Below are 55,757 nucleotides of genomic sequence, written 5' to 3'. Positions count from 1 at the left end.
CCATCAGCGGATTGAGCAGGTATTTGTTGGAAGTACGAACCGCGTTCAATAGTGGAGTCGGCCAGGATTCGGGTGTCAGCTTCATCATCCATCCAGGGTGACGCCGCCCAACGAGCCGGTGCCAGGGTCTTTGGTCGCCGGCTTACCGTTCTTCGACGAGCGCCGACGCCGACCGCAGATGGGTGATCGCGTCGCGCATGATCGAGTCGATGAGCTCGGCGCACGACGGCAGGTCCTCGAGGATGCCGGCCACCTGGCCCGAGGCGAGCACTCCAGCCTCGGTATTGCCTTCGACCAGTCCGGCCTTCAACAGCATCGGGGTGTTGGCCGCCATCACCACCTGCGACCACGTCATCTCCTTGCCGTGGCGCATCGCCATGCCGTCGCGGATCATCGACCGCCAGGTCATCTGCGACATGTGCTTGAACTTGGCCGCATTGCGCACCGCCGCGGTGAGACCCCTTACCGGCGAACCGCTTTCCAGCCGCTCGACCAGACCGGTGCGCAACACCCGGTGCGGCATGCCATCGACGCGTGTGGTGACCACCGTGCCGTCGAGCGCAGCGTCCAAATAGCGGCGCTTGACGGCTTCGGGCACGGTCGAGTCGGAGGTCAGCAGGAAACGGGTACCCATCGCCACGCCGGCGGCGCCGTAGCTCAACGCGGCCGCCAGACCGCGCCCGTCGAAGAACCCGCCCGCCGCGATCACCGGGATTCCGGTGCCCTGCACGGCATCCAGCACCGACGGCAGCAGCAGCGTGGTGGCGACGGGTCCGGTGTGTCCGCCGCCCTCGCCGCCCTGCACGATCATCGCGTCGGCGCCCCAGGCCGCGACCTTGCGTGCGTGTTTGGCGGCGCCGATCGACGGAATCACCACTGCGCCTGCGTCTTTGAGTCGGGCGATCAGCTCCTGCTTGGGCGCTAGCGCGAACGACGCCACCTTCACGCCCTCGCGGATCATCAGATCGACGCGGTCGCCGGCGTCGGCGGCGTCGGCGCGGATGTTCACGCCGAACGGTTTGTCGGTGGCGGCCTTGACCTTTCCGATGGCGGTCGCGAGCTCGTCCAGCGTCATGGTGGCCGAAGCCAAAATGCCCAGCCCCCCGGCGTTGGCGGTGGCGGCCACCAATCGGGCGCCGGCCACCCAGCCCATCCCGGTTTGCACCACCGGGTGCTCGACACCGACCAGCTCGGTCAGCGGCGTGCGCAACTTCATCAACGTATCTCTCTGTCGCGCAGGGACTTCGGGTCGATCACCTCGCGGAGCAGGTGGAGTTCTTCGTCCGTCGGCAGCCTGGTCTCACCGGCCTCGTCGACGCCATGCAGGTCGAACGACGTGGCCTCGCGAACGTCATCGGGTGAAACCCCGGGATGCAGCGTTAGCGCGCGCATCGTGTGGTCCGGGCCGCCGAAGTCGAACACGCCGAGGTTGGACACGACCCGGTACGTGTTGGCGAAGCGGAAGGCCGGATTGTCCGCGTCCACCTTGTCCCAGCCGATGCCGCAGACAACGTCGACGGCCTCGCAGAACACCCGCTTCGAGTGGTTGCCCACCCAATAGCTGGTCGCGTGGTTGATCGCGTTGCCGGGCGCGCCCCGTAGGCCAAACATCTGCCTGGTCGGGTGTTGCAACGGGCCGAACGCCGAAATGTTCTGATTGCCAAAGCGGTCGACCTGATTCGCGCCCATCACCACGTGCCGTCGCCCCCAGGCCAGCGTCTCGAACACCCGGCCGAACGGCATCCAGCCCTCAATCCTCTTTGGGTCCCCGGCTTGCCCCAGGGCGGGGGTGTCCGCCAGCAGCTGCGCCTCGCCGTCGGTCAGCAAGATGTCGGGCGAAAAGGTCAACCGCGCCAGCCGCGCACCGACCGACGCCATGTTGGTCATAGGGCTGACCATGATTTCGCCGGCATCCCTGAATAATTCGGCGCAGGCGACTGCGCACACTTCCGCGCGGGTGCTGCTCACTTTTCAGGCCTCCTCTGCGAATGCGCGAACCGCCGCCTGGTAGTCGTCCTCGCTGCCCGACAGGTAGGTCTGGACGAACTTCCGCCAGCCCTCTTCGGTGGAGGCCGCCTCGGCGTAATGCCGCTGAAACTTCTCGTCCCGGCCGTAATCCGGTGCCGCGGTGGTGAAGTGGGCGCCGCCGGGCGCCTCCACTACGGCGTCGACCATCATCCGGTTCACCAGCAGGGCCTGCGGGGGAACAGCCTTGAGCAACTCCTCCGTGGAGACCACGCGCTCCACCGACAGGAACCGCTTTTCGGCGGACATCAGGAACAGGTCGTCGAAGTAGGGATCGATCCCGGTGTAGGCCGCATTGCCTTGGCAGTCACCGAGATTCAGGTGCACAAAGGCCGCGTCCAGGCGTAGCGCCGGCATGGCGATCAGCGTCTCGTAGCCGCCCCCGGGTGCGGGGTAGGGGCTGGTCACGGTCTGCAGTTCGCCCTCCCAGAAGTCGGGGACCGAGCTGCCCAACCCGGCCCGAATCGGCAGGAACGGCAGGCGTTGCGCGGCGGCTTGCAGGCCACAACGCAGCATCCCCTCGTCCATTTCCCGGGCCTCGATGGCGCCGCTGGTGCGGGCCTTGGCGAACCACGGGTCGTAGAAGGGCGGGGAGTCCAGCGAGACGAAGCCGTAGTAGGCGCGCTTGACCTTGCCGGCCGAGCACAGCAAGCCGAGGTCGGGTCCGCCGTAGGAGACCACCGTGAGGTCGGTGACGTCGGTGCGCAGCATGGCCCGCACGAAGGCCATCGGTTTGCGCCGCGAGCCCCAGCCGCCGATGCCGATGGTCATGCCGCTGCGCAACTGCGCGACGGATTCATCCAGGCTGGTCCTTTTGTCGCTCATTCCTTCTTGCCCTTCGCCGTACCGGCGAACGCGTCGCGGTGCTCGTCGGCGACGCCGGCCAGATTGAGCTCGAACGTAAACCCTTGTTCCATGCGGTAACTCGAGTTGACCCGCTGCACATCGATGAGGTTGAGCGCCTCCTTGGCCGCGCGGATGACGCGGGTGTCCTTGGCGGCAATGTCTCGGGCCACCTTCAAAGCGGCCTCGTCCAGCTGGTCGCGCGGCACCACCTCGTGCACCGAACCGAAGTGGTGCAAGGTGGCGGCGTCGACGGTGGCGGCGGTGAAGAACAGCCGCCGCATCAGGTGCTGCGGCACCAGCCGGGAGAGGTGGGTGGCCGCGCCCAGGGCGCCGCGCTCCACCTCGGGCAGCCCGAACGTGGCGTCGTCGGAGGCCACGATGACGTCGGAGTTGCCGACCAGGCCGATGCCGCCGCCGACGCAAAACCCGTTCACCGCGGCAACGACCGGCACCGCGCACTCATAGACGGCGCGGAAGGCGGCGAAGCAACCGCGGTTGGCGTCGATCAGCGCGGCGAATCCCTCGGTGCGCTGCATCTCCTTGATGTCGACCCCGGCGTTGAAGCCACGGCCCTCGGCCCGCAGGATGACGACGTGAGTCTCGGGGTCCTGACCGGCGGCCGAGATGACGTCGGCCAGTTCGAACCAGCCGCGCGACGGGATGGCGTTGACCGGGGGAAAGTCGACGGTGACCGCGACGATGCCCGGTTCGGTGGTTTTGGATGTGATGGGCACGGTGCCACTTCCTTGTGGGGTAACTACCTAAGCAAGCACTTGCTTGGTACGCTAGCACAGTGACTCGCGCCGAAGCACCCGACGCCATCAACTTGGGGCTGGCCGGGCGGGTGGTTCTGGTCACCGGCGGGGTCCGGGGGGTGGGCGCCGGTATCAGTTCTGTCTTCGCCGCGCAGGGCGCGACCGTCATCACCTGCGCACGGCGTCCCGTCGAGGGCCTGCCCTATGAATTTCATTCGTGTGACATCCGCGACGACGACGCCGTCAAGGCGCTGATCGACTCCATCGTCGACGAACACGGCCGGCTCGACGTCGTGGTCAACAATGCGGGCGGTTCGCCGTACGTGCTGACCGCGGAGTCCAGCGCAAAGTTCAACCGAAAGATCATCGAGCTCAACCTCATTGGCTCGCTGTCGGTTTCGCAACACGCCAACGCTCAGATGCAAAACCAGGACCGCGGCGGGTCGATCATCAACATCTGCAGCCTGAGTGGTCGACGGCCGTCGCCCGGCACCGGCGCGTACGGTGCGGCCAAGGCGGGCTTGGAAAGCCTCACGCAGACACTGGCGGTGGAGTGGGGGCCGAAGGTCCGGGTGAATGCCTGCGTGGTCGGCATGGTGGAGACCGAGCAGTCCGAGCTTTTCTATGGTGACGCCGAGTCCATCGCCGCGATCTCAAAGAACGTGCCACTGGGCCGGCTGGCCAAGCCTGAGGACATCGGTTGGGCCACAGCGTTTCTGGCGTCGGACACCGCGTCCTACATCAGCGGCGCCTCGCTGGAGGTGCACGGCGGCGGTGAGCCGCCGCACTATCTGGCCACAACGAACGCCAGCGCGATCAAGTAGAGGAGACACGAACAATGGGAGTGGTTGACGGCCGCGTTGTCATCGTCACCGGAGCCGGCGGCGGCATCGGTCGCGCGCATGCGCTGGCCTTCGCGGCCGAAGGCGCCCGCGTGGTGGTCAACGACATCGGCGTGGGCCTCGACGGTTCACCGGCCGGCGGCGGCAGCGCCGCACAGGGCGTGGTCGACGAAATCACCGCGGCCGGTGGGGAAGCCGTCGCTAACGGATCCAACATCGCCGACTGGAACGAAGCCGCGGGCCTGATCCAGACCGCCGTCGACACCTTCGGTGGGCTGGACGTTCTGGTGAACAACGCCGGCATCGTGCGTGACCGGATGATGGCCAACACCAGCGAGGAAGAGTTCGACGCCGTCATCGCCGTCCATCTCAAAGGTCACTTCGCCACGATGCGGCACGCGGCCTCGTACTGGCGCGGGCTGTCCAAAGAGGGCAAAACCGTCAACGCGCGGATCGTCAACACCAGTTCGGGTGCCGGCCTGCAGGGCAGCGTCGGACAGGGTAACTACAGCGCCGCCAAGGCCGGCATCGCGGCACTTACGCTGGTTGGCGCCGCCGAAATGGGCCGCTACGGCGTCACCGTCAACGCCATCGCACCGTCGGCCCGCACCCGCATGACCGAGACCGTCTTCGCCGAGATGATGGCAACGCAGGACCAGGATTTCGACGCGATGGCACCGGAGAACATCTCACCGCTGGTGGTGTGGCTGGGCAGCACCGAATCCCGCGACGTCACGGGGAAGGTGTTCGAGGTCGAGGGCGGAAAGATCCGGATCGCCGAGGGTTGGGCGCACGGACCGCAAATCGACAAGGGCGCGAAGTGGGACCCCGCGGAACTGGGACCCGTCGTCGCCGATCTGCTCGCCAAGGCGCGCCCGGCGGTCCCTGTCTACGGCGCCTAACTCAGCTATTGGGCAACCGGGTCCGGAGCGCTCCAGGCGACCGAAGACGATCCCCAGTGGGTCAGTTCGGTTGCTTCTTCATTCGCATACAGATGACGCGGCGGCGTGGCGAACGTCGCGTAGGGGCGACAACGGATCACCACTCTGCCTTCGCGCTCGGCCATTTCCTTGACGAAGGGCCGTGCTTCGGCGCCTGGCTGCTGTCCGGACATGCGCCAGCCCACGGCCATCATGACGTCGACGATCAAGTCGTTGTCACGTTCGATCACCGCGTCGGCGTAGACCTGCAAGAACGAGAACGGCCAGCGCTCGTCCAGCACACACATGCTGACTTTCGGGTCCCGCGCCACGGCATTCGTCTTCGCACGTCCGGCCATGGTGGACACCAGCAATTGGTCGTCATCGGTCGGGACGTAATAGACGACCGACATGGCCGGCCCGTCCCGGCGGCGGCGGTAGCCGAACACACACGTTCGGTGTGTGCGGACGAATTCGCGGCGCTCCGAGGGGAGCATGTCGCGCTCGGCCGGTGGGAGGAAAGGCTCGGCGGCCGGCGGTAGGAGTCTCATTGGATTCCTCTCAGATCCGTTTGTACGTCGGCAATCCCGAATGAGATAGCTAAGCGGCAATCAGCTTGAGTGGCAGGGATTGGTGCCGGCGAATGATGTTGTTGATAGCCCATTTCGGTGGGCCGGCGACCTCGATGCGGTCGACGCGGTCGACGAGCGCGCACAGCATGGCGGCCGTCTCCAAGCGCGCCAGACCTTGGCCGGCGCAGGCGTGTGCACCCTGGCCGAAGCCGATCTGACGGCTGGCGTCGCGGCGAATGTCGAAGACGTCGGGTTGCTCCCACTCGTTTTCGTCTCGGTTGGCCGAGGCGTACATCACGAGCACCCGAGCGCCGAATGGCATTGTCGTGCCGAGGAGTTCAGTCGGTCGAGCTACCCAACGCGCGAATGCGCGCAAAGGTGGCTCGTACCGGACGACTTCATTGATCGCGTTCGTCATGAGGGCCGGCTCCGTTTTGAGGAGCCGCCATTGCTCGGGATGGTTGGCGAACAAATACAACGCGTTGGAGATGGCACTCATGGTGGTGTCTATCGACGGCGCGAGGTAGTCGACCATCAGCGGCGGGCATTCGCGGTGCGACAGCTTGCCTTCGTCGGCGGCAATCAGCAGCTCGTGTGCCATGCTGCCGTCCAGAACAGCGCGCTGGCGAACCACGCGACGCGCGAAGCTCAGCATTTGCAACGCTCGAGGCGTCGATTTGATCGCTTGCCAGTTCAGCGGACCGAGGACGTCGAAAGTGGCCCCACCCCATTCGATGAGGCGACCGCGATGGTTGCGCGGCCACCCGATGAGGTCGGGCACTACCGCGAGCGGCAGGGCGGCCGCGAGATCGCTGACGCCATCGACCTCACCCTTAGCGAGCGCGGCATCCACGACCGCGGCGGCGGTTGCGTCCACGCTCTCGCTGATCCCTCGCAACACGCGCGGTAACAGCCGGTGCGCCACCAGTTTTCGTCGCTGATCGTGTTCATCCCCGTCGCTGTTGAGCGTCGTGCCGCGGGATAAGCGATTGGTGATCGGGTTGAGTGAAACGCCCCTGCCGGAGAGAAATGTCTTGTCATCACGCAACGCTGCCTTGCACTCGGCGTAGCGAGGAAGCGCGTACGCCTTCTGCTTGCCCAGCCAGACCACCGGGCCGAGGTCGCGCAGCCGCTGGTAGTGCGGATAAGGATCGATGATGGCGTCGGTGGAGTAGATGTCGGGGTGGTATACCGGGACACCCGCCGGGGTGCGACGCATCGAATCTCCTCACAGCGCGTTGCCCGTCGGGGTGCGGCAACGGCACTTTCTGACGAAATCGTCACACACGGCGAGATCCTCAGTCAAGTCTTGGCTGAGGAAATCGTCAATACCTTAGGGGTCGCAGATGACGATCGGGATGACCCGATCCGTCCAGGACCGGTAGTCGTCGAACGACGGGTACATGGCGTCCAGCTTCGGCCAGTACTCCGCGCGCTCGGCCTCGGTGGCATCGCGGGCCTGCAGTTGCAGCACCTCGTCCTTGATCTGCACGGAGACTTTGGGATTGGCCTTGAGGTTGAGGTACCACAGCGGGTGCCTGTCGCTGCCGCCCTTTGACGCGACGAGTACTACCCGGTTCCCTTCGCGCAGGTAGAGCAGCGGGCTCACCCGGGGTTCACCCGTTTTGCGGCCGGTCGTGGTGAGCAGTGCGACTGGAGCGTTCTGGAAGGTGCCGCCGAATCTTCCGTTGCTGCGCCGGTAGATCCACGTGTTGCCTTTGGCCATGTACTTGATGATCAAGCCAACCCAAGGCGAATTCAGTGAGCTTGGTTTCGGTTTCGGCATCGCATTCCTAGCGCTGGATGAACGGATGAAAGCGGACGCTGATGTGCTGGATTTCGGCTCTGCCGCTCGGGGTTTCGGCGGGAATCACGAACGTCTCGTCGACCCGTGCGGCCAGCCGCCGAGCGCCGAACGCCGCCTTGGTCAGCACGGCGTAGACCGCGTGCACCCGGTCGCCGTCGATCTTGTACTCGGGCGGCGTCGTTTCCTTGAGCAATCGGTACTGAGCCCCGCGATTGAGGCTGCGGCGCAAGTGGTTTCCGGAGAATCCGTTCTTGACACCCTGCTCGATGCGGGTGCAGCCGGCGGCGAACGGAACGGAGTCGCCGTTATGGCTGACGAGCGCGTCGATGTAGGACTGCGCCGCGGCGATGCGGCTGGATTCCGAGACGATCAAGACGGGCTAGATGCGCTCGATAATGGTGCCGGTCGACAGGGCACCGCCCGCGCACATGGTGATCAGCGCGGTGCTCTGGTCGGTGCGCTCCAGCTCGTGCAGCGCGGTGGTGATCAGCCGGCTGCCGGTGCTGCCCACCGGGTGGCCCAGCGCGATGGCACCGCCGTTGACGTTCACCTTGTCCATGTCCGGATTGTGCACCCGGGCCCAGGACAGCACGACCGACGCGAATGCCTCGTTGATTTCGGTGATGTCGATGTCGCCCATCTTCATGCCGGCCTTCTCCAGCACCTTGGCCGTCGACTGCACCGGGCCGTCCAGGTGGTAGTAGGGCTCGGCGCCGACCAGCGCCTGGCTGATGATGCGGGCCCGCGGCCGCAATCCGAGCGCCTTGGCCTTGTCCTCGTCCATCCACAGCACGGCCGCGGCCCCGTCGGAAATCTGCGACGAGGTTCCCGCCGTGTGGATCCCACCCTCGATGACCGGCTTGAGCGAGCTCAGACCCGAGAGGGTGGTGTCGCGCAGGCCCTGGTCGCGGGAGATGGTGACGCGCTCAGACGTCGGTTGCTTGTTCTCGTCGAGCGCCGGCGCCTCGATCGGGGAGATCTCGCGGTCGAAGCGGCCCTCCTCCCACGCCTGCTTGGCCTTGGCCTGCGACTGGTAGCCGAATTTGTCGATGTCTTCTCGGGTGATGCCACGCCGCTTGGCAATCCGCTCGGCCGCGGTGAACTGGTCGGGCAGGTCGATGTCCCACGACGCGGGCCGCAGGATGCTGCGGTCGGGACCGGCGTTGGCGCCCAGCCCGACGCGGCTCATCGCCTCGATGCCGCAGGCGATGCCGATGTCGATGGCACCAGCCGCGATCAGACCCGCGACCAGGCCGTTGGCCTGCTGCCCGCTGCCGCACTGGCAGTCCACGGTCATGGCGCCAACGTGGTCCGGCAGCCCGGCGACGAGCCAGCTGACCCGGCTGATGTTGTTCGACTGCTCGCCGAACTGCGTCACGCAGCCGCCGATGACCTGTTCGACGTCGCCGGCGTCGATGCCGGCCTTTTCAACCAGTGCCTTCTGCACCGCACCAAGCAGCTCGGTGGCGTGCAGGCCCGACAGCCATCCGTTGCGTTTGCCGATGGGGCTGCGGGTGGCTTCGACGATTACCGGGTTACCCATTCCGTCAGGCTAGAACACGTTTCATTAGTCTGACAAGCGAGGATGGTGACCTGCCTTTTATCTGCGCAGGAGCCGTGTTTTACTGGCACTAGAACACGTTGCAATTGAGGAGCGCACACATCATGGCACCCCCCAACATTCCCGCCGACTTCGACTTTCTCGACCCTGACGTCAACCTCGCAGGGTTGCCCGTTGAGGAACTCGCCTGGCTGCGCAAGGCGGAGCCGATCCACTGGGTCGACATTCCGGGCGGCTCGGGTGGCTTCGAGGACCACGGATACTGGCTCGTCACCAAGCACGCCGACGTCAAGGAGGTGTCGAAGCGCAGCGACATCTTCTCGAGCTGGATGAACGGCGCTATCCCGACGTGGCCGCCGGAGATGAAGCGCGAGCAGGTCGAGCTGCAGCGCAGCGTCATGCTCAACATGGACGCACCCCACCACACCCGGCTGCGCAAGATCATCTCCCGCGGCTTCACTCCGCGGGCCATCGGACGGCTGGAAGCCGAGCTGGCCCAGCGCGCCCAGAACATCGCCAAGACCGCGGCGACCGAGGGTAGCGGCGACTTCGTCGAGCAGGTCTCGTGCGAGCTGCCGCTGCAAGCCATCGCGGGCCTACTCGGCGTTCCGCAGGAGGATCGCGACAAGCTCTTCCGCTGGTCCAACGAGATGACCGGTGGCACCGACCCCGAGTACGCCCACGTCGATCCCGCGCAGTCGTCCATGGAGCTGATCACGTACGCGATGGCCATGGCCGAGGAGCGGGGCAAGAACCCCACCGACGACATCGTCACCACGCTCATCCAGGCCGACATCGACGGCGAGAAGCTCTCCGACGACGAGTTCGGCTTCTTCGTGGTCATGCTCGCGGTGGCGGGCAACGAGACCACCCGGAACTCGATCACCCACGGCATGATCGCCATGGCGAACAACCTCGATCAATGGGAGCTCTTCAAGAAGGAGCGCCCATCGACCACCGCCGACGAGATCATCCGGTGGGCCACTCCGGTATCGGCCTTCCAGCGCACCGCCAACGAGGACACCGAGTTGGCCGGCGTGCAGATCAAGAAGGGTCAGCGGGTGGTGATGTCTTACCGGTCGGCCAATTTCGATGAAGAGGTCTTTGACGACCCGCACACCTTCAACATCCTGCGCGACCCGAATCCCCATGTCGGCTTCGGCGGCACCGGCGCCCACTACTGCATCGGCGCGAACTTGGCCCGCATGACCATCAACCTGATCTTCAACGCGGTCGCCGATCACATGCCGGACCTCAAGCCGATCGGTGAGCCCGAGCGACTGCGGTCGGGTTGGCTCAACGGGATCAAGCACTGGCAGGTCGACTACACCGGCTCCACACGGTGACGTCCTGATGGACTTCAATCTCACTGCGACGCAACAGGCCGTCGCCGATGTGGTGACGTCCGTTCTGGACCGGGATCTCAGCTGGGACGCGCTGGTCAGCGGAGGTGTGCCCGCACTGCCGGTTCCCGAGCGTCTGGGCGGCGACGGTGTCGGCTTGCCCGAGGTCGCCACGGTGCTGACCGAGGTGGGTCGCCACGGCGCTATCACGCCGGCGCTGGTCACGCTCGGTTTCGGCGTGGTGCCGCTGCTCGACCTGGCGTCCGATGAACAGCAGGACCGGTTCCTGGCCGGGGTCCCGAAGGGCGGCCTTCTGACGGCCGCGCTCAACGAGCCGGGCACCGCGCTGCCCGACCGGCCGTCAACCACGTTCGCCAACGGGCGGCTGTCGGGCACCAAGGTCGGCGTTGGCTATGCCGGACAAGCGGATTGGATGATCGTCACCGCGGACAGCGCGGTCGTCGTCGTATCGCCGACGGCCGACGGTGTGCAGCTTATCCAGACCCCGACATCCAGCGACGCCGATGAGTACACGGTGACGTTCGCTGACGTCGCGGTCGGTGACTCCGACGTGCTGGCGGGCGCGACGGCGCCCCGGGTCAACCAGTTGGCGCTGGCGGCAATCGGCGCCTACGCCGACGGATTGGTGGCCGGGGCGCTGCGCCTCACCGCCGACTACGTCGCCAATCGCAAGCAGTTCGGCAAGCCGCTGTCGACGTTCCAGACGGTGGCCGCCCAGCTCGCCGAGGTCTACATCGCCTCGCGCACAATCGATTTAGCGGCGAAGTCGGTCGTGTGGCGACTCTCCGAAGGACGGGATGCGGACGACGACCTCGATGTCCTGGGGTACTGGGTCACCTCGCAGGCGCCCCCGGTGATGCAGCTCTGCCACCACCTGCACGGCGGCATGGGAATGGACATCACCTATCCGATGCATCGGTACTACTCCACAATCAAAGACCTGACCCGGCTGCTGGGCGGGCCTTCTCATCGTCTCGACCTGGTGGGAGCGCAATGTTCATAGACCTGACTCCGGAGCAGCGTCAGCTGCAAGCGGAACTACGGGAATACTTTTCGAACCTCATCTCCTCCGACGAGATGAAGGCGATGGAGCAGGACCGTCACAACGAGGCCTATCGTGCGGTGATCCGGCGGATGGGCCGGGACGGCAAGCTTGGGGTGGGATGGCCAAAGGAGTTCGGCGGCTTGGGTTTCGGCCCGATCGAACAGTCGATCTTCGTCAACGAGGCGCACCGAGCCGATGTGCCGCTGCCCGCGGTGACGTTGCAGACGGTGGGTCCCGTCCTACAGCAGTTCGGTAGCGATGCGCAGAAGAAGAAGTTCCTGCCGGCGATCCTGGCCGGTGAGGTGCACTTCGCGATCGGCTACACCGAGCCCGAGGCGGGAACCGACCTGGCCTCCCTGCGGACCACCGCCGTGCGTCAGGGTGACGAGTACATCGTCAACGGGCAGAAGATCTTCACCACCGGCGCCCACGACGCGGACTACATCTGGCTGGCGTGCCGCACAGATCCGGAAGCCGTGAAGCACAAAGGCATTTCGATCCTGATCGTGGACACCAAGGATCCCGGTTATTCCTGGACGCCGATCATCCTGTCCGACGGCGCCCACCACACCAACGCCACGTACTACAACGACGTGCGCGTGCCCGCGGACATGCTGGTCGGCGAGGAGAACGGCGGCTGGCGGCTGATCACCACCCAGCTCAACAACGAACGGGTCATGCTGGGCCCCGCGGGCCGTACGGCCGGCATCTACGACCGGGTGCACGCCTGGGCGTCCAAGCCCGGCGCTGACGGGGTCACGCCGATCGACCACGCCGACGTCAAGCGGGCGCTCGGTGAGATCCACGCGATGTGGCGAATCAACGAGCTGCTGAACTGGCAGGTGGCCGCCGCGGGCGAGGACATCAACGTAGCCGACGCCGCCTCGACGAAAGTCTTTGGTACGGAGCGTATTCAATACATCGGCCGGCTCGCCGAGGAGATCGTCGGCAAGTACGGCAACCCGGCCGAGCCGGAGACCGCCGAGCTGCTCAACTGGCTGGACTCGCAGACCAAGCGGAACCTGGTGATCACCTTCGGTGGAGGCGTGAACGAAGTGATGCGGGAAATGATCGCGGCCGCCGGCCTCAAGGTGCCGAGGGTGCCCAGGTGACCGACATCCAGGAAGCGATCGCGGAGATCAAGGCGACCGGGGGCCCGAAGCCGCGCGCCGGCCGCGATCCGGTGAACCAGCCGATGATCAACAACTGGGTGGAGGCCATCGGGGACGGCAACCCGATCTACGTCGACGAGGCCGCCGCCCGCGCCGCCGGACACCCGGGAATTGTGGCCCCGCCGGCCATGATTCAGGTGTGGACCATGTTCGGCCTGAGCGGGGAACGGCCGAAGGACGACCCGATGGGCCCCATCATGCAGTTGTTCGACGAAGCCGGCTACATCGGCGTCGTCGCCACGAACTGCGAGCAGACCTATCACCGTTACCTGCAACCCGGCGAGCACGTCAGCATCACCTCGGAGATGGGCGACGTAGTCGGGCCCAAGCAGACCGGTTTGGGTGAGGGTTATTTCATCAACCAGCACATCATCTGGCGGGTCGGGGACGAGGATGTCGCCGAGATGAACTGGCGCATCCTGAAATTCAGGCCGCGCGAGGCCGCTGAGCAGGCTTCGTCGGTGCCCGACGACCTCGACCCCGATGCCATGATGCGCCCCTCGTCGTCGCGCGACACGGCGTTCTTCTGGGAGGGCGTCAAGGCGCACGAGCTGCGGATCCAGCGGCGGCCGGACGGCAGCCTGCAGCATCCGCCGGTGCCCGCCGTGTGGCAGGACAAGGCCGCCCCGATCGACTACGTGGTGGCCAGCGGTAAGGGCACGGTCTTCAGTTTCGTTGTGCACCACGCACCGAAGGTGCCCGGGCGCACGCTGCCTTTCGTGATCGCGCTGGTCGAACTCGAGGAGGGCGTGCGGATGCTCGGCGAGCTGCGCGGGGCGGACCCGGGCTCGATGGCGATCGGGATGCCCGTGCGCGCAACCTATATCGACTTTCCGGCGGGCGACACCGGCCCCGAGTGGACCCTGTACGCATGGGAGCCAGACGCATGAGCGCCCCGACCATCGAAGTGGGCACCGTACTGCCGGAGCTGAAGCTGCACGGTGATCCCACGTTCATCATCTCGACGGCCCTGGCCACGCGGGACTTTCAGGACGTACACCACGACCGCGATCTGGCGCAGGCCAAGGGGTCGAAGGACATCTTCGTGAACATCCTGACCGACACCGGGCTGGTGCAGCGCTACGTCACCGACTGGGCGGGTCCGTCGGCGCTGATCAAGTCCATCGGGCTGCGGCTCGGGGTGCCGTGGTACGCCTACGACACGGTGACCTTCTCCGGTGAGGTGACCGCCGTGGACGACGGCCTGATCACGGTTAAGGTGTTCGGGCGCAACAGCCTTGGTGACCACGTCATCGCGACCGTGACCCTGCGGATGGGGGACTCCTGATGTTGTCGGGCAAAGCCGCGATCGTCGGCATCGGCGCCACCGACTTCTCGAAGGATTCCGGTCGCAGCGAGCTGCGGTTGGCGGCCGAGGCGGTGCTGGATGCGTTAGGCGACGCGGGTCTTTCGCCGTCCGATGTTGATGGGCTGACCACCTTCACGATGGACACCAACAACGAGACTGCGGTCGCGCGGGCGGTGGGCATCGGTGATCTGAAGTTCTTCTCGCAGATCGGATATGGCGGCGGCGCCGCCTGCGCGACCGTCCAGCAGGCGGCGATGGCCGTCGCCACCGGAGTGGCGGAAGTCGTGGTGGCGTATCGGGCGTTCAACGAGCGCTCGGGCATGCGGTTCGGCCAGGTGCAGACTCGGCTCGTGGGAGATGCCCGTGCACAGGCAGATTCGACCGCTGCGGACAACTCGTTCTCCTACCCGCATGGCCTCTCGACGCCGGCCGCGCAGGTCGCCATGATCGCCCAGCGCTACATGCACCTGTCCGGCGCGAACAGCCGCGACTTCGGCGCCATCTCGGTGGCCGACCGTAAGCACGCCGCCAAGAATCCAAAGGCGTACTTCTACGAAAAGCCGATCACCATTGAGGACCACCAGAATTCGCGGTGGATCGCCGAGCCGCTGCGGCTGCTGGACTGCTGCCAGGAGACCGACGGCGCGGTCGCGATCGTGGTGGCTTCGCCCGAGCGCGCGCGGGACCTCAAGCAGCGGCCGGCCGTCATCGAGGCGGCATCGCAGGGCTCGAGTCCGGACCAGTACACGATGGTCAGCTACTACCGACCGGAACTGGGCCTACCCGAGATGGGTGTGGTGGGCCAGCAGCTTTGGCAGCAATCCGGCCTGAAGCCGTCCGACATTCAGACCGCCATCTTGTACGACCACTTCACGCCCTTCACGCTGATCCAGTTGGAAGAGTTGGGATTCTGCGGCAAGGGCGAGGCCAAGGACTTCATCGCCGACGGCGCGATTGAAATTGGTGGCCGGCTTCCCATCAACACGCATGGCGGTCAGCTCGGTGAGGCCTACATCCACGGCATGAACGGTATCGCCGAGGGTGTGCGGCAATTGCGCGGCACCTCGGTGAACCCGGTACCCGACGTCGAACACGTCCTCGTCACCGCGGGAACCGGCGTCCCCACGTCGGGCCTGATCCTGGGCTAGGGCTTCGCCCTTCGTTTCCTTCCCGCCGAGTGTGAAGTTGGCTTCACGCTCGCGGCCGAGTGTGAAACTAACTTCACGCTCGACGACTGAAGTGACGCCCCGCGTGACTCGTGCGACGCTGCCGTCGTGGGTGAGCCTTTCCTTGGCAGTGAGGCCGTTGCTCGAGGAGCATTGACCCGAGGTCAGCTAAGCACTGGCTATACCCGGCTCTTCCGAGATGTGTACGTCAGTCGGGATTCAGACGTTACCGCCGCGCTACGCGCGAGGGCCGGATGGTTGTGGACTGGGCGACAGGGCGTGGTCGCCGGGTTCTCCGCGGCGGCACTGCACGGGAGCAAATGGGTCGATGGGGCGACGGTCGTGGACCTCATTCACGACAACCGCCACCGTCAGGCTGGGATCAGAGCTCATGGAGACCGTATCGACGAAGACGAAATTGTCGTCTTAGGGGGGATCGCGGTGACTTCGGCGGCCAGGACGGCTCTGGACCTCGGTTGTTGGTATTCGACCACGGCGGCGGTTGCCGGCATCGACGCGTTGGCTCGCGCAACGCGAATCAAAACGGCCGATGTCGAGCTGCTCGCGGACCGGTACTCGGGCCGTCGAGGCATCGTACAGGCAAGGGAGGCAATAGCTCTCTTCGACAGTGGGGCGCAGTCTCCGAAGGAGTCTTGGCTGCGCGTTGTGCTAGTCCAGGCCGGATTACCGCCACCTGTGACGCAGATCCCGGTCACAGATGACTTCGGGGACCTGGTGGCTTATCTCGACATGGGCTGGGAGGAAATAAAAGTTGCGGTCGAGTATGACGGTGAGCAACACCGCAGCGATCGTCGGCAATACACCTGGGACGTCCGGCGACTGGAAACGCTCGAGCGGCTTGGGTGGATCGTCATCCGGGTGCTGGCAGGGGACCGGCCAGCCGAAATTATCCGCCGAGTGCGCGCGGCTCGTGCCCGTCGAGTGTGAACGTAGTTTCACGCTCGAAGCCGAACGTGCAACTAACTTCACGTTCGGTGGAAAAGAAACTTACGCCGGCACCAGCTCTACGCCGCTCAAAACCACGGCGTTGTCGCGGGCAGGGGCGACGACGCTGGCCAGCAGCCGCCCGTCCTCCTTCCAGATGCCGACATTGAGCGTCTCGCCGGGGAACGCCACACCGGCGAAGCGTGCGCCGTAGGCGGCCACAGCGCCGGCGTCGCCGTCCAGCAGCGTGTCGACGATGGCCTTGCACGTCATGCCGTACGTGCACAGGCCGTGCAGGATCGGCTGCGAAAAGCCAGCTGCCGCAGCGAATTCCGGGTCGGAGTGCAGCGGGTTACGGTCCCCGCAGAGCCGGTACAGCAGCGCTTGCTGCGGCAGGATCGGCACCGCCACCTCGACATCGGGCGCCCGGTCCGGCGCCGCGTCCGAGGTGGACGGCCCGCGCTCGCCGCCGAATCCGCCTTCGCCACGGGCGAAAATGGACCGCCGCTGGGTCCACAGCAGCGTGCCGTCGGGCGCGCTGACCGTCGTCTCACTCCAGATCACCGCGGCCTTGCCCTTGTCCCAGATGTCCGTGAACCGGGTGACGGCGCGAGCAGATCCCGAGGGCGGCAGCGGCCCGGGCACCTCCACCCGCTCGCTGGCGTGCAGCACCTTGCCCAGCTCGATGTCGATGCCGGGGAATTGCACGGTCGGCGGCTTGGTCATGTGAAAGGACGCCGCCACGTTGCCGAACGTCGGCAGGACCTGCGGTGTGTCGTCAACGAGATAGCGCAGTTCGCGCGGGTCCATCGGATCCTTACCGGCCCCCAACGCCAAGTGGTAGAGCTGCACATCGCTGCTTGTCCAAGCGAATTCGATGGGGTCCAGCTCGGCGGCCAGCGCGACGTCTACATCGATAGGCATATCAGTTTTCCCCCGCGATGTGCAGTGCGGCCAAGTAACCGAAGGTCATCGCCGGGCCAATCGTGCCGCCCGGACCCGGGTAGGTGTGACCCATCACCGGGGCACTGACATTGCCGGCGGCGTACAGGCCTTCGATGATCGAACCGTCGTCGCGCAGCGCACGGCCGTGGACGTCGGTGCGGACGCCGCCCTTCGTGCCCAGATCTCCTGGCACCATCTTGGCGGCGTAGTACGGCGCGTGGGTGAGCTCGCCGAGGTTGGGGTTGGGCTTGTTGGTCGGGTCGCCGTAGTAGCGGTCGTACGCGCTCTCGCCGCGGTGGTAATCCTCGTCGACACCAGACCGGGCGAAGCCGTTGAATCGCTGCACGGTAGCCAGAAACTCGGCCGCCGGAAGGCCTGCCTTTTGGGCGAGCTCCTCGAGCGTGTCCGCCTGGATGATGACCCCGGACTCCAGCCACTTGCGGGGAATGCGTTGTCCCGGCTGCAATCCCGCGAAGATATAGCGGTCGCGGTATTGCTGGTCGAACACCAGCCACGCCGGAATGTTCTCGCCCGGCCCCGACCCCTGGCCGAATTCGCCACCGTACATGTGGTGGCAGGCCTCGACGTAGGGCATCGACTCGTTCATGAACCGCTTGCCCGACATGTTCACGATGATCGATCCCGGCGAATTGCGTTCCGACAACGCGAACCACGGTGCGCCCACCAGCGGGACCGTCGGGCCCCACCAGGCGTCTTCCATCAGTTCCAGTGCGGCACCCAGCTTTTCGGCGGCCACAATGCCGTCGCCGGTATTGGCCTTGGCGCCCACGGTCCACTCCGTGGTGATCGGTGCGCGCTGGTACTTCACCCGCATCTGTTCGTTGTGCTCGAAGCCGCCGGAGGCGAGGATCACGGCACGTCGGGCCCGGATGAGGCGCGGCTCCGATGATTCGGATGCGCCACTATCGCGGACGTAGACCCCGCGCACCACGCCGTCCTCGACGTACAGGTCGGTCAGCGCGGTGTTGAGCAACACCGGGACGCCCGCCCGCTGGAGCCCGATCCGCAGCGGGCCGATCAACGCCCGGCCCATGCCGACGAGGTTCTTACCGGTCGCCTTCGCCCACATGGTGCGGGCGCCGACCTTCAGGCTGCGCAACACGCCCCGGGGGTGTCGCTTGAGCTGGTTCAGCCGCACGTAGTCCTGTTGCATCACAACCACGTTGAGCGGCACCTTGCCGTATGCCGGCTCCAGCCCGGCCTCGTCGGGTCCGAGCTTGCGGGCGTCGAACGGCTTCGGCTCGATCGAGCGGCCTTCCGCGCGACCGCCCGGCGCCTCCGGGTAATAGTCGGAGTAGCGCGGAACCCAGCACATCTTCAGCGGCGTGTGCTTCAGCACGAACGACAGCATCTCGGGTCCGCGGTCGAGGTAGGTGTCGATGCGCTCCGGCTCGACGACGTTGCCGACGATCCCGTGCAGGTAGGTCCGGGCCGCCTCGGGATTGTCGCGGACGCCGTCGCGCTTGAGCACCTCGTTGTTGGGGATCCACACGCCACCACCAGAGCGGGCGGTGGAGCCGCCAAAGTGCGCAGCCTTCTCGATGACTACTGTGGATAGGCCCCGGTGAGCGGCGGTAAGGGCAGCCACCATGCCGGCTCCGCCGCTTCCGACCACGACGACGTCGAGCTCCTGTGCTGTCATGTAGAACACGTTATAGAATTGCCCAGGCCGGGCGCTACTGGGCCGGTCACACGGACGAGGGGACTTCTGCAGATGCTCAGTGTTGCGATGCGAGACGAGCTTGCTGCCGACTTGGCGCAGGCTGAGCGGAGCCGCGAGCCGATCGCGCCGCTGACTGCCGCCTACCCCGACATCGACGTCGTCGACGCCTACGAAATCCAGCTGATCAACATCCGTCAGCGGGTCGCCGAGGGAGCCCGGGTGCTGGGCCACAAGGTGGGCCTGTCGTCGAAGGCGATCCAGCAGATGATGGGGGTCGACGAGCCGGACTACGGGCATTTGCTGGACGAGATGGAATTGTCCGAGGACACGCCGGTCAAGGCGAACCGCTACCTGTGGCCGAGGGTCGAGGTCGAGGTCGGTTTCATCCTGAACGCCGACCTGCCGGGAGCCAGCTGCACCGAGGATGACGTGCTGGCGGCCACCGAGGCGCTGGTCCCCTCGATCGAGTTGATCGATACCAGGATCACCGACTGGAAGATCGAGTTGTGCGACACCATCGCCGACAACGCCTCGTCCGCGGGCTTCGTTCTCGGCAAGGCGCGCGTCTCGCCGCGCGACGTCGACTTGAAGGGCATCGAAGCCGTGTTGCGCTGCAACGGCGAGGTGGTCGCGGAGGGCCGCACCGACGCGGTGCTGGGCAACCCGGTCACCGCGGTGGCTTGGCTGGCCCGCAAGGTGGAGGGCTTCGGCGTGCGGCTGCGCAAAGGCGACCTGGTGCTTCCCGGATCGTGCACGCGAGCGATCGACGCGCACGCCGGCGACCAGTTTGTGGCCGACTTCACGGGCCTGGGTTCCGTTCAGTTGTCGTTCGAATAGTCTCGAATTAAATCGTCGGACTTAAATATCGAGAGCTTCGCAAAGGAGCGTCATGCCGACTAAGGCGAATGTGGCCATTGTCGGGTCGGGAAACATCAGCACCGACCTGCTCTACAAACTGCTGCGGTCGGACTGGCTGGAGCCGCGCTGGATGGTGGGCATCGACCCGGAAAGCGAAGGCCTGGCGCGGGCCCGCAAGCTGGGCCTGGAGACCACGCACGAAGGGGTGGACTGGCTGCTTGCCCAGTCCGAGAAGCCCGACCTGGTGTTCGAGGCGACCAGCGCCTACGTGCACCGGGAGGCGGCGCCGAAGTATGAGGCCGCGGGAATCCGGGCGATCGACCTGACGCCGGCCGCGGTGGGCCCCGCGGTCATCCCGCCGGCCAACCTCCGCCAACATCTGGATGCTCCGAACGTCAACATGATCACCTGCGGGGGACAGGCGACCATTCCGATCGTGTACGCGGTCAGTCGCGCGTTGGTCGACCACGGCGGCGTGCCGTACGCCGAGATCGTGGCGTCGGTGGCGTCGGTCTCCGCGGGGCCGGGCACCCGGGCCAACATCGACGAGTTCACCAAGACCACCAGCAAGGGTGTGGAGACGATCGGCGGAGCCAAGCGCGGCAAGGCGATCATCATCCTCAATCCCGCCGACCCGCCGATGATCATGCGCGACACCATCTTCTGCGCCATCCCCGAAGACGCCGACCGGGACGCGATCGCCAAATCCATCCACGATGTCGTGGCCGAGGTGCAGACCTACGTGCCGGGGTATCGGCTGCTCAACGAGCCGCAGTTCGACGAGCCGTCGATGAACTCCGGTGGCCAGGCGGTCGTCACGACGTTCGTCGAGGTCGAGGGCGCCGGCGATTACCTGCCCCCGTATGCGGGCAACCTGGACATCATGACCGCCGCGGCCACCAAGGTCGGCGAGGAGATCGCCAAGGAGTCCCTATCCGCAACGGCGCCGGGAGCGCAGGCATGAGTACCGACATTTTCTTCAACCCGATCTGGGACGTGCGGTTGACCGACACGTCGCTGCGCGACGGCTCCCACCACAAGCGCCACCAGTTCACCAAAGAAGAGGTGGGCGCCATCGTGGCGGCCCTGGACGCCGCGGGTGTGCCGGTCATCGAGGTCACCCACGGCGACGGGCTGGGCGGGTCGAGCTTCAATTACGGGTTCTCCAAGACGCCCGAGCAGGAGCTGATCAAGCTGGCTGCCGAAACGGCCAAGGAAGCCAAGATCGCCTTTTTGATGCTGCCCGGCGTGGGCACCAAGGAGGACATCAAGGAAGCCCAGAACAACGGCGGCTCGATCTGCCGGATCGCCACCCACTGCACCGAGGCCGACGTGTCGATTCAGCACTTCGGCCTGGCCCGCGAGCTGGGGCTGGAAACCGTCGGGTTCCTGATGATGTCGCACACGATTCCGCCGGAGAAGCTGGCCGCCCAGGCCCGCATCATGGCCGACGCCGGCTGCCAGTGCGTCTACGTGGTCGACTCGGCCGGGGCGCTGGTTCTCGAGGGGGTGCGCGACCGCGTCGCGGCGCTGGTCGCCGAACTCGGTGACGACGCCCAGGTCGGCTTCCACGGCCACGAGAACCTCGGGCTCGGCGTGGCGAACTCGGTGGAGGCCGTGCGGGCCGGCGCCAAGCAGATCGACGGCTCGTGCCGCCGGTTCGGCGCCGGCGCGGGCAACGCGCCCGTCGAGGCGCTCATTGGGGTGTTCGACAAGATCGGCGTCAAGACCGGGATCGACTTCTTCGACATCGCCGACGCCGCCGAAGAGGTGGTCGCCCCGGCCATGCCCGCCGAGTGCCTGCTGGACCGCAACGCGCTGATCATGGGCTACTCCGGGGTGTACTCGAGCTTCCTCAAGCACGCCATCCGCCAGTCCGAGCGCTATGGCGTGCCCGCCCACCAGCTGCTGCACCGTGCGGGCCAGCGCAAGCTCATTGGCGGCCAGGAAGACCAACTCATCGACATCGCGCTGGAAATCAAGCGCGAACAAGAGAGCGGTGCCGCGACCTCGCGCTGACAGTTTCTCCCTGAGCGACGGCAACGCACAGGCTACGCAAAGCTGCCGCGAGTACGCTGGCGCGCATGAGCACATCCAACACAGTCGGCGCTCGCCGCCGTGGGCTGTACGGCCTGCTCGCCGGGGGGCTGATGACCGCTACCGCCGCCGCGGTGATCGCCGTGCCACTGGCGGGCACAGTCAACGCGGCTCCCCAGTGCAATCAGACCGTCGGTAATTCCATCGACTCGTACCTGAAGCAGCATCCCCAGCTCCATCAGCAGTTGCAGGCCAAGTCTGAGGCGGAGGGCGGCAACGGCAACGTCATGGACTACCTGAATCGGCATCCCGACGTGCGGCAGCATCTGATCGACCTGTCGCAGCAGTGCGCACCCTAGCGAGTCGGCCTCGTCTTTGAACGTGCGGCCGACGCGCGGGAACGTTCGCCATTGACGAAAAAGTAGAACACGTTCTAGCGTCTAGGCGTGTCCGAAGATTCTTTTTCACGCCCGCTCACCGCCGCGATCGCCGAAGCCGAGAAACTGGTCGTCGATGCGCCCTTCATCGAGACCGAGGCAGACCTGCTCGAAGGGCTGCAGTACCTGTCGGGCTGCGTCTCGGCCTGCGTACACCTGGCCTTCGACTACGACCGGGACCACCCGTTCCTGCAGTCGGGCACCGGCCCGTTCACCAAGATGGGTCTGGACAATCCCGACACCCTCTACTTCGGGACCCGGGTGCGCGCCAATCATGACTACGTCGTCACGGGCCGGCGCGGCACTACGACTGACCTGAGCTTCCAGCTGCTCGGTGGTGAATACACCGACGACAACGTGCCGGCCAGCCAGGCTGCATTCGACGACCGCGAGCTCGAGATCGCGGCCGACGGCAGCTTCGAGTGGCGGGTGCGGCCCACCAGCAATGGGCAGCTGGTCATCCGCGAGGTCTACGGCGACTGGTCGGCACAGCGCGGGACGCTGGCCATTTCCCGGCTGGACACCGCGGGCACCGCCCCGCCGCCGCTGACCCGCGAAACCATCGAAAAGCGTTATGTCACAGCCGGAAAGCAGCTCGTCAACCGGGTGAAGACCTGGCTGCAATTTCCGCAGTGGTTTTATCTCGACCTTCCGGTCAACACGATGGTCGCGCCCCGGCTGACGCCGGGCGGCTTGGCGACGCAGTATTCGTCGGTGGGCCACTACGACCTGCGGCCCGATCAGGCCCTGGTGATCACCATCCCGGTCTCCGACGCGCCCTATCTCGGCTTCCAGCTGGGCAGCCTGTGGTACATCTCGCTGGACTACATCAACCATCAGACGTCGCTGAACAACACTCAGGCGCAAGCGGATCCGGATGGAAAGGTGCGCATCGTCGTGTCCGACCAGAACCCGGGCGTGACCAACTGGGTGGAGACGCTGAACCATCGGCGGGGCTTTTTGCAGTTCCGTTGGCAGCGGGTGTCCCGTCAGCTCACCGAGGCCGACGGCCCGACCGTGGAATTGGTCGACTTCGACGCCGTACCGGCCACGTTGCCGTACTTCGAGCACAACAAGATCTCCGACGACGAATGGCGCGCGCGAATAGCGCTGCGTCAACAACAAATTGCGGCCAGGATGCTGGGGTGACGATGTCAGGATTGCTCAAGGACAAGGTCGTCGTCATCAGTGGCGTCGGACCGGGGCTCGGTACCACCCTGGCGAACCGGTGTTCCCAGGACGGCGCAGACCTGGTGTTGGCGGCGCGGACCGTGGAGCGGCTGGAAAGCGTCGCCAAGCAGATCAATGACACCGGGAACAAGGCGTTGGCGGTGCGTGCCGACATCACCGACGACGACGAGGTCAACTATCTCGTCGAGACCACTATGGCGACCTACGGTAAGGTCGACGTGCTGATCAACAACGCGTTCCGGGTGCCGTCCATGAAGCCGTTGGCCGGCACCAGCTTTCAGCACATCCGTGACGCGATCGAGCTCAGCGCGCTCGGCGCGTTGCGGCTCATCCAAGCTTTCACGCCCGCGCTGGAGTCCTCACACGGATCGATCGTCAACGTCAACTCCATGGTGCTACGGCACTCCCAAGCCAAATACGGCGCCTACAAGATGGCCAAGTCGGCGCTGCTGTCCATGTCGCAATCCCTGGCCACCGAGCTGGGTGAAAAGGGGATCCGCGTCAATTCCGTTGCCCCCGGCTATATCTGGGGTGAAACATTGCAGGCTTATTTCGAGCACCAGGCCGGCAAGTACGGCACCACGGCGGACCAGATCTACGCGGCCACCGCGGCGAACTCCGACCTGAAGCGCCTGCCGACCGAAGACGAAGTCGCCTCGGCGATCCTTTTCCTGGCCAGCGATCTGTCCAGCGGCATCACCGGGCAGACCCTGGACGTCAACTGCGGGGAGTACCACAACTGATGACCGATCGCACCGATATCGGCACCGTCGACGAACTGCACGCGTCGGCCACCAAGCTGACCGGCCTCGACGACTTCGGCGCCGACGACGACAACTATCTCGAAGCGCTGGAGGTCCTGCTGGACTCCTACCGGCGCGAAGCCGGCCTAACCGTGTTGGGCAGCAAGATGAATCGGTTCTTCTTACGCGGCGCGCTGGTGGCCAGGTTGCTTTCCGAGGCTTCGTGGAAGCAGTATCCGCAGCACGCCGACGTGGTGATCGAACGCCCGATCTTCGTCACCGGCCTGGTGCGCACCGGCACCACCGCGCTGCACCGCCTGCTCGGCGCCGACCCCGCTCATCAGGGCCTGCACATGTGGCTGGCCGAATTCCCACAGCCGCGTCCACCGCGCGAAACCTGGGATTCGCACCCGCTTTACCGCCAACTCGACGCGCAATTCAACCAGCACCATCGCGACAACCCCGGCTACACCGGCCTGCATTTCATGGCCGCATACGAACTGGAGGAGTGCTGGCAGCTGCTTCGGCAATCGCTGCATTCGGTTTCCTACGAGACGTTGGCGCACGTGCCCACCTACGCGCAGTGGCTGTCAGAGCAGGACTGGACGCCGTCCTACCAGCGGCACCGCAAGAACCTCCAGCTGATCGGACTGAACGACGCCGAAAAGCGTTGGGTGCTGAAAAATCCCAGCCATCTGTTTGCGTTGGACGCCTTGATGGCGACCTATCCCGACGCGCTGGTGATTCAGACGCATCGGCCGGTCGAGACGATCATGGCTTCGATGTGCTCGCTTGCCCAGCACACCGCGGAGGGATGGTCGACATCGTTCGACGGAGCTCAAATCGGGGCTGACGCAATGGATACCTGGTCGCGTGGACTGGAGCGCTTCAACACCGCCCGCGCCAAGTACTCGCCGGCACAGTTCTATGACGTTGACTACAAGGAACTGATCGCCGATCCGATCGGCACGGTGGCCGACATCTACCGGCACTTCGGTTTGTCGCTGACCGAGGAGGCGCGGGCGGCGATGGAAAAGGCGCACGCGGACAGCCAGTCCGGCGAGCGGGCGCCGAAACACCGCTACTCGCTGGCCGATTACGGGCTGACCGTCGAAACCGTCAAGGAGCGGTTCGCCGGGCTGTAGATCAGTCGCCGATCATGCGCGGCCCTAACCACACACCGTCTGCAGGCCCGATGGCGCCGGCCCGCTCGCGCGCCGAGGCAAGGTCCGGCGATGCCGCGAACTGTCTTGCGGCACCGACATTGTCCATATCCATGACCACTATGACGGTGCTGGAGTCGTCGGCGTCGATGTAGGTTCCCGTCACCACGAGGCCATGGCGGCGCCGAATTGCGTCGAGTTTCGGATCGCGAAACACAGCGTTCCATCGGTCGACGCTGGCGACTCGCTGTTTGACAAGCATGATTCCGGCCATGGCAGCCTCCGCTCTCTCCGTTATGTCTACACACGTAGACATAACGCCCAGCCTAGCGGTGCCGCGGCAGTTATGTCTACAGTTGTAGACCGAGGGAAGGAGTGACATGAACACCGTGACGCCCCGGCGCCGCGACGCGGGCGCTACCCGCAACCGCCTGCTCGAAGCCGCTCGCGAGCTCTTTCTGGCCAGGGGATATAGCGCCATCGGTCTACGCGAGGTGGCGGCGAAGGCCGGTGTGGACGTCACTTTGGTTCGCCGCTATTTCGGTTCTAAGGAGCGCCTTTTCGCGGAAGCAACGGACGTTTCGGAGAATGTAGAGGAGATCCTGGGCGCCTCCGACGAGGCGCTGGCGGAGCTGTTGATTGCCCGCGTCCTGCACGCCCGCCGCGACGTCGATGCGCCGTTGTTTGCGCTCTTGCGGTCCAGCGGCGACCCCTCGGTGGTGGCGCGCCTCAATGCCCAGCTCGACAAGGGCCTTACGCGCAACCTGGCGAAGCGGATAACCGCGGATCGGCCCCGGATTCGCGCGGACATGGTCACGGCCCTGCTGTTGGGCATTGGCGTGCAGCGCGTCCTATTGGAGAAGAACCCGATGGCCAGCGCTCGCGACGGCGACATCGCAACGGTATTCCTCGAGGCGTTCGAGGCGATCACCAAACTGCGCCAAGGGCAGTGATTCAGTCAGCGTCCGGATCGGCCGGCTCGCCTAGATAGCCCTCCGCGACGGCGTGCTCGATGCTGTCGCTCAGTTTGGGGCACGACCGGGTGCGTGCGGTATCGCCACCGGAGCTACGCACCTCGGCGAAGTGCGCGCAGCGCTGCCAGGCTTCGGTGTTCCATTGAACGGCGGTGTGGCCCGGGCCCAGCCTTCGGACGGTAACCGTGACGTGACAGAACCGGCAGTCCACCGGAAGCAACCCCGAACTGAGGTAGCGTTCTCGGTCGGCGCGGCTGGCCTCGGCGACGGCGGCGGCGCGCTGCGGATCGTTGGCGAAATCCCTTGACTTCGACCAAGATCCGCCATTGCTTTCGGAACTGACCGGTCGCTCGTCGTGATCGTGGTGATCGCCGTGCAGCAACAACATCGACCGAGCGAGCCGATCGACGTCAGGAACCTGATCACCGGGCATATCGGTCAGTGTTGCTCCGCAGGAACGTCTTCGGTCTCTTTGGTCTTCAGGTTCTCTTCGACCTCGGCGTTCCAGTACTCGTTGGCGCGCGTGGTGTCCACCTCGATCTCGAAGCGTTCCACCATCTCCGGCTGGATGTCGGCAACGTCGACATAGAACTGCTGATACCAGCGACGCAGCTGATAAACCGCGCCGTCCTCCTCGACCAGCAGCGGGTTGTCGATGCGGGTCTTGTGCTTCCAGATTTCGACGTCCTGAAGGAAGCCCTTGCTGACGCCTTCGGTGAACACTCGCGACAGCTTCTCGGTCATCTTTTCGTCCATGCCCTTGGGCTTTTCGACGATGACGCCCCACTGCAGCACGAACGAGTTCTGGGTCACCGGGTAGTGGCAGTTGATCAGGATCGACTCGGCCTTGTATCCGCCGTAGCTGTTGTGCAGCCAGTTGATCATGAAGGACGGCCCGAAATAGGACGCCTCCGAGTCAAGGTGCGCCTCACCGTACGAGGTGCCCAGGTCGTTGACGTCCGGCCGCCCCACGTTGTGCAGATACTGCGACGCGATATGGCCCTCGAAAACGTTCTTGAAGTACGTCGGCAAACCGAAGTGGATGTAGAAGAAGTGCGCCATGTCGGTGACGTTGTCGATGATGTCGCGGCAGTTCGAGCCCTCGATAAGGATCCGGTTCCACCGCCATTCGGTCCACTCGTCGCTGGCTGCTTCCGGAATGTCGGGAATCCGCACCGCGGGGTCCGGCGGGTTCTGCTCGTGGTCGTGCCAGACGAACAGCAGGCCGCCGCGCACATCGGTCGTCCACGAGCGGGTGCGCGCCGTCTTGGGTGTGCGCTTGGCGTACGGCACCAGTTTGCAGCGCCCATCACCGCCCCAGCGCCAGTCGTGGAACGGGCATGCCACCTCGTCGCCCTTGATGGTGCCCTCCGAGAGGTCGCCACCCATGTGCCGGCAGTAACCGTCCAGCACCTTCAGGTCCCCACTTGAGTCGGCGAACACCACGAGCTTGGTACCGAACGCCTCGACGGAGTGCGGCTTACCGTCCTGGAAATCCTTCGCTACGCCCAGGCAATGCCAGCCCCGGGCGTACCTCGTCGGCAACGCGCCGGGATCGATTTCCCGGATGCCGACCGCTTTGGTGTCGGTACTCACCAGTCACCTCCAACTCACGACCCCTCTAACTAGAACACGTTACAGTTTTGCGGCGGTGGCGCGCAACGATGGCGAATCTGGCTGGGCTTTCCCGCGGCGTGTGCGCGCTCGGGGTATATCTAGACGATGCCGCTGTTTGCTTTCGAGGGGCGGGCGCCGCGGGTGGATCCCACCGCGTTCGTGGCCCCGACCGCCACCCTGATCGGCGACGTTGTCGTCGAGGCCGGCGCCTCGGTGTGGTTCAACACCGTTCTGCGCGGCGATTACGGGCCCATCGTGGTGCGGGAGGGCGCGAACGTGCAGGACGGGTCCGTGCTGCACGCTCCGCCGGGCATTCCGGTCGACATCGGCCCCGGCGCCACGGTGGCGCACATGTGCTGCATTCATGGGGTGCACGTCGGATCCGAGGCCTTGATCGCCAACCACGCCACCGTTCTCGACGGTGCGGTGATCGGCGCACGCAGCCTGATCGCGGCCCACTCGCTGGTGACGGCCGGCACCCAGATTCCGGCCGGCATGCTGGCGGTCGGTGCACCGGCGCAGATCAAGGGCCCGGTCGCCGGGACGGGCGCCGAGATGTGGGTCAAGGTGAATCCGCAGGCCTATCGCGAGCTGGCTCAGCGGCACCTGGCCGGGCTCGAGCCGCTCTAGACCTTCCCGGCTGACGCGGCCGCCAACGCGTCAGACACCGGCGAAAAGGCGATGCGTCGCGATCCAATCGTCGATGAGGCCCATGGTGGCGGGTAGCGCCGCTCCGGAAAACACCATGTGGTCAGACCCCGGAATCTGCACGTAACTCGCGTTGGCAAACCGGTCCGCCGCCCGGCGCGCCAGGCGCGGCGGCATGATGCGGTCGCGGGCGCCACTGATGACGAGCACGGGTCCCGTGACGGTGCCGAAATCCACTCTTGCGGCCCTATTCCGGTCCAGCCACGGCATCGCCAGTTCGAAAAACAGCACCCGCCCGGATTCGCAGACCAGGTCGTCGAACACCTCGCGAGCCGCTTCGTCGGTCTGTGCGCTCGCGATCCCTCGCCGAAACCGTTGCCACGCCGGGGGATAGACGGCCCTGGCCCATGGCCGTGGCTTACGGGCGTGCGGCAGCGCGATGCCGATCGTCGTTGCGTTCGGACCCGAGGGCCCCACTGACGACGGGCAGGCGGCGACGACGCCGGCATGTGCCGTCCGTGCCGCGACCAGCTGAACCAACAGGCCCCCCAACGAGTGCCCGACCAGGAGCGGCGGGGAATCCAACGATGCGACCAGCGCGACGAGATCGTCTGTGTAGTCGCGGATGCTCAACGACGCGATCCTGGCCGCACCGTCGTGCAGGGGCAATTCATGATGACGCAATGTCGGCGTGTGCACCGTGAAGCCACGTTCCGCAAAAGCCGCCCGGGCGGGTGCCCACTGCTCCCCGCGGCTCCATGAGCCATGCACGAGAACGGCGTGCTTGTCGGGCATGAAGATAGCCTGCCAGCAGATGGGGCCGACGATCGGCAGAATCGGAGCAGCGAGGGAAGCACTAACGTGCGATGCTCGCCCCCCGACCTAGCTGGTTACCTTCTTCAACGTGGCTGTCGCCCGGTCCATCTCCCAGTACGCACGCAGGGCGGTCATCTTGCCCTCGTCGTCGGCCTTGTACGTGAACACGCCTTCGGCGGTCACCTGGTAGTCACCATGGGTGATGAGGATGTGCCCGATGTTGGCTTCCTCGTTGCCGCATTGGTAGGTGTCGCGGAAGACGAACTCGATTTTGGTGGTGGGGGCGATGGCCTTGTCCCAGAAAGCCGAGATCGCGTCGCGGCCCCGGTGGCCCTTGCCCTCCGGGTCGAAGGCCGACGGTCCGATCGGGTCCTCCACAATGGCGTCGTCGGCGAACACCGCCAGCCATGCCTCTTTGTCCCTGGCTATGACCGCCTCGCGCGAGCGCCGACCGGCCTCGTGCGCCGGGTGTTCGCTCACGAGCCGACTTTCTCAGGCGTCGGCTTGTCCGCACCGACCACCCACATGGAGTAGTACTGCGAGCCGCCGCCATAGGCGTGCCCCAAGGCCTTGCGCGCGCCCTGAACCTGGTGATCCCCACCTTTGCCCATCACCTGAATCGCTGCCTCGGCGAACCGAATCAGGCCGGAGGCGCCGATCGGGTTCGAAGACAGCACACCGCCGGACGGGTTGACCGGCAGCCGTCCGCCGATCGCCGTCTCGCCGGCTTCGGTGAGTTTCCAGCCCTCGCCCTCGGGCGCAAACCCGAGGTTTTCCAACCACATCGGCTCGAACCACGAGAACGGCACGTAGATTTCCGCGGCATCGATCTCGTCGATCGGGCTGGTAATGCCCGCCGCCTTCCACAGCGCGGCGGCCGCGTCACGCCCGGCCTGCGGGCTGACCTGGTCGCGGCCCGAGAACTGCAGCGGTTCGGTGCGCAGCGCGGTGGCATGGATCCATGCCACCGGTTGTCCTTGCGCCAGGCGGGCTTCGGCGGCCTCCTCATTGCCGATCACGACCGCGGCGGCGCCGTCCGACGACGGACAGGTCTCGTCGTAACGGATGGGATCCCACAGCATCGGCGACTGCATCACCTTCTCCAGGGTGATGTCGGGCTGGTGCAGGTGGGCCAGCGGGTTGCGGGCCCCGTTGAGCCGGTCCTTGACCGCGACCATGGCGCCGATGTTGAGCGGTGCGCCCGATCGGCGGATGTACGACCGCACGTGTGGGGCGAAATAACCGCCCGCCCCGGCGCCGACCGGCTTGATGAAGGGGATCGGAATCGACAACGCCCACATCGCGTTTGACTCGGACTGCTTTTCCCAGGCCATCGCCAGCACACGCCGGTACTTGCCCGATTGGACGAGGCTGGCGGCCACCACCCCGGTGGACCCGCCGACCGAACCTGCGGTGTGCACCCGGATCAGCGGCTTGCCGGTGGCTCCCATGGCGTCGGCCATGAACAGCTCGGGCATCATGACGCCTTCGAAGAAGTCGGGAGCCTTGCCGACGACCACGGCGTCGATGTCGTCGAAGGTGGAGCCGGAGTCGGCCAGCGCGCGGTCGATCGCTTCGCGCACCAGCCCGTTCATCGAGACATCTTGTCGCTTCGCGACGTACTTCGTTTGTCCGGTACCGAGTACCGCGGCGAGGTTCGGCCCTGCACCGGCCATCAGTTCATTCCTTCCATGACCGCGACCAGGTTCTGTTGCAACGCCGGCCCGCTGGTGGCGTGCGCGAGCACCCGCTCGGCCGACCCATTCCAGATGTGTTGCGCCGCAAAGCCGACGCGCTCAAGGCCCGCGACGAACATGGGGTTGGCGGCCAGCGCGCCGCCCGACGGATTGACTTTCGTCGGCCCCGGTATCCGGATGGCATCCGCGATGATCAGGTGCTGGTGGGTGAAGGGAGCGCAGATCTCCGCAACGTCGAGGTTGTCGGTTCTGCCGCCGGTGGCCACTTGGGCCGCCACCTTGGTGGACACGGATTCGGTGAGGTCGCGCGCACCCAGCGAGGGCGTCTCGATGCGGTGCTCGATTCCGGTTATCCAGGCCGGGTTTTCGCGTAGTTCGCGCGCACGATCACCCGCCGCGAGCACGATGGCGGCGGCGCCGTCAGTGATCGGCGCGATGTCGTGGCGCCGCAGGGGCTCGGCGAAGAACGGCCGCTCGAGCAGTTCGGCCACGCTGATCGCCGGCTCCACAGAGTCCACCCGCCGGGCATTCTCGAAGGAGTCGAATGCTACGCGCGCCATCTGCTCTTCGCTCCACTTGCCGTTCTCGAGCCCGATGCGGGCCTGGAGCCCCGCCATCGACACGGAGTCGGGCCACAGCGGCGCGACGGTGTAGGGGTCGGTCTGCCGCGACAGGATCTGCCGCAGAATCCCGGCCGAGGACTTGCCGAATCCGTAGACCAGCGCGGTGTCCACCTCCCCGGTCAGCAGCTTGATGTACGCCTCGTAGAGCGCCCAGGCCGCGTCCATCTCGACATGCGACTCGTTGATCGGCGGGACGGCGCCGATCGAGTCAATTGCCGAGATGAACGAGAACGCCCGTCCCGCAAGGTAATCGGACGAACCCGAGCACCAGAAGCCGATGTCGGCCTGGGTGATTCCGAGGTCCTCGTAAAGCTGGGCGAAGCACGGCATCAACATCTCGACGCCATTGGTGGTGCCGTCGGTGCGGCGGACATGCGGCGCGTGGGCAAAGCCGACCACCGCAACGTTGCGAGCGCTCATTTACAGGTAGGCCCTTTACAGGTGGTGCTTGTAGGTGTCGTACTCGGCGTCGGGTTCCCCTGTCGGCCGGAAGTACTCGATGTTGTCGATGCCAAAGCCCCACTCCTCGCGGGGTTTCCACACCGCTTCCACGCGCATCCCCATCCGCACCTCGTGGGCGTCGATGTCGGCGACCAGGTGCAGGAAAGGGATGTCGGCTCCGTCGAGCAAGACATAGGCCGCCACGTACGGCGGTTTGATGCGCTGCCCCTGGAACGGGATGTTGATGATTGCGAACGTCGTGACCGTGCCCTTGTCCGGCAGCTCGACGAACTCGGTGGTGGGCTGTCCGGTGGCCGGGTCCGCGCCGTGCGGCGGGAAGTAAACTTTGCCGTTCTTGCCGGTCCGCGCGCCCAGCAGCTTGCCCTGGGCGATGGCGCGCAAGTAGGCGCTCTCCTCGTGGGAGGCGGTGTGCTGAATCGTCAGCGAGATCGGTGTGACGATCATGGTCACCGGATCCTGTTCGCCCCCCGCGTGTTCGGACGCGGGTTCGGCTTCCTCGCCGAGTGCGAAGTAGGCGATGTCGGTGATCGCGCCCACCGGTTCGTCGGCCCAGTGCACGTGCACCCGGGAGCCGCTCTTGATGGCGGAAGGACTGCCCGCGTCCACGGCATGCATCAGCGGGGTGTCCGCGCCGTCGAGCTTGATCAGCGCCCAGGCGAACGGACGGTCCAACGGCTGGCCCTCGATCGGCTCGGGTTGCCACGTCCAGGACACGACGGTGCCGACGCTGGAGACCGGTACCATCTCGCCCAGCGGCTCGTAGGTAACCGGGTCATATTCCGCCGGTGGAACGTGCACCCGGCCATCGGATCCGCGCACCCCCAAGACATGGCGCTCACGCAGTGCGGTGAAGAACTTGCTTAGCGTGGGGCCGACCGAACGGGTGTAGTCGAACGACAACGTCAGTGGCGCGGAGAGCGGTGGCTCAGGGTGATCCGTCAAGGTCGGGCTGCTCGAGCTGGCTGTCACGCCATCGAGTAGAACAGGTTCTAAGAACGGTTTCAACATCGGGTCGCCGGAAGGGTCAATGACGATGAAGCTGGGGTTGCAGCTCGGGTATTGGGGCGCTCAGCCGCCGGAGAATCACGCGGAGCTCGTAGCCGCGGCGGAGGAAACCGGTTTCGACGCCGTGTTCACCGCCGAGGCGTGGGGGTCCGACGCCTACACGCCGCTGGCCTGGTTGGGATCGTCGACCCACCGGCTCCGGCTGGGCACCTCGGTGATCCAGCTGTCCGCGCGCACCCCGACGGCAACCGCGATGGCCGCGCTGACGCTCGACCACCTGTCCGGCGGCCGGCACATCCTGGGCCTCGGTGTCTCCGGCCCGCAGGTGGTCGAGGGCTGGTACGGCCGGCCCTTCCCCAAACCACTCGCCCGCACCCGCGAGTACGTCGACATCATGAGACAGGTGTGGGCGCGAGAGAAGGCTGTGACCAGCGACGGACCGCATTATCCGTTGCCGCTGACGGGGGAGGGGACGACCGGTCTGGGCAAGGCGCTCAAGCCCATCACCCACCCATTACGCCCCGACATCCCGATCATGCTGGGGGCCGAGGGGCCGAAGAACGTCGCGCTGGCCGCCGAGATCTGCGACGGCTGGCTGCCGATCTTCTACACGCCGCGGATGGCGGATACCTACAACGAGTGGCTCGACGAGGGCTTCGCGCGGCCCGGGGCGCGGCGCAGCCGTGAGGACTTCGAGATCTGCGCGACCGCGAACATCGTCATCACCGACGACCGTGCTGCCGCCTTCGCGGCCATGAAGCCCTATCTGGCCCTCTACATGGGCGGCATGGGCGCCGAGGACACCAACTTTCACGCCGACGTATACCGCCGGATGGGCTACGCCGAGGTGGTCGACGAGGTGACCAAGCTCTTCCGCAGCAACCAGAAGGATAAGGCTGCGGCGATCATCCCGGACGAGGTCGTCGACGACGCCGCGATCGTCGGCGATATCAACTACGTCCGTGAGCAGGTCAAGGTCTGGGAAGCCGCCGGCGTCACCATGATGGTGGTCAACGGACGCAACGAGGCGCAGATCAGGGAGCTCGCCACGCTGACCTGACCCGCTATTGCCGAACGAATAGAACACGTTCTAGATTGGCCCGATGACAGCCTCGCAGCACACCATCGCGGGCACGGTACTCACGATGCCGGTACGAATCCGCCAGGCAAATCAACATATGGCGATGTTCTCCGTCGACGCCGACGCCGCGCAGCAGATGATCGACTACAGCGGCCTGCAGGTCTGCCGCTACCTTCCCGGCCGCGCGATTGTGGTGCTGATGTTGATGCACTACATCGACGGCGACCTGGGCCGGTACCACGAGTTCGGCACCAGCGTGATGGTGAACCCGCCCGGCTCGAACGCAAGCGGGCCGCGTGCCCTGCAGTCGGCCGGCGCCTTCATCCACCACCTTCCCGTCGACCAGGCGTTCACCCTGGAAGCGGGAACCAAGATCTGGGGCTACCCGAAGGTGATGGGCGACTTCACCGTTCGGGAAGGCCGACGGTTCGGTTTTGACCTCAGCATCGACGGCCAGCCGGTGATCGGCATGGAATTCCGCCGCGGCCTGCCGCTCCGGCTGACCCCGCGCCAGCAAGCGCAACGCACCTACTCGCACCGCGACGGAGTCACCCGCGAGACCGCCTTCGAGCACACCCTGGACGGCGTGCGCACGCGATTCGGCGGGGTGAGCATCCGGCTCGGCGAGCATCCGTACTCTAAAGAGCTTGCTTCGCTTGGTCTTCCGAAGCGTGCCATGGTGTCCAGCTCTGTTGACCGCGTACAAATGTCCTTCGGTGATGCCCAGGAGATCTCATGACCGCCAGCGAGTTGAAGACCAAACCCGATATCGACCTCACCGACGGGACTTTCTACGCCGGCGACTCTCGGCCCGTCTACAAGTGGATGCGCGAGAACGAGCCAGTCTTTCGGGACCGCAACGGATTAGCCGCCGCCTCGACCTATCAGGCGGTGATCGAGGCCGAGCGCAACCCGGAGTTGTTCTCCAACGCCGGCGGCATCCGCCCGGACCAACCGGGCGTCGAGATGATGATCGAGATGGACGATCCGCAACATCTGTTGCGCCGCAAGCTCGTCAACTCCGGCTTCACTCGCAAGCGCGTCAAAGACCTGGAATCCAAGATTGTTTCGCTGTGCGACACGCTGATCGACGCGGTGTGCGAACGCGGCGAGTGTGACTTCGTCTGGGACCTGGCCGCGCCGCTGCCGATGGCCGTCATCGGCGACATGCTCGGCGTGCGGCCGGAAGAGCGCACGATGTTCCTCAAGTGGTCCGACGACCTGGTCGGCGCGTTGAGCAGCACCGCGGCCGAAGCGGACGTCCAGGTCACCATGGACGCTTTCGCGGCCTACAGCCAGTACATGATGGGGATGATCGAGGCCCGCAAGAAGCAGCCGACCGACGACCTGGTCAGCGTGCTGGTGCACGCAGAGGTCGAGGGCTCACGGCTCGAGGACCACCAGATTGTCACCGAGGTTTTGCTGCTGTTGATCGGCGGCGACGAGACCACGCGGCACACGCTCTCCGGCGGGACGAGGCAGTTGCTGTTGCATCCCGATCAGCACCGGCGCCTGGCGGCCGATCTGAGCTTGCTGCCCAACGCGATCGAAGAGATGCTCCGCTGGACCGCGCCGGTGAAGAACATGGCACGCACGATCACCGCCGACACCGAATTCCACGGCACCCAACTGCACCAGGGCGAGAAGATGATCCTGCTGTTCGAGTCGGCGAACTTCGACGAGAAGGTTTTCGACGAGCCGGAGACCTTCAACATCGAGCGCTACCCGAACAACCACCTCGCCTTCGGCTTCGGGACGCATTTTTGCCTCGGCAACCAGCTCGCCCGGCTGGAGCTGTCGATCATGCAGACCCGGCTGCTGCAGCGCCTGCCGGACATGCGGTTGGCTTCGGACGCCGACCTGCCGTTGCGTCCCGCCAACTTCGTGTCCGGCCTGGAGAAAATGCCGGTGGCGTTCACACCGAGCGCGCCGCTGGGGTAGGCGCCCTACCGCTCTTCGCCGAGCGTGATCTGAGGGCGAGAAAATCGGCCGAAACCAACCATGTGTTCACGTTCGGCGGGTCCAGGCGGCGGCCACGCGTGCGAGGATGCCGCCCCGCGTGTCGTCGGCCGTGACCCGGATGGCCATCCATCCGAGGTCGGCCAGCGCTTCGTAGCGGGCGATATCCCGGCTGAATTGCCTGCGATCGGTGCGATGGTGATCACCTTCGTATTCGACGGCCAGTTTGACGTCCTCCCAACCCATGTCGAAGACCGCGACGAGCTCGCCGTATTCGCCGTAAACCGGAATCTGGGTGCGCGGCCGCGGATAGCCGGCCTCGATGAGCAGCAGCCGCAGCCACGTCTCGCGCGGCGATTCCGCGCCCGCGTCGACGAGTGTCAGCGCGCGCCGCGCCCGGCGGATGTTGCGATGACCTTTGTAGCGTTCGGCGAGTCGTTGGACCTGATCGACATTCAGCTTGGTTGCCCGGGCCAGCGCATCGATGGCCGCGACCGCCCTTCCGGTGGGATTCCGGCAGGCAAGGTCGAAAGCGGTGCGCGTCGAGGTGGTAGCCGGTATTCCGCCGATCAACTGGATTTCGCCGGGAGCGACGCTCTCCGACCAGGTGCGGATTCCCGCCGGTGGACGACGGTGTTCGTACACCAACTGAGCCGGGCCGCGGTGGTCGACCCATTTGGCGTCGTGCAATGCCGCAGCGGACTGTCCCGCGACCACGCCGCGCCGCCGTGACCACAACCATGCGGCGTGGGCGCGCGTGACGGCGGTGAGATCCGTGTCGCGTTCGACATAGACGTCCGGGTGCAGCGCTACGAATCTGCTGCGCAACCGGTACCGCGTCAGTGCGCCCGATGCCAGCGCCTCGCTGCCGATGAATGGTTCCCGCATGCCGGCAGTGTGGCGCGGGGGACTGACAGAATGCCGAACGTGACGTCAGGGCGAAAAACCGGCCGAAATGTGGCCCTCTGTTCACGTTCGGCGCGAAGGCGCCAGCGGAGGGTTACTTGTTCTGGAAGTTGGGCTTGCGCTTCTCGGCGAACGCCCGGGGGCCTTCCTTGGCATCGTCGGACAGGAACACCTTGATGCCGATCTGAGTGTCGATCTTGAAGGCCTCGTTCTCGTGCATGCCCTCGGTCTCGCGGATCGCCCGCAGGATCGCCTGCACGGCCAGCGGGCCGTTGTTCTCGATGATCTCCGCGATCTCGAGCGCCTTGGTCAACGCCTGGCCGTCCGGCACCACATGCCCGATCAGGCCCATCTCCTTGGCTTCAACGGCGGTGATGTGCCGACCGGTCAGCAGCAGGTCGCACGCGACCGTGTAGGGGATCTGCCGCACCAGCCGCACGGCCGACCCGCCCATCGGGTAGAGGCTCCACTTGGCCTCCGAGATGCCGAATTTGGCGCTCTCGCCCGCGATGCGGATGTCGGTGCCCTGCAGGATCTCGGTGCCCCCGGCGATCGCGGGTCCTTCGACGGCCGCGATCAGCGGCTTGGTCAGCCGGCGGCCCTTCAGCAAAGCGTCGATTCGCGACGGGTCGTAGCTGCCGTCCTTGAACGACTCACCCGGCGGCTTCTTGGTTGCCGCCTTGAGGTCCATGCCGGCGCAAAAGTAGCCACCGGCCCCAGTCAGGATGCAGCAGCGGATGTCCGGATCGTTGTCGACGCGGTCCCAGGCCTGCACCATGATTTCCATCATTTCGGTGCTCAGGGCATTGCGGGCGTGCGGCCGGTTCAACGTGACGATCAGGGTGTGGCCGCGCTGTTCGACGAGGGCGTCCTGTCCCGTTTGTTCGTTTGCTGGAGCCTGAGCCACGGCTACTGCCTTTCCGTCGACGAGGGGCATGAGCTTGTCAAGAAATGTAACACGTTCTAATTTGGTGCCGTGGCCCTGAATATTGCCGATCTCGCAGAGCACGCCATCGACGCTGTGCCGGACCGTGTCGCCCTGATCTGCGGCGACGAGAAGCTGACCTACGCCCAGTTGGAGGAGAAGGCCAACCGCCTGGCCCACTACCTGATCGACCAGGGGGTGAAAAAGGACGACAAGGTCGGGCTGTACTGCCGTAACCGCATCGAGATCGTCATCGCGATGCTCGGCATCGTGAAGGCGGGCGCCATCCTGGTGAACGTCAACTACCGCTACGTCGAGGGTGAGCTTCGCTACCTGTTCGACAACTCCGACATGGTCGCCCTGGTCCACGAGCGCCAGTACTCCGACCGGGTGGCCAACGTGCTGCCGGACACCCCGAACGTCAAGACGATCCTCGTCATCGAGGACGGCTCCGACAACGACTACCAGCGCTACGGCGGCGTCGAGTTCTACTCGGCGATCGCCCAGGGCTCCCCCGAGCGCGACTTCGGCGAGCGCAGCGCCGACGACATCTACCTGCTCTACACCGGCGGCACCACCGGCTTCCCGAAGGGCGTGATGTGGCGCCACGAGGACATCTACCGGGTGCTGTTCGGCGGAACCGATTTCGCGACAGGTCAATTCGTCGAGGACGAGCACGACCTGGCCAAGGCCGCGGCCGCCAATCCGCCGATGGTGCGCTACCCGATTCCGCCGATGATCCACGGCGCCACCCAGTCGGCCACCTGGATGTCGATCTTCTCGGGCCAAACCACCGTGCTCGCACCGGAATTCAACGCCGAAGAGGTGTGGCGCACGATCCACGAGCACAAGGTGAACCTGCTGTTCTTCACCGGCGACGCGATGGCACGCCCGCTGCTCGACGCGCTCGACACCGACCACGACTATGACCTGTCGTCGCTGTTCCTGCTCGCCAGCACCGCGGCGCTGTTCTCGCCGAGCATCAAGGAGAGGCTGCTCGAGCTGCTGCCCAACCGGGTCATCACCGACTCGATCGGCTCCTCGGAGACCGGATTCGGCGGCACCAGCATCGTCGCGAAGGACGCGCCGCACGCCGGCGGCCCGCGCGTGACGATCGACCACCGCACCGTCGTCCTCGACGAGGAGGGCAATGAGGTGAAGCCCGGCTCGGGTGTGCGCGGGTTCATCGCCAAGAAGGGCAACATCCCGGTCGGCTACTACAAGGACGAGAAGAAGACCGCCGAAACGTTCAAGACCATCAACGGGGTCCGCTACGCGATCCCTGGGGACTGGGCCCTGGTCGAGGAGGACGGCACCGTGACGATGCTGGGCCGCGGCTCGGTGTCGATCAACAGCGGCGGCGAGAAGATCTACCCCGAGGAGGTCGAGGCGGCGCTCAAGGGCCACCCCGACGTATTCGACGCGCTGGTGGTCGGTGTTCCCGATCCCCGCTACGGCCAACACGTGGCCGCCGTCGTGCAGCCCCGCCCGGGTGCCCGGCCGTCGCTGGCGGAGCTGGACCGCTTCGTGCGCTCCGAGATCGCCGGATACAAAGTGCCCCGCAGCCTTTGGCTGGTCGACGAGGTGAAGCGGTCACCGGCCGGTAAGCCCGACTACCGCTGGGCCAAGGAGCAGACGGAGGCACGTCCGGCCGACGACGTGCACGCCGCCCACGCGACCGCTTGAGCGACTTCGTCAAGCAGCACCCGGCCGCGCCCAGCAATTACTTCGCGTGGGAGGCCGCCGGATTGCGGTGGCTGGCCGGCGTCGACGGGGGTGTGCCCTGCGCGGACGTTGTCTCCGTCGACGCGACGAGCCTGACCCTGCGGCGGCTTGATTCGGCGCTCCCGACCCCGGAGGCGGCGCTCGCGTTCGGCGGCCACCTCGCCGTGACGCACGACGCCGGCGCCCCCGACTTCGGTGCCGGGCCCGACGGCTGGGACGGACCCGGGTTCTTCGGGCCGCTGTCCCAGCCGCTGCCGATGTCGCTGCGGCGGCACCGCCGCTGGGGCGACTTCTACGCGGAGGAGCGGCTGATCCCGATGGCGGAGCTGGCCGCGCCGCGGCTCGATGCTTCCACCCGAAGCGCCATCGATTCCGTCGTAGCGCGTTGCCGCTCGGGCGATTTCGACGACGACGACCGGCCCGCCCGGCTGCACGGCGACCTGTGGGGCGGCAACGTGATGTGGACGCCCGACGGGGTGGTGCTGATCGACCCGGCCGCGCACGCCGGTCACCGCGAAAGCGACCTCGCGATGCTCGCGCTGTTCGGCTGCCCGCACTACGACGCCATCGTCGCGGGCTACGAACGGGTGCGGCCGCTGCGCGCCGGATGGCGCAACCGCACCGGGCTGCACCAGCTCTTCCCCCTGCTGGCGCACGTCGTGCTGTTCGGCGGCGGGTACGCCCAGCGGACGCACGCCTGCGCCCGCGCCGCGCTGGCCCTCTGACACCGCGTCTACTCTTGATCGCGATGACGGTCGATGTGTGGATGCAGCATCCCACTGCGCGGTTCCTGCGCAGCGACATGCTGGCATCGCTGCGGCGTTGGACCGGTGACTCCATACCGGACGCCGACGTCCCGATCGAGGCGAGCATCGCGACCATGGACGCGGCCGACGTCCGGTTCGGCCTGCTCAGCGCGTGGCGCGGGCCCGGCGGCCAGGATTTGATCTCCAACGACGAGGTCGCCGAGTGGATTCGCCTGCATCCGAACCGGTTTGGCGGGCTGGCCACCGTCGACCTCGATCGCCCGATGGAAGCGGTTCGTGAACTGAGGCGCCGCGTTCGAGAGGGATTCCTGGGCCTACGGGTGGTGCCGTGGCTGTGGAACGCGCCACCCACCGACCGCCGCTACTATCCGCTGTTCGCCGAATGCGTGGAGCTGGGGGTGCCGTTCTGCACCCAGGTGGGCCATACCGGTCCGCTGCGACCATCGGAGACCGGCCGTCCGATCCCCTACATCGACCAGATCGCGCTCGACTTTCCCGAGCTGGTGATCGTGTGTGGCCACGTCGGGTATCCGTGGACCGAGGAGATGGTTGCCGTCGCCCGCAAGCATCCGAACGTCTACATCGACACGTCGGCCTACACGATCAAGCGACTTCCGGATGAGCTCGTCCGGTTCATGAAAACCGCTACCGGACAACGCAAGGTCTTGTTCGGCACCAACTATCCGATGATGACTCACGCGCACGCCTTGGCGGGATTGGCGGACCTCGGTCTGGCCGACGAGGGCCGCCGGGACTTCTTGCACGGCAACGCCGGGCGCGTTTTCAAACTGGAGGCAATTACGTGAACGGTGCCCAGGCCCTGATCAACACCCTGGTCGACGGTGGCGTCGACGTGTGCTTCGCCAACCCGGGCACCTCGGAGATGCACTTCGTGGCCGCGCTGGACACCGTCCCGCGCATGCGCGGTGTGCTGGCCCTGTTCGAGGGAGTCGCGACCGGCGCGGCCGACGGCTACGCCCGTATCGCCGGCCGGCCGGCCGCAGTGCTGCTTCACCTGGGTCCCGGCCTGGGCAACGGCCTGGCGAACCTGCACAACGCCCGGCGCGCTCAGGTGCCGATGGTGGTGGTCGTCGGCGACCACGCCACGTACCACAAAAAGTACGACGCCCCACTGGAATCCGATATCGACGCGCTCGCGGGCACGGTCTCGGGGTGGGTGCGTCGCACCGAACACACCGCGGACGTCGCGTCCGACGCCGCCGAGGCGATCGCCGCCAGCCGCGCGGGCTCGCAGATTTCGACGCTGATCCTGCCCGCCGATGTGTCCTGGTCGGACGGGGCGCAACCCGGCGGCACCGTGCCCGCGGAACCCGCGGGGGCCGAGCCGCGGTTGGCGTTCGAAGTGATCGAGGTGCTGCGCTCCGGCGAACCCACGGTGCTCATGATCGGCGGTGACGCCACTCGCGGCCCGGGTCTTGCCGCCGCCGTTCGGATCGCGCAGGCGACCGGCGCCCGCGTGCTGTGCGAGACGTTCCCGACCCGGCTGGAGCGCGGCGCGGGCGTTCCCGCCGTCGAGCGGCTGGCCTATTTCGCCGAGGCTGCTACCGCCCAACTCGACGGTGCCAAGCATCTGGTGCTGGCCGGGGCCAAGTCGCCGGTGTCGTTCTTCGCCTACCCGAACATGCCCAGCGACCTGGTCCCGGCCGGCTGCGAGGTGCATCTGCTTGCCGGGCACAGCGGTGCCGCCGAGGCGCTCGCCGCGGTGGCCGACGAGGTCGCGCCCGGAACGTCTGCCCCGGTGGCGGCCGCGGCGCGGCCGCAGCTGCCCACGGGTGTCCTGACGTCCGCGTCAGCGGCCGACGTGATCGGCGCGCTACTGCCGGAACGGGCGATCGTCGTCGACGAGTCGAACACCTCGGGTGTGCTGCTCGCCCAGGCCACGGCGGGGGCGCCGGCCCATGACTGGCTGACGCTGACCGGCGGGGCGATCGGATACGGCATCCCGGCCGCCGTGGGTGCCGCGGTCGCCGCACCCGATTGTCCGGTGCTCTGCCTGGAATCGGACGGGTCGGCGATGTACACGATCTCCGGATTGTGGACTCAGGCGCGGGAAAACCTGAACGTGACCACCGTGATCTACGACAACAGCGCCTACGACATCCTGCGGATCGAGTTGGCTCGGGTGGGCGCCGGATCGGCTCCCGGGCCCAAGGCGCTGGACCTGCTGGACTTGTCGCGCCCCACAATGGATTTCGTCAAGATCAGCGAGGGGATGGGAGTGCCCGCCCGCCGCGTCGCCACCGCGGAGGAACTCGCCGACGCGCTGCGTCAAGCCTTGAGCGAACCCGGGCCGCACCTGATCGACGCCGTGGTGCCGTCAATAACGGGCTAACCCGGGAAGCCGGCTGAGGACCCACTCGGCCATTGTGTTCAGGACCTCGACGCCTGTTTCCAACACCCCGTCGTGAACCGTGGCCGCCAGCGCCACGCCCCACTGCCCCGATGGCGTGGGTACGATGCCGAACTGCCGCACCAGGTAGTCGCCGTGCATGCCGGGCCCCCAACCGCCCTTGGCCGCAAGGCCTTTGGCGGCCAGCCCCCAGCGATGGCCGCTGGTGAGGCGCTGCATCAGGTCGATGACGTCGGCCGAATCGGGGATCGACGGCAGCTCGGCGGCGAACCGCGCCTGCCGCTGCAGGGTCCACTGCGTCTGGCCGAACGCCGTATACCCACGCCGAAGCCGGCGAGATTCGACCACGGTGGCCGTGTCACCGCCCTCGGCGATAACCGCCTGCACCCGCCGTGCCGCTTCCCCCGGATCGCCCAAACGGGACCACAATTGCTCCGATGCGCGATTGTCGGATTCCGTGATCGCCTTGACGGCCAGGTCCTTGGCGTGCAACCAATCGCAACGCAGCGCGGCGATCGCCAACGGCACCTTGATGGTCGACCATGCGACACCGGACCACCACCGGCCCAACGAGTAGGTGCGATCCGGTCGGGCGATCGCAATGCCGACGTCCGCCGGTACCGTGGCGGAAAGCTGATCAAAGCTCGCTTCGAGCGCTGTCTCCAGAGGCCGGCTGATCGGACCAACCATCGCGTCTCCTTCGACGACATGTCTGTGCAGTGTCGCATTATCGTCGACCCGTCTTGACGCCCAGCGCGACAACGGTGACGGCGCGTCGCTAGCTCGGCGGCAGCGGCGGCAGCGGCGGTGACTCCTCCTGCGGCGGAGGCTGCCATGGGTCGGGCTCCGGTGTCTGCGGCGCCCACACCAGTGGCGGCGGGGGAGGCAGCGGAGGTGGCGGTGGCACTGGCTCCGCCACGGCGAAACCGGCGCCCAACCCGAGCGCGGCCGGGCCGAGGCACGCGAGAAGAGCCGACCCGGCGATCACGTTACGAAGTTTCATCACCCGCGGACGTTCCTCTCTCCCGTTGCGGCTGTATTCGCACCACCGGATCGTCGCAGTCGACACCCTCCGCCGCCAACTGGCGCTTGAGCACCTTGAAGGTCACCGTGCGCGGAAGTTCGGCGCTGACCCGGACGTAGGACGGCCACTGCTTGGGCCCCAGGTCGGGCTGCTCGGCCAGGAAGGCGCGAAACTTCTCGGCATCGAACTCGGCCCCGGCAGCCAGCACCAAAGCGGCCATCACCTGGTCACCGACCACCGGATCCGGCACCGCGTAGACGGCCACCTCGGTCACGTCCGGGTGGCGTAACAGCACCCGTTCGATCGGCGCGGCGCCGAGGTTTTCACCGTCGACGCGCATCCAATCGCCCAGCCGTCCCGCGAAGTACGCGTAGCCGGCGGCGTCGCGGTAGGCGAGGTCGCCGGTGTGATATACCCCGCCGGACATCCGCTCGGCCTCGGCGGCCTCGTCGTTGTAGTAGCCCTCGAACCGCCCCGGCCCGGCGGTGTTCACCAGCTCGCCGACCACGCCCGCCGGACAGGGTGCACCGGTGTCGGGGTCGACGATCTCGACGCCCTCGGGCAGCGGGCCCAACGCACCGTCCGGGGTGTCCGGGGTGCGCGCGATCGCCACCCCGCCTTCGGTGGAACCGAACCCGTCCTGGACCACACAGCCGAATCGGCGCGCGAAGCGTTCGACATCGCGGGGCACGCCCTCGTTGCCGTAGACCGCCCGCAGCGGATTGTCCGCGTCGTCGGGCTGCTCCGGCGTGGCCAGCACGTACGACAGGGGCTTGCCGACGTAGTTGGCGTAGGTGGCGCCGAAGCGGCGGACATCGACCAGGAAGTTGGACGCGGAGAACTTGCGCCGCAACGCCAGCGAGCCCTGGCAGGCCACCGCCACCGCCCAGCCGACCAGCACCGCGTTGGAATGAAACAGCGGCATCGACACGTAACAGACGTCGTCGTGGCCGAGGTCGAATCGCTGCGTCATCGTCACCCCCGCGATCGCGACCTTGCCGTGGCTGCACTTGACCGCCTTCGGCTCGCCACTGGTACCCGAGGTGAAGATCAGCATGAAAAGGTCTGCGGCCGTTGCCGATTGGAAGTGCGGCTCGACATCGCGATGTGCGGAAACTTCGTCGGCCCACTCGGTGGAGTCGACGTTGACGTAGTCGATGCCGCCAAGCGACTCGGCCGAATTCGAGTCGGCCAGCACCACCTGGCAGTCGGCATGGGCGATGTCACGCGCCAGCGCGTCACCGCGGCGCACCGGGTTGAGGCCCACCGGCACGATCCCTGACATGCCGGCCGCCGTCAGCATCGCCGAGAAGAACGGGGTGTTCTCCAGCAGCACGCCGACGTGCGGTGGCCTCGACGGGTCGAGGCGGTCACGCAGGGCCGCCGCGATCGCGGCGCCGTGGCGCAGGTGATCGCGCCAGCTGACGTACGAGTCTTCGAAATAGACGCCGCGGTCCTCGATCTCGGCCAGCGGTACCAGCAGCCTGGTGACCGTGGGGTCGGGAGGAAGCACGAAACTAGGCAGGGGTTTCCGCCAGCTCGCGGCCGATCCGGCGCAGCTGGCCGGTGGCCCCGCCCAACGCGAACTCGGCCTCCTTGGCGGCCAAGAAATAGCGGTGAACCGGGTGGTCGGTATCGACGCCGACGCCGCCGTGCACGTGCACGATGGTGTGCGCCACGCGGTGCCCGGCGTCGGCGGCCCAGAACGCGGCGCTTGCCACGTCGATGTCGGCGGGAACGTCCTCGGAGACCTTCCACGCCGCCTGAGTCAGCGTGAGCCGCAAGCCTTTGACGTCGATGTAGCCGTCGGCCAGCCGTTGTGACACCGCCTGGAAGCTACCGATCGGACGATCGAATTGCTCCCGCTCACGGGCGTATTCGGCGGTGAGCTGCAGTCCACGTTCCAGCACTCCGAGTTGGAAGGCGCTGCGGCCCAGGGCCGCAAGTATGTCGAGCCAGACGACGACCTCGGCGCCGCCGACCATCCGGGTACCGTCCACCTCGGTCCCGTCCAGCGCCAGGTGCCCGACGCTGCCCAAGCCGGTGGTCTGCAATGGGGTCACCGAAACGCCGGGATCTCCGGCGGCAACCACGAAAACGGCCGTGCCTGAATCGGTCTCGGCGGGAACGAGGAAGCCGTCGGCTGCCGGCCCGAAGCCGACCTGGGTGCGGGTACCTGTGAGGCGATAGCCGTCGCCGGCGCGGGTGGCCTGCACCGGACCCTCACCCATCTCGCCCAGCAGCGCAACGGCGAGGATCTTCTCGCCACTGACCGCCGGGGCGCCCCAATCCTGTTGCAGCTCCTCGGTTCCGAAGCGGGCCAATGCGCCGGCGCCCAGCATCACCGACTCCAAGTAAGGCACGGCCGCCAACTGGTGACCCAACGCCACCAGAATGGCGACCTGCTCGAGCACCCCGAATCCATCGCCGCCCACCGAGGTGGCCGAAGCGCTGGTGAGGATGCCGGCGTCGACGAGCTTGCCCCACAGCTCACGGTCGAACCGTTGGTCCAGCTTGTCGAGCTCACGCTGGCGCTCCGGTGTGCATACCGAGTTCACGATCGTGTCGACCAGGCCGCCGAGATCGTTCGCCGCTTCGGTTGTCGAAAAGTCCATCGATGTTCGTCCTTAGGAAGAGGGGGCTCAGCGGTTTCGGGGCAGGCCCAGCGCGACCATGCCGATGATGTCGCGCTGCACCTCGTTGGTGCCGCCGCCGAAGGTCAGGATCAGGCACGCGCGATGCATCCGCTCGACCCGGCCACGCAGCAGCGCGCCCGGCGAATCCTGGCGCACCGTCGCCGCGGTCCCCAGTACCTCCATAAGCAGCCGGTACGCCTCGGTGGCCAGTTCGGTGCCGTACACCTTGGCCGCCGACGCGTCGGCCGGCGACAAGGACTCGCTGTTCGACGAAGCCAGTTCCCAGTTGATCAGCTTGAGCACCTCGGCCTTGGCGTGCACCCGGGCCAGGTTGATCTGCACCCATTCCGAGTCGATCAGCCGGGCCCCGCCGGCATCCTTGGTGTTCTGCGCCCACTCGCGAACCTCGCGGAGGGCCAAAAAGATCGGTTGCGGCGACACGAGAGCGACGCGTTCGTGGTTGAGCTGATTGGTCACCAGCTTCCAGCCGCCGTTCTCCTCGCCGACCAGGTTGGTCACCGGGACTCGCACGTCGGAGTAATAGGTGGCGCTGGTGTCCACACCGGCCATGGTGTGCACGGGCGTCCAGGAGAACCCCTCCGCGGTCGTCGGCACGACCAGCATCGAAATGCCGCGGTGCTTCTTGGCTTCCGGGTTGGTGCGGACGGCCAGCCAGACCCAGTCGGCGTAGGCGATCAGGCTGGTCCACATCTTCTGGCCGTTGATGACGTAGTCATCTCCGTCGCGGACTGCGGTGGTACGCAGGTTCGCCAGGTCGGTGCCGGCGCCCGGCTCGGAGTAGCCGATGGAGAAGTGCAACTCCCCGGCCGCGATCTTGGGCAGGAAGAATTTCTTCTGTTCCTCGGTGCCGAACGCCATGATGGTCGGCGCCACACTGTTGATCGTCAGGAACGGCACCGGCACGCCGGCGATCGCGGCCTCGTCGGTGAAGATCAGCGAGTCCATCGGGGAGCGGTCCTGGCCGCCGTACTCCTTGGGCCAATTCAGGGTCAGCCACCCGTCCTTGCCCATCTGCGCGACGGTGTCGCGATAGGCGGTGCCGGTTCCCACCTCGCCCTGCGTCGAGTGCAGCGCCTCCCGACGCTCGGGGGTCATAAGCGTGGTGAAGTACGACCGCAGCTCGCGACGCAGCTCCTCCTGTTCAGGGGTGTAACTGATGCGCATTCCAGCCGTCCTTTGTTAACGTGACACGCCTCGACTAGCCGACGTTACTCGGCCGACGACTACCCGTTCGTCTTCCCGGTTGTAACACGTTCTAGTCTGAGATTCCAGCGGCCGTTTCCCCGGCGGTATCGGGGCCCTATGGTGGTCCTACATACTGATGGGGCACGTCCTCAGGTGAAGGCCAGGTGCAAGGAGGGTGCTGTGCGGGTGATCGTCGACCGTGACCGGTGTGAAGGTAACGCTGTGTGCATGGGAATCGCGCCGGATATCTTCGACCTGGACGACGACGATTACGCCGTCGTGAAGCTCGACCCGATTCCCGCGGACCAGGAGCAGTTGGCCGAGCAGGCGATCGCCGAGTGTCCGCGAGCCGCGCTGTTGCGCGAAGACTGAAGTGCGCCACCAGAAACTAGAGGTATTCATAAATTGACTAGCAGCACGAACGCGACCGATCTCTCCGGAAAGGTTGCGGTGGTGACCGGTGCGGCCGCGGGACTGGGCCGGGCCGAGGCCCTCGGCCTGGCTCGGGCGGGCGCCACCGTCGTCGTCAACGACATCGCCGCCGCCCTCGATGCCTCCGACGTCATCGACGAGATCAATGCCGCCGGCTCCAAGGCGGTCGCGGTGGCCGGCGATATCAGCGAGCGGGCAACCGCCGACGAGCTGGTCGCCCAGGCCGATGGTCTCGGTGGACTCGACATTGTGGTCAACAACGCGGGGATCACCCGCGACCGGATGCTGTTCAACATGTCCGACGAGGAATGGGACCTGGTGATCGCCGTGCACCTGCGCGGCCACTTCCTGCTGACCCGCAACGCGGCCACCTACTGGCGCTCCAAGGCAAAGGATGCCGGGGGAACCGTCTTCGGCCGGCTGGTCAACACTGCGTCGGAGGCGGGCCTGGTCGGCCCGGTGGGTCAGGCCAACTACGGCGCCGCCAAGGCCGGCATCATCTCGCTCACCCTGACGGCCGCGCGGGCGCTGGGTCGCTACGGAGTGTGCGCCAACGCGATTTGCCCGCGCGCCCGCACCGCCATGACGGCCGACGTCTTCGGTGCCGCACCCGAGGTCGAGGCGGGCGGCATCGACCCCCTGTCACCTGAGCATGTGGTCAGCCTGGTCAAATTCTTGTCATCGCCGGCGGCCGCGGAAGTCAACGGTCAGGTGTTCATTGTCTACGGGCCCCGGGTGACACTGGTTGCGGCCCCGACCGCTGAACATCAATTCAGCGCCGCGGGTGAGGCGTGGGAGCCTGCGCAACTGAGCGCGACGCTGCAAGAGTACTTTGCTGGGCGGGATCCGGAGCGGAACTTTTCCGCGGTCGGGCTGATGGAGCAATAGCTGTGTGAGGTTACTTCGTGGGGGGGAATCAGCAGTAAGAACGTGTGTCAGTTTGGAATGGCGTAAGCGCATCTGACCTGGCAAGTTAACGTTTCAGACAAGGAAATGCTGTTCGTTGACAGCATTAACTTGTTCTGGGTTAATATGATCCGGCTCACACCGAGCCGCATGCGACGAACGACACCGCTAAGGCGACGCATAGACTTCGCCGCGAGCAGCTGAGGGGGGTAGCCAAGTTGATGCAGCAGCTTGCCGTTCCCGCCCGCGCAGTCGGCGGGTTCTTCGAAATGATGATCGACACCGGCCGGCAGTCTTTCCGCCGGCCGTTCCAATTGGGCGAATTCCTGGAACAGACGTGGATGATCGCGCGCGTCTCGCTAGTCCCCACGCTGCTGGTATCGATCCCATTCACTGTGCTGGTGGCGTTCACGCTCAATATCCTGCTGCGTGAAATCGGCGCCGCCGACTTGTCCGGCGCCGGAACGGCCTTCGGCACCATCACCCAGCTGGGTCCGGTGGTGACCGTGCTCGTCGTCGCGGGTGCCGGTGCCACCGCGATCTGCGCCGACCTCGGTGCGCGCACCATCCGCGAGGAGATCGACGCGATGCGGGTTCTGGGCATCGACCCGATCCAGCGGCTCGTGGTACCCCGCGTGCTGGCCTCCACTGTCGTTGCGCTCCTGCTCAACGGCTTGGTGTGCGCCATCGGCTTGTCCGGCGGTTACGTGTTCTCGGTCTTCCTGCAGGGCGTCAACCCCGGCGCCTTCATCAACGGGCTGACGGTGCTGACCGGCCTGCGTGAGCTGGTGCTCGCCGAGGTCAAGGCGCTGCTGTTCGGTGTGATGGCCGGCCTGGTCGGCTGCTATCGCGGCCTGACCGTCAAGGGCGGCCCCAAGGGCGTCGGCAACGCGGTCAACGAAACCGTGGTCTACGCGTTCATCTGTCTGTTCGTCATCAACGTGGTGATGACCGCCATCGGCGTGCGAATCTCGGCGAAGTGAGCACTCGATGAGCTACGACGTCACCTACCGGTTGCGCAACCTCGCCTTCCGGCTGCAGGAGCCGATCGACGACTTCGGTGAGCAGGCGTTGTTCTACGGCCAAACTGTCCGATACGTCCCGAATGCCCTCACCCGCTACCGCAAAGAGACGGTCCGGCTGATCGCCGAGATGACAATGGGCGCCGGGGCGCTCGTCATGATCGGCGGCACGGTGGGCGTCGCGGCCTTCCTGACCCTGGCCTCCGGCGGGGTCATCGCCGTGCAGGGGTATTCGTCGTTGGGCAACATCGGCATCGAGGCGCTGACCGGCTTCCTGTCGGCTTTTCTCAACGTTCGCGTCGTCGCGCCGGTGATCGCCGGCATCGCGCTGGCGGCCACCATCGGCGCCGGTGCCACCGCGCAGTTGGGCGCCATGCGGGTATCCGAGGAAATTGACGCGGTCGAATGCATGGCGGTGCACTCGGTGTCCTACTTGGTGTCCACCCGGCTGATCGCCGGACTGATCGCGATCATCCCGCTGTATTCACTGTCGGTACTGGCGGCGTTCTTCGCCGCCCGCTTCACCACGGTGTACATCAACGGCCAGTCCAAGGGTCTCTACGACCACTACTTCAATACGTTCCTCATCCCGTCGGACCTGCTGTGGTCGTTCCTCCAGGCGATCGTGATGTCCATCGCGGTGATGCTCGTCCATACCTATTACGGCTATAACGCCAGCGGCGGCCCGGTCGGCGTCGGCATCGCGGTCGGCCAGGCCGTGCGCACCTCGCTGATCGTCGTCGTCGTCATCACACTGTTCATCTCACTCGCTGTCTACGGCGCGTCCGGTAACTTCAACCTCTCCGGGTAAGTGGACCGCTTAAAGGAACATGGCAAACACAGGAATGCGACGTAGCTCCGTCCGGGTGGCAGCAGTGGTGCTGGCCAGCCTGATACTGGCGTTCGCCCTCGTGACTTACCTTTCCTACACAGCGGCTTTCGCCTCGATCGACAAGGTCACGGTCTCGGCTCCGCGGGCCGGGCTGGTGATGGAGAAGGGCGCCAAGGTCAAATACCGGGGCATCCAGATCGGCAAGGTCGAGGCCATCGACTACTCCGATGACCAGGCGCGTCTGACGCTGGGCATCAACAGCGACGACATGCGCTTCATTCCCTCCAATTCGCCGGTGCATATCGCGGGTAACACCATATTCGGCGCCAAGTCGGTCGAATTCCTTCCGCCGCAGAACCCTTCTCCGACCTCGCTACGTCCCAACGCGCACGTTGCGGCCTCCGCGGTGCAGCTGGAAGTCAACACCCTGTTCCAGTCGCTGATGGACCTGCTGCACAAGATCGACCCCGTCGAGCTCAACGGGACGCTGAGCGCTTTGTCCGAAGGTCTGCGTGGGCACGGCGACGACTTCGGCGGCATCTTGTCGGGCCTGAACACATTGACGCGCCAGGCAAACCCGAAGCTGCCTGCGCTGCAGGAGGATTTCCGTAAGGCCGCTGTCGTCACCAACATCTATGCCGACGCCGCTCCGGACCTGAACACCATCTTCGACAACCTACCGACGATCAACAAGACCGTTGTCGACCAGCAGAACAACCTCAACGACACCTTGCTGGCCACCATCGGCCTGGCCAACAACGCCTATGAGACGTTGGCGCCGGCCGAGCAGAACTTCATCGACGCCATCAACCGGCTGCGGGCCCCGCTGAAGGTGGCCGCGGACTATTCGCCCGAATTCGGCTGCCTGTTCGCGGGAATCGAGCGCGGTATCAAGGAATTCGCCCCGCTGCTCGGTGTCCGCAAGGCGGGACTGTTCACGTCCTCGAGCTTCGTGCTCGGTGCGCCGGCGTACACCTTCCCCGAGTCCCTGCCGATCGTCAACGCCTCCGGTGGACCGAATTGCCGCGGGTTGCCGGACATTCCGACGAAACAGACCGGCGGGTCGTTCTTCCGGTCGCCGTTCCTGGTCACCGACAACGCGAACATTCCGTACGAGCCGTTCACCGAACTGCAGTTCGACGCGCCCTCGACGCTGCAGTTCTTGTTCCACGGCGCCTTCGCGGAACGGGACGACTTCTGATGGCCGCGGGGGAGATGCCGACACACCGCTCGATGATGATCAAGGTCAGCATCTTCACGGTGGCCATGCTGCTGGTATCCGCGGGACTTGTGGTGGTCTTCGGCGACTTCCGATTCGGTCCCGAAAGCACTTACCACGCAACGTTTACCAACGTGTCGCGGTTGAAGGCGGGCCAGAAGGTGCGTATCGCCGGCGTGCCGGTCGGTGCGGTGTCCGGCGTGAAGCTCAACCAGGACAACACCATCGACGTGTCGTTCGGACTCGACAAGCGCTACACGCTCTATTCCTCCACGCGCGCGGTGATCCGCTACGAAAACCTGGTCGGTGACCGGTATTTGGAGATCACCTCGGGACCCGGGGAGCTGCGGAAGCTGCCGCCGGGCGGGACGATCAACGCCCAACACACCCAGCCCGCACTGGATCTCGATGCGCTGCTGGGCGGGCTTCGGCCGGTGCTCAAGGGGCTGGACGCGGACAAGGTCAACACGATCAGCAGCGCCGTCATCGAGTTGCTGCAGGGCCAAGGCGGCGCGTTGTCCAACGTGCTGGCCGACACCAGTGCGTTCTCGTCGGCGTTGGGCCAGCGGGACCAGCTCATCGGTGACGTGATCAACAACCTCAACACCGTGCTCAAGACCGTCGATGAGCGCAGCGCCCAGTTCTCGACCAGCGTGGACCAGTTGCAGCAATTGATCAGCGGGCTCGCCAAGAACAAGGACGACATCGCGGGCGCCATCCCGCCGCTGGCCTCGACCACGACGGATCTGACCGAGCTGCTGCAGAATTCGCGCCGGCCGCTGCAGGGCATTCTGGAGAACACCCGGCCGCTGGCGACCGAACTGGACGACCGCAAGGCCGAGGTCAACAACGATGTCGAGCAGCTTGGCGAGGATTATCTGCGGCTGGCCGCGTTGGGCGCCTACGGCTCGTTCTTCAACATCTACTTCTGCTCGGTGACGATCAAGATCAATGGCCCGGCGGGCAGCGACATCCTGCTGCCCCTCGGCGGCCAGGTGGATCCCAGCAAGGGGAGGTGCGCTTTTGCCAAGTAACGCAAAGCGTGAGCGCGATCCGCTGCGCACCGGCATCTTCGGGGTGGTGCTGGTGGTGTGCGTTGTGCTCATCGCATTCGGCTACGCGGGATTACCGTTCTGGCCGCAGGGAAAGATCTACGACGCCTATTTCTCCGACGCAGGCGGCATCAATCCCGGTAACGCGGTGTACGTCTCGGGCTTCAAGGTCGGCAAGGTGACGTCGGTCGGCCTCGCCGGAGACAGCGCCAAGATCAGCTTCAGCGTGGATCGCCATGTCGCCGTTGGGGATCAGTCACTCGCCGCGATCCGCACCGACACCATTCTCGGTGAGCGGTCCATCGCGGTAAGCCCGGCCGGCAGTGGCAGGTCGACAACGATCCCGCTCAGCCGCACGACCACGCCGTACACCCTCGCTGGCGCGCTGGAGGACCTGGGTCAAAACGCCAACAACCTGAACAAGCCTCAGTTCGAGCAGGCCTTGAACGTATTGACCGACACGCTGCACGACGCCACCCCCGAGCTGCGCGGCGCGCTCGACGGTGTGACGACGCTGTCGCGAACCCTGAACCGGCGCGACGAGGCGCTGCAAAGCCTTCTGGCGCATGCGAAGTCGGTTACGGGCGTGCTGTCCCAGCGCGCCGGCCAGGTCAACAAACTGGTCGACGACGGTAACGAGTTGTTCGCTGCGCTCGACGAGCGGCGAGCCGCCCTGGGGCGGTTGATCTCGGGGATCCAGGGCCTCTCGGCGCAGATCTCCGGCTTCGTCGCCGACAACCGTAAGGAGTTCGGGCCGGCGCTGAGCAAGCTCAACGACGTGCTGAGCAACCTCAACGAGCGCCGCGACTACATCACCGAGGCCCTCAAGCGGCTGCCGACCTACGCGACCGAGCTGGGCGAGGTCGTGGGGTCCGGGCCGGGATTCAACGTCAACGTCTACGGGGTGATCCCCGCGCCGCTGCTCGCGACGATGTTCGACTTCTTCTACCAGCCCGGCAAGATGCCGGCCAGCTTGGCCGACTACCTGCGCGGGCTGATCCAGGAGCGCTGGATCATTAGGCCGAAGTCGCCATGATGCGGCGAATCGCCGGCAGCCGGGGGCTGCGCTACACCACCGCCATCGCGCTCATCGCGGTGTTGGTGGGTGGCGTATATGTGCTGTCGTCGACCGGCAATACGCGCAGCATCGTCGGTTACTTCACGTCCGCGGTCGGGCTCTACCCCGGCGACCAGGTCCGGGTCGTCGGCGTTCCGGTGGGTCAGATCGACACCATCGAGCCGCGGCCCTCCGACGTCAAGATCACCATGTCGGTGTCCAAGGACGTGAAGATCCCGAAAGACGCCAAGGCCATCATCATGTCGCCGAACCTGGTGGCGGCGCGGTTCATTCAGCTGACGCCGGCGTACACCGGTGGCGCGGTGCTGCCCGACGGCGGGAGCATCGCCCTGGAACGTACCGGGGTTCCGGTGGAGTGGGACGAGGTCAAAGAGTCGCTGACGCAGCTGGCCGTGCAGCTCGGTCCCACCACGGGGTCGATGCAGGGGCCGTTGGGGCGGGCGATCAATCAGGCCGCGGACACGTTCAACGGCAACGGCGAGTCGTTCCACAACGCGTTGCGCGAACTCTCCCAAGCCGCTGGGCGGCTGGGCGATTCACGCAGTGACATCTTCGGCACGGTCAAGAATCTTCAGGTTCTGGTCAACGCGCTGTCGGCCAGCAACGAACAGATCGTGCAGTTCACCGGGAACGTCGCCTCGGTCTCCCAGGTGCTCGCCGACAGCTCGCGTCACCTCGACAACACCCTGGGCACGCTCAACAAGGCGCTCTCCGACATCCGGGGATTCCTGCACGAGAACAACTCGACCATCATCGATACGGTCAACAACCTCAACGACTTCGCGAAGACGCTGAGCGACCAGAGCGAGAATATCGAGCAGGTTTTGCACGTGGCGGGCCCCGGCATCGCAAACTTCTACAACATTTACGACCCGGCGCAGGGCACGCTCAACGGCCTGTTGTCGATTCCGGAATTCGCCAACCCCGTGCAGTTCATCTGCGGTGGGTCCTTCGAAACCGCGGCCGGGCCACGCGCGCCCGACTACTTCCGGCGCGCCGAGCTGTGCCGCGAGCGGCTGGGACCGGTGCTGCGCCGGCTCACGGTGAACTACCCGCCGATCATGTTCCACCCGCTCAACACGATCACGGCCTACAAGGGTCAGATCATCTACGACACCCCGGAAACTCAGGCCAAGTCGGCCACACCGGTTCCCGATCTCACCTGGATCCCGGCCAATGGTGCCAAGACGCCCCCCGCCGCCCAGAACCCGGCGGACCTGCAGGCATTGTTGGTCCCGCCGGCCCCGCAGACCGCCCCGGCCCCCGGCCAGGCGCCGGCCTTGGGTAATGCCCCCCCCCCCCCCCCCCCCGGTTGTCCTTGTCGCGGGCCAGGCTCGCCGAAAATCGGTTCAACCCGTCGACCGCATCGATGATGTCGTTGACCTGC

Annotated in this window: 60 protein-coding genes (1 of these 60 running past the window's edge); 33 read left to right on the top strand and 27 right to left on the bottom strand. The window is 66.1% G+C overall.

Going from position 1 to position 55,757, the window contains the following annotated elements; translation table 11 throughout:
• The 5 genes in view from A5750_RS17860 to echA20 are tightly spaced (at most 54 nt apart) and all read right to left on the bottom strand, a layout consistent with a single transcriptional unit that may run on beyond the window.
• On the bottom strand, positions 1–88 hold the start of the coding sequence (locus A5750_RS17860; protein ID WP_082948223.1) for a nitroreductase family deazaflavin-dependent oxidoreductase. 335 nt of this gene lie to the left of the window's left edge; the window shows 88 of its 423 coding nt (coding positions 1–88); the start codon lies at positions 86–88; its stop codon lies beyond the left edge, outside the window.
• A gap of 54 nt (positions 89–142) precedes the next feature.
• Positions 143–1,216, bottom strand: coding sequence for a (3aS,4S,5R,7aS)-5-hydroxy-7a-methyl-1-oxo-octahydro-1H-indene-4-carboxyl-CoA dehydrogenase (gene ipdC / locus A5750_RS17855; RefSeq protein ID WP_067264587.1), 1,074 nt, complete (start codon positions 1,214–1,216; stop codon positions 143–145).
• A complete protein-coding gene (gene ipdB / locus A5750_RS17850; protein ID WP_067264584.1) occupies positions 1,216–1,968 on the bottom strand; it encodes a cholesterol ring-cleaving hydrolase subunit IpdB in 753 nt (250 codons plus the stop codon). The genes ipdC and ipdB overlap by 1 nt, the downstream gene beginning before the upstream one ends.
• 3 nt (positions 1,969–1,971) lie before the next feature.
• Positions 1,972–2,850 (bottom strand): cholesterol ring-cleaving hydrolase subunit IpdA, encoded by an 879-nt coding sequence (gene ipdA / locus A5750_RS17845; RefSeq protein ID WP_067264581.1) that lies wholly within the window; start codon positions 2,848–2,850, stop codon positions 1,972–1,974.
• Positions 2,847–3,605 carry a (7aS)-7a-methyl-1,5-dioxo-2,3,5,6,7,7a-hexahydro-1H-indene-carboxyl-CoA hydrolase gene (gene echA20, locus A5750_RS17840; RefSeq protein ID WP_067264578.1) on the bottom strand — a complete coding sequence of 253 codons (759 nt, stop codon included), beginning with the start codon at positions 3,603–3,605 and terminating at the stop codon, positions 2,847–2,849. The genes ipdA and echA20 overlap by 4 nt, the downstream gene beginning before the upstream one ends.
• Positions 3,606–3,664: 59 nt before the next feature.
• On the opposite strand from echA20, the gene A5750_RS17835 reads away from it, so the two are divergent.
• Together A5750_RS17835 and A5750_RS17830 are read left to right on the top strand one after the other, a co-directional pair.
• The gene (locus A5750_RS17835) at positions 3,665–4,450 is read left to right on the top strand and encodes an SDR family oxidoreductase (protein ID WP_197505456.1); all 786 of its coding nucleotides are present in this window, start codon (positions 3,665–3,667) and stop codon (positions 4,448–4,450) included.
• Between the two features lie 14 nt (positions 4,451–4,464).
• Positions 4,465–5,370, top strand: coding sequence for an SDR family oxidoreductase (locus A5750_RS17830; RefSeq protein WP_067264576.1), 906 nt, complete (start codon positions 4,465–4,467; stop codon positions 5,368–5,370).
• Between the two features lie 5 nt (positions 5,371–5,375).
• Here the strand turns inward: A5750_RS17830 and A5750_RS17825 are convergent, their stop codons facing one another.
• The 5 genes from A5750_RS17825 to A5750_RS17805 form a co-directional block, all read right to left on the bottom strand.
• A complete protein-coding gene (locus A5750_RS17825; protein ID WP_082959142.1) occupies positions 5,376–5,939 on the bottom strand; it encodes a pyridoxamine 5'-phosphate oxidase family protein in 564 nt (187 codons plus the stop codon).
• 49 nt (positions 5,940–5,988) lie between these two features.
• On the bottom strand, positions 5,989–7,179 hold the full coding sequence (locus tag A5750_RS17820) for a cytochrome P450 (RefSeq protein WP_067264574.1): 1,191 nt from the start codon (positions 7,177–7,179) through the stop codon (positions 5,989–5,991).
• A gap of 114 nt (positions 7,180–7,293) precedes the next feature.
• Positions 7,294–7,746 (bottom strand): nitroreductase family deazaflavin-dependent oxidoreductase, encoded by a 453-nt coding sequence (locus A5750_RS17815; RefSeq protein ID WP_066955296.1) that lies wholly within the window; start codon positions 7,744–7,746, stop codon positions 7,294–7,296.
• A 7-nt stretch (positions 7,747–7,753) separates the two neighbouring features.
• Positions 7,754–8,140, bottom strand: coding sequence for a hypothetical protein (locus A5750_RS17810; RefSeq protein WP_066955294.1), 387 nt, complete (start codon positions 8,138–8,140; stop codon positions 7,754–7,756).
• Between the two features lie 6 nt (positions 8,141–8,146).
• Complete coding sequence (locus tag A5750_RS17805; protein WP_066955291.1) at positions 8,147–9,310, bottom strand: steroid 3-ketoacyl-CoA thiolase; 1,164 nt, start codon at positions 9,308–9,310, stop codon at positions 8,147–8,149.
• A 122-nt stretch (positions 9,311–9,432) separates the two neighbouring features.
• Between A5750_RS17805 and A5750_RS17800 the strand changes: the two genes are divergently transcribed.
• From A5750_RS17800 to A5750_RS17770, 7 genes are all read left to right on the top strand, one after another.
• Complete coding sequence (locus tag A5750_RS17800) at positions 9,433–10,674, top strand: cytochrome P450 (RefSeq protein ID WP_067264571.1); 1,242 nt, start codon at positions 9,433–9,435, stop codon at positions 10,672–10,674.
• Between the two features lie 7 nt (positions 10,675–10,681).
• On the top strand, positions 10,682–11,695 hold the full coding sequence (locus A5750_RS17795; RefSeq protein WP_066955285.1) for an acyl-CoA dehydrogenase family protein: 1,014 nt from the start codon (positions 10,682–10,684) through the stop codon (positions 11,693–11,695).
• Positions 11,686–12,849, top strand: a complete 1,164-nt coding sequence (fadE29, locus tag A5750_RS17790; RefSeq protein WP_066955282.1) for an acyl-CoA dehydrogenase FadE29 — start codon at positions 11,686–11,688, stop codon at positions 12,847–12,849. The genes A5750_RS17795 and fadE29 overlap by 10 nt, the downstream gene beginning before the upstream one ends.
• The gene (locus tag A5750_RS17785) at positions 12,846–13,799 is read left to right on the top strand and encodes a bifunctional MaoC family dehydratase N-terminal/OB-fold nucleic acid binding domain-containing protein (protein ID WP_067264569.1); all 954 of its coding nucleotides are present in this window, start codon (positions 12,846–12,848) and stop codon (positions 13,797–13,799) included. The genes fadE29 and A5750_RS17785 overlap by 4 nt, the downstream gene beginning before the upstream one ends.
• Positions 13,796–14,197, top strand: coding sequence for a MaoC family dehydratase (locus A5750_RS17780; RefSeq protein ID WP_067264566.1), 402 nt, complete (start codon positions 13,796–13,798; stop codon positions 14,195–14,197). The genes A5750_RS17785 and A5750_RS17780 overlap by 4 nt, the downstream gene beginning before the upstream one ends.
• The gene (locus tag A5750_RS17775) at positions 14,197–15,366 is read left to right on the top strand and encodes a lipid-transfer protein (protein ID WP_067264561.1); all 1,170 of its coding nucleotides are present in this window, start codon (positions 14,197–14,199) and stop codon (positions 15,364–15,366) included. The genes A5750_RS17780 and A5750_RS17775 overlap by 1 nt, the downstream gene beginning before the upstream one ends.
• A 126-nt stretch (positions 15,367–15,492) precedes the next feature.
• On the top strand, positions 15,493–16,332 hold the full coding sequence (locus tag A5750_RS17770) for a DUF559 domain-containing protein (protein WP_066955271.1): 840 nt from the start codon (positions 15,493–15,495) through the stop codon (positions 16,330–16,332).
• Between the two features lie 60 nt (positions 16,333–16,392).
• On the opposite strand, the gene A5750_RS17765 is transcribed toward A5750_RS17770, so the two are convergent.
• Positions 16,393–17,253, bottom strand: a complete 861-nt coding sequence (locus tag A5750_RS17765) for a MaoC/PaaZ C-terminal domain-containing protein (protein ID WP_067264556.1) — start codon at positions 17,251–17,253, stop codon at positions 16,393–16,395.
• A 1-nt stretch (position 17,254) separates the two neighbouring features.
• On the bottom strand, positions 17,255–18,937 hold the full coding sequence (gene kstD, locus A5750_RS17760) for a 3-oxosteroid 1-dehydrogenase (protein ID WP_066955970.1): 1,683 nt from the start codon (positions 18,935–18,937) through the stop codon (positions 17,255–17,257).
• Between the two features lie 72 nt (positions 18,938–19,009).
• Between kstD and A5750_RS17755 the strand changes: the two genes are divergently transcribed.
• From A5750_RS17755 to A5750_RS17725, 7 genes are all read left to right on the top strand, one after another.
• Entirely contained in the window at positions 19,010–19,795 is a 786-nt protein-coding gene (locus A5750_RS17755; RefSeq protein ID WP_067264553.1) for a 2-keto-4-pentenoate hydratase, read from the top strand.
• A gap of 52 nt (positions 19,796–19,847) precedes the next feature.
• On the top strand, positions 19,848–20,780 hold the full coding sequence (locus A5750_RS17750; protein WP_067264551.1) for an acetaldehyde dehydrogenase (acetylating): 933 nt from the start codon (positions 19,848–19,850) through the stop codon (positions 20,778–20,780).
• On the top strand, positions 20,777–21,835 hold the full coding sequence (gene dmpG, locus A5750_RS17745; RefSeq protein ID WP_067264548.1) for a 4-hydroxy-2-oxovalerate aldolase: 1,059 nt from the start codon (positions 20,777–20,779) through the stop codon (positions 21,833–21,835). Before A5750_RS17750 ends, dmpG begins: the two co-directional genes overlap by 4 nt.
• Positions 21,836–21,900: 65 nt before the next feature.
• Positions 21,901–22,212, top strand: coding sequence for a hypothetical protein (locus A5750_RS17740; protein ID WP_066955255.1), 312 nt, complete (start codon positions 21,901–21,903; stop codon positions 22,210–22,212).
• An 87-nt stretch (positions 22,213–22,299) separates the two neighbouring features.
• Complete coding sequence (locus tag A5750_RS17735; RefSeq protein WP_067264545.1) at positions 22,300–23,439, top strand: hypothetical protein; 1,140 nt, start codon at positions 22,300–22,302, stop codon at positions 23,437–23,439.
• Positions 23,440–23,441: 2 nt separating this feature from the next.
• Positions 23,442–24,224 (top strand): SDR family oxidoreductase, encoded by a 783-nt coding sequence (locus tag A5750_RS17730; RefSeq protein WP_066955249.1) that lies wholly within the window; start codon positions 23,442–23,444, stop codon positions 24,222–24,224.
• Complete coding sequence (locus tag A5750_RS17725; RefSeq protein WP_066955246.1) at positions 24,224–25,369, top strand: sulfotransferase; 1,146 nt, start codon at positions 24,224–24,226, stop codon at positions 25,367–25,369. The genes A5750_RS17730 and A5750_RS17725 overlap by 1 nt, the downstream gene beginning before the upstream one ends.
• Before the next feature lies 1 nt (position 25,370).
• On the opposite strand, the gene A5750_RS17720 is transcribed toward A5750_RS17725, so the two are convergent.
• Positions 25,371–25,661, bottom strand: a complete 291-nt coding sequence (locus A5750_RS17720) for a hypothetical protein (RefSeq protein ID WP_231989240.1) — start codon at positions 25,659–25,661, stop codon at positions 25,371–25,373.
• Between the two features lie 106 nt (positions 25,662–25,767).
• Here A5750_RS17720 and A5750_RS17715 point away from each other — a divergent pair, with 106 nt between their 5' ends.
• Positions 25,768–26,340, top strand: a complete 573-nt coding sequence (locus tag A5750_RS17715) for a TetR/AcrR family transcriptional regulator (RefSeq protein ID WP_066955243.1) — start codon at positions 25,768–25,770, stop codon at positions 26,338–26,340.
• Between the two features lies 1 nt (position 26,341).
• Here the strand turns inward: A5750_RS17715 and A5750_RS17710 are convergent, their stop codons facing one another.
• Positions 26,342–26,794, bottom strand: a complete 453-nt coding sequence (locus tag A5750_RS17710; protein ID WP_066955240.1) for a hypothetical protein — start codon at positions 26,792–26,794, stop codon at positions 26,342–26,344.
• 5 nt (positions 26,795–26,799) lie between these two features.
• On the bottom strand, positions 26,800–27,957 hold the full coding sequence (locus tag A5750_RS17705; protein ID WP_066955237.1) for a Rieske 2Fe-2S domain-containing protein: 1,158 nt from the start codon (positions 27,955–27,957) through the stop codon (positions 26,800–26,802).
• Between the two features lie 126 nt (positions 27,958–28,083).
• On the opposite strand from A5750_RS17705, the gene A5750_RS17700 reads away from it, so the two are divergent.
• Complete coding sequence (locus tag A5750_RS17700; RefSeq protein WP_066955234.1) at positions 28,084–28,608, top strand: gamma carbonic anhydrase family protein; 525 nt, start codon at positions 28,084–28,086, stop codon at positions 28,606–28,608.
• A 30-nt stretch (positions 28,609–28,638) separates the two neighbouring features.
• Here the strand turns inward: A5750_RS17700 and A5750_RS17695 are convergent, their stop codons facing one another.
• The 5 genes from A5750_RS17695 to A5750_RS17675 all read right to left on the bottom strand — a co-directional run bounded on the left by A5750_RS17695 (position 28,639) and on the right by A5750_RS17675 (position 33,193).
• Positions 28,639–29,421 carry an alpha/beta hydrolase gene (locus A5750_RS17695; RefSeq protein ID WP_067264542.1) on the bottom strand — a complete coding sequence of 261 codons (783 nt, stop codon included), beginning with the start codon at positions 29,419–29,421 and terminating at the stop codon, positions 28,639–28,641.
• A gap of 87 nt (positions 29,422–29,508) precedes the next feature.
• Complete coding sequence (locus tag A5750_RS17690; protein WP_066955228.1) at positions 29,509–29,922, bottom strand: nuclear transport factor 2 family protein; 414 nt, start codon at positions 29,920–29,922, stop codon at positions 29,509–29,511.
• Positions 29,919–31,118, bottom strand: coding sequence for a thiolase domain-containing protein (locus tag A5750_RS17685; RefSeq protein WP_066955225.1), 1,200 nt, complete (start codon positions 31,116–31,118; stop codon positions 29,919–29,921). Before A5750_RS17685 ends, A5750_RS17690 begins: the two co-directional genes overlap by 4 nt.
• Positions 31,118–32,182, bottom strand: a complete 1,065-nt coding sequence (locus tag A5750_RS17680; protein WP_066955222.1) for a thiolase domain-containing protein — start codon at positions 32,180–32,182, stop codon at positions 31,118–31,120. Before A5750_RS17680 ends, A5750_RS17685 begins: the two co-directional genes overlap by 1 nt.
• Before the next feature lie 15 nt (positions 32,183–32,197).
• On the bottom strand, positions 32,198–33,193 hold the full coding sequence (locus tag A5750_RS17675) for a Zn-ribbon domain-containing OB-fold protein (protein ID WP_067264540.1): 996 nt from the start codon (positions 33,191–33,193) through the stop codon (positions 32,198–32,200).
• 64 nt (positions 33,194–33,257) lie between these two features.
• Here A5750_RS17675 and A5750_RS17670 point away from each other — a divergent pair, with 64 nt between their 5' ends.
• The 3 genes from A5750_RS17670 to A5750_RS17660 are packed head-to-tail and all read left to right on the top strand — an operon-like array spanning position 33,258 to position 36,251.
• The gene (locus tag A5750_RS17670) at positions 33,258–34,289 is read left to right on the top strand and encodes an LLM class F420-dependent oxidoreductase (protein ID WP_066955967.1); all 1,032 of its coding nucleotides are present in this window, start codon (positions 33,258–33,260) and stop codon (positions 34,287–34,289) included.
• A 43-nt stretch (positions 34,290–34,332) separates the two neighbouring features.
• Entirely contained in the window at positions 34,333–35,049 is a 717-nt protein-coding gene (locus tag A5750_RS17665) for an acetoacetate decarboxylase family protein (RefSeq protein ID WP_067264537.1), read from the top strand.
• Positions 35,046–36,251, top strand: a complete 1,206-nt coding sequence (locus A5750_RS17660; RefSeq protein WP_066955216.1) for a cytochrome P450 — start codon at positions 35,046–35,048, stop codon at positions 36,249–36,251. The genes A5750_RS17665 and A5750_RS17660 overlap by 4 nt, the downstream gene beginning before the upstream one ends.
• Positions 36,252–36,317: 66 nt before the next feature.
• Here A5750_RS17660 and A5750_RS17655 read toward each other — a convergent pair whose 3' ends face one another.
• Entirely contained in the window at positions 36,318–37,157 is an 840-nt protein-coding gene (locus A5750_RS17655) for a hypothetical protein (protein ID WP_067264535.1), read from the bottom strand.
• Between the two features lie 112 nt (positions 37,158–37,269).
• Positions 37,270–38,112 carry a crotonase/enoyl-CoA hydratase family protein gene (locus A5750_RS17650; protein ID WP_156664353.1) on the bottom strand — a complete coding sequence of 281 codons (843 nt, stop codon included), beginning with the start codon at positions 38,110–38,112 and terminating at the stop codon, positions 37,270–37,272.
• Between the two features lie 39 nt (positions 38,113–38,151).
• On the opposite strand from A5750_RS17650, the gene A5750_RS17645 reads away from it, so the two are divergent.
• From A5750_RS17645 to A5750_RS17630, 4 genes are read left to right on the top strand one after another with little or no spacing between them, the layout of a single operon-like run.
• A complete protein-coding gene (locus A5750_RS17645) occupies positions 38,152–39,786 on the top strand; it encodes an acyl-CoA synthetase (RefSeq protein WP_066955208.1) in 1,635 nt (544 codons plus the stop codon).
• Positions 39,783–40,550, top strand: coding sequence for a fructosamine kinase family protein (locus tag A5750_RS17640; protein ID WP_066955205.1), 768 nt, complete (start codon positions 39,783–39,785; stop codon positions 40,548–40,550). The genes A5750_RS17645 and A5750_RS17640 overlap by 4 nt, the downstream gene beginning before the upstream one ends.
• Positions 40,551–40,573: 23 nt before the next feature.
• A complete protein-coding gene (locus tag A5750_RS17635; RefSeq protein ID WP_066955963.1) occupies positions 40,574–41,398 on the top strand; it encodes an amidohydrolase family protein in 825 nt (274 codons plus the stop codon).
• On the top strand, positions 41,395–42,945 hold the full coding sequence (locus A5750_RS17630; RefSeq protein ID WP_066955202.1) for an acetolactate synthase large subunit: 1,551 nt from the start codon (positions 41,395–41,397) through the stop codon (positions 42,943–42,945). Before A5750_RS17635 ends, A5750_RS17630 begins: the two co-directional genes overlap by 4 nt.
• On the opposite strand, the gene A5750_RS17625 is transcribed toward A5750_RS17630, so the two are convergent.
• From A5750_RS17625 to A5750_RS17610, 5 genes are all read right to left on the bottom strand, one after another.
• Positions 42,931–43,653 (bottom strand): serine hydrolase, encoded by a 723-nt coding sequence (locus A5750_RS17625; RefSeq protein WP_066955199.1) that lies wholly within the window; start codon positions 43,651–43,653, stop codon positions 42,931–42,933. The genes A5750_RS17630 and A5750_RS17625 overlap by 15 nt on opposite strands.
• 88 nt (positions 43,654–43,741) lie before the next feature.
• A complete protein-coding gene (locus A5750_RS25470) occupies positions 43,742–43,966 on the bottom strand; it encodes a hypothetical protein (RefSeq protein WP_082948226.1) in 225 nt (74 codons plus the stop codon).
• Positions 43,953–45,500, bottom strand: a complete 1,548-nt coding sequence (gene fadD17, locus A5750_RS17620) for a long-chain-fatty-acid--CoA ligase FadD17 (protein WP_067264532.1) — start codon at positions 45,498–45,500, stop codon at positions 43,953–43,955. The genes A5750_RS25470 and fadD17 overlap by 14 nt, the downstream gene beginning before the upstream one ends.
• A 4-nt stretch (positions 45,501–45,504) precedes the next feature.
• Complete coding sequence (locus tag A5750_RS17615; protein ID WP_067264529.1) at positions 45,505–46,602, bottom strand: acyl-CoA dehydrogenase family protein; 1,098 nt, start codon at positions 46,600–46,602, stop codon at positions 45,505–45,507.
• Between the two features lie 27 nt (positions 46,603–46,629).
• Positions 46,630–47,808, bottom strand: a complete 1,179-nt coding sequence (locus A5750_RS17610; RefSeq protein WP_066955190.1) for an acyl-CoA dehydrogenase — start codon at positions 47,806–47,808, stop codon at positions 46,630–46,632.
• A gap of 201 nt (positions 47,809–48,009) precedes the next feature.
• Between A5750_RS17610 and A5750_RS17605 the strand changes: the two genes are divergently transcribed.
• The 8 genes from A5750_RS17605 (at position 48,010) to A5750_RS17570 (ending at position 55,743) form a co-directional block, all read left to right on the top strand.
• Positions 48,010–48,201, top strand: a complete 192-nt coding sequence (locus A5750_RS17605) for a ferredoxin (RefSeq protein ID WP_066955960.1) — start codon at positions 48,010–48,012, stop codon at positions 48,199–48,201.
• A gap of 33 nt (positions 48,202–48,234) precedes the next feature.
• The gene (locus A5750_RS17600) at positions 48,235–49,149 is read left to right on the top strand and encodes a 3-oxoacyl-ACP reductase (RefSeq protein WP_066955187.1); all 915 of its coding nucleotides are present in this window, start codon (positions 48,235–48,237) and stop codon (positions 49,147–49,149) included.
• 236 nt (positions 49,150–49,385) lie between these two features.
• Entirely contained in the window at positions 49,386–50,150 is a 765-nt protein-coding gene (locus A5750_RS17595; protein WP_066955184.1) for an ABC transporter permease, read from the top strand.
• 7 nt (positions 50,151–50,157) lie between these two features.
• The gene (locus A5750_RS17590; RefSeq protein ID WP_066955180.1) at positions 50,158–51,000 is read left to right on the top strand and encodes an ABC transporter permease; all 843 of its coding nucleotides are present in this window, start codon (positions 50,158–50,160) and stop codon (positions 50,998–51,000) included.
• Positions 51,001–51,019: 19 nt separating this feature from the next.
• Positions 51,020–52,222, top strand: a complete 1,203-nt coding sequence (locus A5750_RS17585) for a virulence factor Mce family protein (protein WP_067264525.1) — start codon at positions 51,020–51,022, stop codon at positions 52,220–52,222.
• Entirely contained in the window at positions 52,222–53,274 is a 1,053-nt protein-coding gene (locus tag A5750_RS17580) for a virulence factor Mce family protein (protein WP_066955174.1), read from the top strand. The genes A5750_RS17585 and A5750_RS17580 overlap by 1 nt, the downstream gene beginning before the upstream one ends.
• On the top strand, positions 53,264–54,328 hold the full coding sequence (locus A5750_RS17575; RefSeq protein ID WP_066955170.1) for a virulence factor Mce family protein: 1,065 nt from the start codon (positions 53,264–53,266) through the stop codon (positions 54,326–54,328). Before A5750_RS17580 ends, A5750_RS17575 begins: the two co-directional genes overlap by 11 nt.
• Positions 54,325–55,743 carry a virulence factor Mce family protein gene (locus A5750_RS17570; protein ID WP_082959141.1) on the top strand — a complete coding sequence of 473 codons (1,419 nt, stop codon included), beginning with the start codon at positions 54,325–54,327 and terminating at the stop codon, positions 55,741–55,743. The genes A5750_RS17575 and A5750_RS17570 overlap by 4 nt, the downstream gene beginning before the upstream one ends.
• Positions 55,744–55,757 lie beyond the last annotated feature (14 nt).

Origin of the sequence: Mycobacterium sp. 852002-51613_SCH5001154, from assembly GCF_001667425.1 — a bacterium.
Taxonomy (GTDB): Bacteria; Actinomycetota; Actinomycetes; order Mycobacteriales; family Mycobacteriaceae; genus Mycobacterium.
The sequence above is the reverse complement of the archived record's forward strand: the minus strand, read 5'-3'. Positions and strand labels throughout refer to the sequence as shown.

Excerpts from the sequence above, each read along its gene's own strand:
- ipdC (WP_067264587.1), bottom strand. The coding sequence starts at position 1,216 with ATGAAGTTGCGCACGCCGCTGACCGAGCTGGTCGGTGTCGAGCACCCG.
- ipdA (WP_067264581.1), bottom strand. The coding sequence starts at position 2,850 with ATGAGCGACAAAAGGACCAGCCTGGATGAATCCGTCGCGCAGTTGCGC.
- A5750_RS17830 (WP_067264576.1), top strand. The coding sequence starts at position 4,465 with ATGGGAGTGGTTGACGGCCGCGTTGTCATCGTCACCGGAGCCGGCGGC.
- A5750_RS17825 (WP_082959142.1), bottom strand. The coding sequence starts at position 5,939 with ATGAGACTCCTACCGCCGGCCGCCGAGCCTTTCCTCCCACCGGCCGAG.
- A5750_RS17820 (WP_067264574.1), bottom strand. The coding sequence starts at position 7,179 with ATGCGTCGCACCCCGGCGGGTGTCCCGGTATACCACCCCGACATCTAC.
- A5750_RS17815 (WP_066955296.1), bottom strand. The coding sequence starts at position 7,746 with ATGCCGAAACCGAAACCAAGCTCACTGAATTCGCCTTGGGTTGGCTTG.
- A5750_RS17805 (WP_066955291.1), bottom strand. The coding sequence starts at position 9,310 with ATGGGTAACCCGGTAATCGTCGAAGCCACCCGCAGCCCCATCGGCAAA.
- A5750_RS17800 (WP_067264571.1), top strand. The coding sequence starts at position 9,433 with ATGGCACCCCCCAACATTCCCGCCGACTTCGACTTTCTCGACCCTGAC.
- A5750_RS17795 (WP_066955285.1), top strand. The coding sequence starts at position 10,682 with ATGGACTTCAATCTCACTGCGACGCAACAGGCCGTCGCCGATGTGGTG.
- fadE29 (WP_066955282.1), top strand. The coding sequence starts at position 11,686 with ATGTTCATAGACCTGACTCCGGAGCAGCGTCAGCTGCAAGCGGAACTA.
- A5750_RS17780 (WP_067264566.1), top strand. The coding sequence starts at position 13,796 with ATGAGCGCCCCGACCATCGAAGTGGGCACCGTACTGCCGGAGCTGAAG.
- A5750_RS17775 (WP_067264561.1), top strand. The coding sequence starts at position 14,197 with ATGTTGTCGGGCAAAGCCGCGATCGTCGGCATCGGCGCCACCGACTTC.
- A5750_RS17765 (WP_067264556.1), bottom strand. The coding sequence starts at position 17,253 with ATGCCTATCGATGTAGACGTCGCGCTGGCCGCCGAGCTGGACCCCATC.
- kstD (WP_066955970.1), bottom strand. The coding sequence starts at position 18,937 with ATGACAGCACAGGAGCTCGACGTCGTCGTGGTCGGAAGCGGCGGAGCC.
- A5750_RS17755 (WP_067264553.1), top strand. The coding sequence starts at position 19,010 with ATGCTCAGTGTTGCGATGCGAGACGAGCTTGCTGCCGACTTGGCGCAG.
- A5750_RS17750 (WP_067264551.1), top strand. The coding sequence starts at position 19,848 with ATGCCGACTAAGGCGAATGTGGCCATTGTCGGGTCGGGAAACATCAGC.
- dmpG (WP_067264548.1), top strand. The coding sequence starts at position 20,777 with ATGAGTACCGACATTTTCTTCAACCCGATCTGGGACGTGCGGTTGACC.
- A5750_RS17740 (WP_066955255.1), top strand. The coding sequence starts at position 21,901 with ATGAGCACATCCAACACAGTCGGCGCTCGCCGCCGTGGGCTGTACGGC.
- A5750_RS17730 (WP_066955249.1), top strand. The coding sequence starts at position 23,442 with ATGTCAGGATTGCTCAAGGACAAGGTCGTCGTCATCAGTGGCGTCGGA.
- A5750_RS17725 (WP_066955246.1), top strand. The coding sequence starts at position 24,224 with ATGACCGATCGCACCGATATCGGCACCGTCGACGAACTGCACGCGTCG.
- A5750_RS17720 (WP_231989240.1), bottom strand. The coding sequence starts at position 25,661 with ATGGCCGGAATCATGCTTGTCAAACAGCGAGTCGCCAGCGTCGACCGA.
- A5750_RS17715 (WP_066955243.1), top strand. The coding sequence starts at position 25,768 with ATGAACACCGTGACGCCCCGGCGCCGCGACGCGGGCGCTACCCGCAAC.
- A5750_RS17710 (WP_066955240.1), bottom strand. The coding sequence starts at position 26,794 with ATGCCCGGTGATCAGGTTCCTGACGTCGATCGGCTCGCTCGGTCGATG.
- A5750_RS17700 (WP_066955234.1), top strand. The coding sequence starts at position 28,084 with ATGCCGCTGTTTGCTTTCGAGGGGCGGGCGCCGCGGGTGGATCCCACC.
- A5750_RS17695 (WP_067264542.1), bottom strand. The coding sequence starts at position 29,421 with ATGCCCGACAAGCACGCCGTTCTCGTGCATGGCTCATGGAGCCGCGGG.
- A5750_RS17685 (WP_066955225.1), bottom strand. The coding sequence starts at position 31,118 with ATGGCCGGTGCAGGGCCGAACCTCGCCGCGGTACTCGGTACCGGACAA.
- A5750_RS17680 (WP_066955222.1), bottom strand. The coding sequence starts at position 32,182 with ATGAGCGCTCGCAACGTTGCGGTGGTCGGCTTTGCCCACGCGCCGCAT.
- A5750_RS17670 (WP_066955967.1), top strand. The coding sequence starts at position 33,258 with ATGAAGCTGGGGTTGCAGCTCGGGTATTGGGGCGCTCAGCCGCCGGAG.
- A5750_RS17665 (WP_067264537.1), top strand. The coding sequence starts at position 34,333 with ATGACAGCCTCGCAGCACACCATCGCGGGCACGGTACTCACGATGCCG.
- A5750_RS17660 (WP_066955216.1), top strand. The coding sequence starts at position 35,046 with ATGACCGCCAGCGAGTTGAAGACCAAACCCGATATCGACCTCACCGAC.
- A5750_RS17655 (WP_067264535.1), bottom strand. The coding sequence starts at position 37,157 with ATGCGGGAACCATTCATCGGCAGCGAGGCGCTGGCATCGGGCGCACTG.
- A5750_RS17650 (WP_156664353.1), bottom strand. The coding sequence starts at position 38,112 with ATGCCCCTCGTCGACGGAAAGGCAGTAGCCGTGGCTCAGGCTCCAGCA.
- A5750_RS17635 (WP_066955963.1), top strand. The coding sequence starts at position 40,574 with ATGACGGTCGATGTGTGGATGCAGCATCCCACTGCGCGGTTCCTGCGC.
- A5750_RS17625 (WP_066955199.1), bottom strand. The coding sequence starts at position 43,653 with ATGGTTGGTCCGATCAGCCGGCCTCTGGAGACAGCGCTCGAAGCGAGC.
- A5750_RS25470 (WP_082948226.1), bottom strand. The coding sequence starts at position 43,966 with ATGAAACTTCGTAACGTGATCGCCGGGTCGGCTCTTCTCGCGTGCCTC.
- A5750_RS17615 (WP_067264529.1), bottom strand. The coding sequence starts at position 46,602 with ATGGACTTTTCGACAACCGAAGCGGCGAACGATCTCGGCGGCCTGGTC.
- A5750_RS17610 (WP_066955190.1), bottom strand. The coding sequence starts at position 47,808 with ATGCGCATCAGTTACACCCCTGAACAGGAGGAGCTGCGTCGCGAGCTG.
- A5750_RS17590 (WP_066955180.1), top strand. The coding sequence starts at position 50,158 with ATGAGCTACGACGTCACCTACCGGTTGCGCAACCTCGCCTTCCGGCTG.
- A5750_RS17585 (WP_067264525.1), top strand. The coding sequence starts at position 51,020 with ATGGCAAACACAGGAATGCGACGTAGCTCCGTCCGGGTGGCAGCAGTG.
- A5750_RS17580 (WP_066955174.1), top strand. The coding sequence starts at position 52,222 with ATGGCCGCGGGGGAGATGCCGACACACCGCTCGATGATGATCAAGGTC.
- A5750_RS17570 (WP_082959141.1), top strand. The coding sequence starts at position 54,325 with ATGATGCGGCGAATCGCCGGCAGCCGGGGGCTGCGCTACACCACCGCC.